Origin of the sequence: Frigoriflavimonas asaccharolytica, from assembly GCF_013294015.1 — a bacterium.
Taxonomy (GTDB): Bacteria; Bacteroidota; Bacteroidia; order Flavobacteriales; family Weeksellaceae; genus Frigoriflavimonas; species Frigoriflavimonas asaccharolytica.
Window position 1 is genome coordinate 1 of sequence record NZ_JABSNO010000007.1, and the last position, 57671, is coordinate 57671.

The 57671-nt window shown below is 33.0% G+C and carries 57 protein-coding genes (1 of these 57 running past the window's edge); 14 read left to right on the plus strand and 43 right to left on the minus strand.

Going from position 1 to position 57671, the window contains the following annotated elements:
• Window positions 1–83 precede the first annotated feature (83 nt).
• Complete coding sequence (locus HNQ03_RS05970) at window positions 84–539, plus strand: serine acetyltransferase (protein ID WP_173778764.1); 456 nt, start codon at window positions 84–86, stop codon at window positions 537–539.
• A gap of 5 nt (window positions 540–544) precedes the next feature.
• On the opposite strand, the gene pth is transcribed toward HNQ03_RS05970, so the two are convergent.
• The 4 genes from pth to HNQ03_RS05990 all read right to left on the minus strand — a co-directional run bounded on the left by pth (window position 545) and on the right by HNQ03_RS05990 (window position 3841).
• Window positions 545–1108, minus strand: coding sequence for an aminoacyl-tRNA hydrolase (gene pth, locus HNQ03_RS05975; protein ID WP_173778765.1), 564 nt, complete (start codon window positions 1106–1108; stop codon window positions 545–547).
• Window positions 1109–1147: 39 nt separating this feature from the next.
• Complete coding sequence (locus HNQ03_RS05980; RefSeq protein WP_173778766.1) at window positions 1148–1984, minus strand: hypothetical protein; 837 nt, start codon at window positions 1982–1984, stop codon at window positions 1148–1150.
• A 79-nt stretch (window positions 1985–2063) separates the two neighbouring features.
• Window positions 2064–2891, minus strand: coding sequence for a hypothetical protein (locus HNQ03_RS05985; protein WP_173778767.1), 828 nt, complete (start codon window positions 2889–2891; stop codon window positions 2064–2066).
• A gap of 68 nt (window positions 2892–2959) precedes the next feature.
• Window positions 2960–3841, minus strand: a complete 882-nt coding sequence (locus HNQ03_RS05990; protein WP_173778768.1) for a hypothetical protein — start codon at window positions 3839–3841, stop codon at window positions 2960–2962.
• Window positions 3842–4020: 179 nt separating this feature from the next.
• Here HNQ03_RS05990 and HNQ03_RS05995 point away from each other — a divergent pair, with 179 nt between their 5' ends.
• Entirely contained in the window at window positions 4021–4548 is a 528-nt protein-coding gene (locus HNQ03_RS05995) for a CAP family protein (RefSeq protein ID WP_173778769.1), read from the plus strand.
• A 3-nt stretch (window positions 4549–4551) separates the two neighbouring features.
• Here HNQ03_RS05995 and HNQ03_RS06000 read toward each other — a convergent pair whose 3' ends face one another.
• Together HNQ03_RS06000 and mfd are read right to left on the minus strand one after the other, a co-directional pair.
• Entirely contained in the window at window positions 4552–5451 is a 900-nt protein-coding gene (locus HNQ03_RS06000) for a hypothetical protein (protein ID WP_173778770.1), read from the minus strand.
• An 18-nt stretch (window positions 5452–5469) separates the two neighbouring features.
• Window positions 5470–8829, minus strand: a complete 3360-nt coding sequence (gene mfd / locus HNQ03_RS06005) for a transcription-repair coupling factor (protein ID WP_173778771.1) — start codon at window positions 8827–8829, stop codon at window positions 5470–5472.
• Window positions 8830–9072: 243 nt separating this feature from the next.
• On the opposite strand from mfd, the gene HNQ03_RS06010 reads away from it, so the two are divergent.
• The 4 genes from HNQ03_RS06010 (at window position 9073) to HNQ03_RS06025 (ending at window position 11805) form a co-directional block, all read left to right on the plus strand.
• A complete protein-coding gene (locus tag HNQ03_RS06010; RefSeq protein WP_173778772.1) occupies window positions 9073–9693 on the plus strand; it encodes a hypothetical protein in 621 nt (206 codons plus the stop codon).
• Window positions 9694–9943: 250 nt separating this feature from the next.
• A complete protein-coding gene (locus HNQ03_RS06015; protein ID WP_173778773.1) occupies window positions 9944–10360 on the plus strand; it encodes a hypothetical protein in 417 nt (138 codons plus the stop codon).
• Between the two features lie 278 nt (window positions 10361–10638).
• The gene (locus tag HNQ03_RS06020; protein WP_173778774.1) at window positions 10639–11181 is read left to right on the plus strand and encodes a murein L,D-transpeptidase catalytic domain-containing protein; all 543 of its coding nucleotides are present in this window, start codon (window positions 10639–10641) and stop codon (window positions 11179–11181) included.
• 228 nt (window positions 11182–11409) lie between these two features.
• On the plus strand, window positions 11410–11805 hold the full coding sequence (locus HNQ03_RS06025; protein ID WP_173778775.1) for a hypothetical protein: 396 nt from the start codon (window positions 11410–11412) through the stop codon (window positions 11803–11805).
• Between the two features lie 154 nt (window positions 11806–11959).
• Here HNQ03_RS06025 and HNQ03_RS06030 read toward each other — a convergent pair whose 3' ends face one another.
• The 6 genes from HNQ03_RS06030 to HNQ03_RS06055 all read right to left on the minus strand — a co-directional run bounded on the left by HNQ03_RS06030 (window position 11960) and on the right by HNQ03_RS06055 (window position 16308).
• Window positions 11960–12430, minus strand: coding sequence for a DUF6702 family protein (locus HNQ03_RS06030; RefSeq protein WP_173778776.1), 471 nt, complete (start codon window positions 12428–12430; stop codon window positions 11960–11962).
• 164 nt (window positions 12431–12594) lie between these two features.
• Entirely contained in the window at window positions 12595–13326 is a 732-nt protein-coding gene (locus HNQ03_RS06035) for an LOG family protein (protein ID WP_226927449.1), read from the minus strand.
• A 92-nt stretch (window positions 13327–13418) separates the two neighbouring features.
• Window positions 13419–14132, minus strand: a complete 714-nt coding sequence (locus HNQ03_RS06040) for a nucleotidyltransferase family protein (RefSeq protein WP_173778778.1) — start codon at window positions 14130–14132, stop codon at window positions 13419–13421.
• Between the two features lie 129 nt (window positions 14133–14261).
• A complete protein-coding gene (locus tag HNQ03_RS06045; RefSeq protein WP_173778779.1) occupies window positions 14262–14666 on the minus strand; it encodes a RapZ C-terminal domain-containing protein in 405 nt (134 codons plus the stop codon).
• A 97-nt stretch (window positions 14667–14763) separates the two neighbouring features.
• A complete protein-coding gene (locus HNQ03_RS06050) occupies window positions 14764–15168 on the minus strand; it encodes a GxxExxY protein (RefSeq protein WP_173778780.1) in 405 nt (134 codons plus the stop codon).
• A gap of 132 nt (window positions 15169–15300) precedes the next feature.
• The gene (locus HNQ03_RS06055) at window positions 15301–16308 is read right to left on the minus strand and encodes an aminoglycoside phosphotransferase family protein (protein ID WP_173778781.1); all 1008 of its coding nucleotides are present in this window, start codon (window positions 16306–16308) and stop codon (window positions 15301–15303) included.
• 53 nt (window positions 16309–16361) lie between these two features.
• Here HNQ03_RS06055 and xrtF point away from each other — a divergent pair, with 53 nt between their 5' ends.
• Entirely contained in the window at window positions 16362–16892 is a 531-nt protein-coding gene (gene xrtF / locus HNQ03_RS06060) for an exosortase family protein XrtF (RefSeq protein ID WP_173778782.1), read from the plus strand.
• On the plus strand, window positions 16879–17316 hold the full coding sequence (locus HNQ03_RS06065) for an exosortase F system-associated membrane protein (RefSeq protein ID WP_173778783.1): 438 nt from the start codon (window positions 16879–16881) through the stop codon (window positions 17314–17316). Before xrtF ends, HNQ03_RS06065 begins: the two co-directional genes overlap by 14 nt.
• A gap of 8 nt (window positions 17317–17324) precedes the next feature.
• Here HNQ03_RS06065 and HNQ03_RS06070 read toward each other — a convergent pair whose 3' ends face one another.
• The 12 genes from HNQ03_RS06070 to HNQ03_RS06125 form a co-directional block, all read right to left on the minus strand.
• A complete protein-coding gene (locus HNQ03_RS06070; RefSeq protein ID WP_173778784.1) occupies window positions 17325–18326 on the minus strand; it encodes a cation diffusion facilitator family transporter in 1002 nt (333 codons plus the stop codon).
• Window positions 18327–18499: 173 nt separating this feature from the next.
• Window positions 18500–19510: an aspartate-semialdehyde dehydrogenase gene (locus tag HNQ03_RS06075; RefSeq protein ID WP_173778785.1), complete on the minus strand. Its 1011-nt coding sequence runs from the start codon at window positions 19508–19510 to the stop codon at window positions 18500–18502.
• A gap of 291 nt (window positions 19511–19801) precedes the next feature.
• Window positions 19802–20239 (minus strand): hypothetical protein, encoded by a 438-nt coding sequence (locus HNQ03_RS06080; protein ID WP_173778786.1) that lies wholly within the window; start codon window positions 20237–20239, stop codon window positions 19802–19804.
• Between the two features lie 76 nt (window positions 20240–20315).
• On the minus strand, window positions 20316–22913 hold the full coding sequence (locus HNQ03_RS06085) for a TonB-dependent receptor (protein WP_173778787.1): 2598 nt from the start codon (window positions 22911–22913) through the stop codon (window positions 20316–20318).
• 182 nt (window positions 22914–23095) lie between these two features.
• Window positions 23096–23965 (minus strand): carboxylating nicotinate-nucleotide diphosphorylase, encoded by an 870-nt coding sequence (gene nadC / locus HNQ03_RS06090; RefSeq protein ID WP_173778788.1) that lies wholly within the window; start codon window positions 23963–23965, stop codon window positions 23096–23098.
• A 22-nt stretch (window positions 23966–23987) separates the two neighbouring features.
• Entirely contained in the window at window positions 23988–25115 is a 1128-nt protein-coding gene (locus HNQ03_RS06095; RefSeq protein WP_173778789.1) for a PDDEXK nuclease domain-containing protein, read from the minus strand.
• Window positions 25116–25172: 57 nt separating this feature from the next.
• Entirely contained in the window at window positions 25173–26009 is an 837-nt protein-coding gene (locus tag HNQ03_RS06100; RefSeq protein WP_173778790.1) for a sulfurtransferase, read from the minus strand.
• A 279-nt stretch (window positions 26010–26288) separates the two neighbouring features.
• Entirely contained in the window at window positions 26289–27875 is a 1587-nt protein-coding gene (gene nadB / locus HNQ03_RS06105; protein ID WP_173778791.1) for an L-aspartate oxidase, read from the minus strand.
• Window positions 27876–27898: 23 nt separating this feature from the next.
• Entirely contained in the window at window positions 27899–28243 is a 345-nt protein-coding gene (locus HNQ03_RS06110) for a HepT-like ribonuclease domain-containing protein (RefSeq protein ID WP_173778792.1), read from the minus strand.
• On the minus strand, window positions 28236–28535 hold the full coding sequence (locus tag HNQ03_RS06115; protein ID WP_173778793.1) for a nucleotidyltransferase family protein: 300 nt from the start codon (window positions 28533–28535) through the stop codon (window positions 28236–28238). The genes HNQ03_RS06110 and HNQ03_RS06115 overlap by 8 nt, the downstream gene beginning before the upstream one ends.
• 51 nt (window positions 28536–28586) lie before the next feature.
• Window positions 28587–28889: a YbjQ family protein gene (locus HNQ03_RS06120; protein ID WP_173778794.1), complete on the minus strand. Its 303-nt coding sequence runs from the start codon at window positions 28887–28889 to the stop codon at window positions 28587–28589.
• A gap of 40 nt (window positions 28890–28929) precedes the next feature.
• Window positions 28930–29556: an NAD(P)H-dependent oxidoreductase gene (locus HNQ03_RS06125; protein ID WP_173778795.1), complete on the minus strand. Its 627-nt coding sequence runs from the start codon at window positions 29554–29556 to the stop codon at window positions 28930–28932.
• A 197-nt stretch (window positions 29557–29753) separates the two neighbouring features.
• On the opposite strand from HNQ03_RS06125, the gene HNQ03_RS06130 reads away from it, so the two are divergent.
• Complete coding sequence (locus HNQ03_RS06130) at window positions 29754–30446, plus strand: DUF2490 domain-containing protein (protein ID WP_173778796.1); 693 nt, start codon at window positions 29754–29756, stop codon at window positions 30444–30446.
• Window positions 30447–30459: 13 nt separating this feature from the next.
• Here HNQ03_RS06130 and rnhA read toward each other — a convergent pair whose 3' ends face one another.
• From rnhA to HNQ03_RS06175, 9 genes are all read right to left on the minus strand, one after another.
• The gene (gene rnhA / locus HNQ03_RS06135; protein WP_173778797.1) at window positions 30460–30939 is read right to left on the minus strand and encodes a ribonuclease HI; all 480 of its coding nucleotides are present in this window, start codon (window positions 30937–30939) and stop codon (window positions 30460–30462) included.
• Between the two features lie 45 nt (window positions 30940–30984).
• Window positions 30985–31641, minus strand: a complete 657-nt coding sequence (locus tag HNQ03_RS06140; RefSeq protein ID WP_173778798.1) for a peptidoglycan recognition protein family protein — start codon at window positions 31639–31641, stop codon at window positions 30985–30987.
• Window positions 31642–31650: 9 nt separating this feature from the next.
• Complete coding sequence (locus HNQ03_RS06145) at window positions 31651–32070, minus strand: hypothetical protein (RefSeq protein WP_173778799.1); 420 nt, start codon at window positions 32068–32070, stop codon at window positions 31651–31653.
• Window positions 32071–32075: 5 nt separating this feature from the next.
• Complete coding sequence (locus HNQ03_RS06150; protein WP_173778800.1) at window positions 32076–32657, minus strand: DUF1287 domain-containing protein; 582 nt, start codon at window positions 32655–32657, stop codon at window positions 32076–32078.
• Between the two features lie 31 nt (window positions 32658–32688).
• Complete coding sequence (gene dnaB / locus HNQ03_RS06155) at window positions 32689–34278, minus strand: replicative DNA helicase (protein WP_173778801.1); 1590 nt, start codon at window positions 34276–34278, stop codon at window positions 32689–32691.
• Window positions 34279–34436: 158 nt separating this feature from the next.
• Window positions 34437–36479: a T9SS type B sorting domain-containing protein gene (locus HNQ03_RS06160; protein ID WP_173778802.1), complete on the minus strand. Its 2043-nt coding sequence runs from the start codon at window positions 36477–36479 to the stop codon at window positions 34437–34439.
• Window positions 36480–36513: 34 nt separating this feature from the next.
• The gene (locus HNQ03_RS06165; RefSeq protein ID WP_173778803.1) at window positions 36514–37149 is read right to left on the minus strand and encodes a hypothetical protein; all 636 of its coding nucleotides are present in this window, start codon (window positions 37147–37149) and stop codon (window positions 36514–36516) included.
• A gap of 184 nt (window positions 37150–37333) precedes the next feature.
• A complete protein-coding gene (locus HNQ03_RS06170; protein ID WP_173778804.1) occupies window positions 37334–39394 on the minus strand; it encodes a T9SS type B sorting domain-containing protein in 2061 nt (686 codons plus the stop codon).
• Between the two features lie 97 nt (window positions 39395–39491).
• The gene (locus HNQ03_RS06175) at window positions 39492–40730 is read right to left on the minus strand and encodes an MFS transporter (protein WP_173778805.1); all 1239 of its coding nucleotides are present in this window, start codon (window positions 40728–40730) and stop codon (window positions 39492–39494) included.
• Window positions 40731–40791: 61 nt separating this feature from the next.
• On the opposite strand from HNQ03_RS06175, the gene HNQ03_RS06180 reads away from it, so the two are divergent.
• Window positions 40792–41127 carry a DMT family transporter gene (locus HNQ03_RS06180; RefSeq protein ID WP_173778806.1) on the plus strand — a complete coding sequence of 112 codons (336 nt, stop codon included), beginning with the start codon at window positions 40792–40794 and terminating at the stop codon, window positions 41125–41127.
• A gap of 13 nt (window positions 41128–41140) precedes the next feature.
• On the opposite strand, the gene HNQ03_RS06185 is transcribed toward HNQ03_RS06180, so the two are convergent.
• On the minus strand, window positions 41141–41503 hold the full coding sequence (locus HNQ03_RS06185; RefSeq protein WP_173778807.1) for a hypothetical protein: 363 nt from the start codon (window positions 41501–41503) through the stop codon (window positions 41141–41143).
• 269 nt (window positions 41504–41772) lie between these two features.
• Window positions 41773–43275: a GH3 auxin-responsive promoter family protein gene (locus HNQ03_RS06190; protein WP_173778808.1), complete on the minus strand. Its 1503-nt coding sequence runs from the start codon at window positions 43273–43275 to the stop codon at window positions 41773–41775.
• 322 nt (window positions 43276–43597) lie between these two features.
• On the opposite strand from HNQ03_RS06190, the gene HNQ03_RS06195 reads away from it, so the two are divergent.
• Window positions 43598–44185 (plus strand): hypothetical protein, encoded by a 588-nt coding sequence (locus tag HNQ03_RS06195; protein ID WP_173778809.1) that lies wholly within the window; start codon window positions 43598–43600, stop codon window positions 44183–44185.
• A 41-nt stretch (window positions 44186–44226) separates the two neighbouring features.
• Here the strand turns inward: HNQ03_RS06195 and HNQ03_RS06200 are convergent, their stop codons facing one another.
• From HNQ03_RS06200 to HNQ03_RS06210, 3 genes are all read right to left on the minus strand, one after another.
• On the minus strand, window positions 44227–44454 hold the full coding sequence (locus HNQ03_RS06200; RefSeq protein WP_173778810.1) for a hypothetical protein: 228 nt from the start codon (window positions 44452–44454) through the stop codon (window positions 44227–44229).
• A 424-nt stretch (window positions 44455–44878) separates the two neighbouring features.
• Complete coding sequence (locus HNQ03_RS06205) at window positions 44879–46273, minus strand: DUF5689 domain-containing protein (protein ID WP_173778811.1); 1395 nt, start codon at window positions 46271–46273, stop codon at window positions 44879–44881.
• Window positions 46274–46309: 36 nt separating this feature from the next.
• Entirely contained in the window at window positions 46310–49168 is a 2859-nt protein-coding gene (locus HNQ03_RS06210) for a carboxypeptidase-like regulatory domain-containing protein (RefSeq protein WP_173778812.1), read from the minus strand.
• Window positions 49169–49392: 224 nt separating this feature from the next.
• Here HNQ03_RS06210 and HNQ03_RS06215 point away from each other — a divergent pair, with 224 nt between their 5' ends.
• A complete protein-coding gene (locus HNQ03_RS06215; RefSeq protein ID WP_173778813.1) occupies window positions 49393–50589 on the plus strand; it encodes an endonuclease/exonuclease/phosphatase family protein in 1197 nt (398 codons plus the stop codon).
• 80 nt (window positions 50590–50669) lie between these two features.
• Here HNQ03_RS06215 and HNQ03_RS06220 read toward each other — a convergent pair whose 3' ends face one another.
• Window positions 50670–51242, minus strand: a complete 573-nt coding sequence (locus tag HNQ03_RS06220; protein ID WP_173778814.1) for a hypothetical protein — start codon at window positions 51240–51242, stop codon at window positions 50670–50672.
• A gap of 30 nt (window positions 51243–51272) precedes the next feature.
• Window positions 51273–53660 (minus strand): TonB-dependent receptor, encoded by a 2388-nt coding sequence (locus tag HNQ03_RS06225; protein ID WP_226927445.1) that lies wholly within the window; start codon window positions 53658–53660, stop codon window positions 51273–51275.
• Between the two features lie 742 nt (window positions 53661–54402).
• Here HNQ03_RS06225 and HNQ03_RS06230 point away from each other — a divergent pair.
• Together HNQ03_RS06230 and HNQ03_RS06235 are read left to right on the plus strand one after the other, a co-directional pair.
• Complete coding sequence (locus HNQ03_RS06230) at window positions 54403–54819, plus strand: DUF6146 family protein (protein WP_173778815.1); 417 nt, start codon at window positions 54403–54405, stop codon at window positions 54817–54819.
• A gap of 232 nt (window positions 54820–55051) precedes the next feature.
• Entirely contained in the window at window positions 55052–55486 is a 435-nt protein-coding gene (locus HNQ03_RS06235) for a GNAT family N-acetyltransferase (protein WP_173778816.1), read from the plus strand.
• A gap of 76 nt (window positions 55487–55562) precedes the next feature.
• Here the strand turns inward: HNQ03_RS06235 and HNQ03_RS06240 are convergent, their stop codons facing one another.
• The 3 genes from HNQ03_RS06240 to HNQ03_RS06250 form a co-directional block, all read right to left on the minus strand.
• Window positions 55563–56159: a superoxide dismutase gene (locus HNQ03_RS06240; RefSeq protein ID WP_194305162.1), complete on the minus strand. Its 597-nt coding sequence runs from the start codon at window positions 56157–56159 to the stop codon at window positions 55563–55565.
• 264 nt (window positions 56160–56423) lie between these two features.
• Complete coding sequence (locus tag HNQ03_RS06245; protein ID WP_173778817.1) at window positions 56424–57194, minus strand: phosphatase PAP2 family protein; 771 nt, start codon at window positions 57192–57194, stop codon at window positions 56424–56426.
• 208 nt (window positions 57195–57402) lie between these two features.
• Window positions 57403–57671, minus strand: partial view of a COG4705 family protein gene (locus tag HNQ03_RS06250; protein ID WP_173778818.1) — the 3' portion only. Its footprint extends 481 nt past the window's final position; the window shows 269 of its 750 coding nt (coding positions 482–750); its start codon lies off the right edge, out of view — the gene reads right to left on this strand; its stop codon occupies window positions 57403–57405.

The following is a 57671-nucleotide window of genomic DNA, read 5'->3' on the forward strand; positions in this document are numbered from 1 at the left end:
ACATAAAGATACGTTTTCTTGCAGATATAAACAAACTTTATAACTTCTAAATAACTATTAATCAGTTGTTTAAATAGTTTTTAATGGCTGACTATCTATTAAGAACAGCTCAGAAACATTCTAAAGGCTCGTTTCTAGGAAAATTTTGGCGATTGGTGTTGCGCCATTATCAGATTAAATATGGTTTTCAAATCTATCCGGAAACGCAAATTGGAGCAGGATTTTATCTCGGACATTGGGGAAGTTTAGTAATTAATCCGAAAACAATTATCGGAAAAAATTGCAATATTGCACAAGGAGTTACCATTGCACAAGCCAATCGCGGTAAACATGAAGGTGTTCCAGAAATTGGTAACGAAGTTTGGATTGGACCAAATGCAGTGATTGTAGGAAATATAAAAATTGGCAATAATGTGCTGATTGCACCAAATGCTTACGTCAATTTTAATGTGCCTTCTAACTCTGTTGTCGTGGGAAATCCTGGTATTGTTTCAGAAAATTTGAATGCCACTTCTTGCTATATCAACAATAAAATTTAGCGAAGTTATTTCCCATTAAAACCCGTCATCGTATTTTGAATTCCAGCAAAAGCGAACGATAAACAAGCTTTTGAAAATTTTTCAATCCTTTCCGAGAGTTTGTCTCTTTCTGCCTCGTTCCATTTTCCGAGCACGTAATCTACTTGTTTTCCTTCAGAAAATTCTGCGGAAATACCAAATCTTAAGCGTGGATAATTTTGCGTTTGCAATTGCTCTTGTATGCTTTTCAAACCATTGTGTCCGGCATCAGAACCTTTCATTTTCAAACGTAAAGTACCGAAAGGCAATGCTAAATCGTCGGTGATAATGAGAACATTTTCTAAGGGAATATTTTCTTTTTGCATCCAGAATTTTACTGCATTTCCAGAAAGATTCATGTAGGTGTCTGGTTTTAAAACAAATAGCTTTCTGCCTTTGTATTTACCTTCTGCTACAAGGCCAAAATTGTTAGATTTAAAAGGAACTTCTAAAGTTTCAGCCAGTTTTTCAGCAACTTTAAAACCAATATTATGGCGTGTTTCTGCATATTCTTCGCCTTTATTTCCAAGACCAACGATAAGATATTTCACGATAAAATTTTTAATTAGCAGATTTTAGAAATCTTATAGCTATTGATAAATAAATGATGTTGCACTTCCACCAACAATATACTGAATTGGAAAATCGTCTGCATCATAGGTATACGTATAATCTGAAACAGAAGGTGTACCACCATTTACATCTACTTCCTTTCTTAGATAATTGTTGGGCGAAAAATAATTTTGACCAGCATCTATATACGTTGTAAAATATTGAAATTCTTTTGGAAAACCTTTCAAATAATTGTTTTTGGTATCAAAATTTAAGAATCTTACATTCGTTAAAGTATTTCCAACAGAAATAGCGTTCACGGTTTCTGATTTCTGAGTAGCTGTTTTATTTAAATTAGCACCAGAGTAGGTGAAATCTGTTGTGAGGCTCACCAATATATTCCCAAGTGAAGATACAGCTGTTTTTTGCGTACTTGTTTGCGTGATGATTCCGCTGTTGTAGGTGAAGGTAGTTGCAATATTATACATCACATTTGCGGTTGTTTCTGTACCTGCAAGATTTGTGAGAACACCACTTGCATTATAAACAAAGTTTACGTTGAATGTAGTTCCTGCAGTAGAAGTTGGCGTATTATAAAATCCTGTAATGCTGCTTATTTTATTGGCTGCATTATAATTCACATTATATTCTACGGTATTATTTGCATCAAAATATTTAATCAGCTTAGAATTTTGCACGGTGTATGTGAAGAGATTTGTACCAATATTTATTGTTTTAACAATTTTTGTATTTCCCGTTGCACCACCACCAGCTCCGATAACTAAGGGTACATTTAAATTCTCTAAATCTCCAGTAGATTCTCCGCAGGAATTTATAATTAAAAAAGAAAAAAGAATAAAAAGTAGATTTTTCATAAGCTGAATTTTATTAAAAAAACTGATAACGTATACATTATCAGTTTTAAAATTTTTACAAATTTACAATAAAAATTATTTATAAATTGATGTATTCATATTGAAGTGTATAATCTGGCGATATAGATTTTGTAGGATATCCATCTGTACCGTACGTATAAACAGTAACTTCTGTAGTTGGTGTCACACCTGGTCCAGAAGTACTTACGTTTGTAAAATTATTAAGGTTTAAACCTAGAATACTTGCAGCTGCATCTTGATTTATAAAAAAGTTTGAGATACTAAATGCTGATGGCAAAGTTAGAAAAGGATTTTTCTTGTCATCATAAGTATTAAAAGTGATAATAGGATTGAGTTGTAAACTTGGAACTCCAAATAATGTATTGGCTTTAGAAATGTTTGCGCCAATATATTCAATTGCTACAGATTCTGTATAAACGGTTGTTGAACCTGAAGTATAATTTCTCTTTATAAAAGTAGGTCTTGTTCCATTGTAGGTAATGGTAGTTGTGAAATTGCTATTGGAAGTAGAAGAAACGGATGTACCATTAATACTAGCTAAAATCCCATTTGAATATACAAGATTAGAAGTTGTGGTATTTAATTGCGTCCCTTGTCCTGTAGTTTGGATTATTTTACTAATCTGACTTCCAGTATACGTCAAATTGAAACTAGTAGAATTATTACTTGTAGATACGCTCATTAATTTTCCACCAACCCAATTGTAAAAAATATTATACGGGGCCTCACCTACTTCCGCATAATTTATTTTACTCAAAACCTTATTGGAACTACCAGGATTATTCGTAAGAAACGGATCTTGATAGGCATTAACCATAGAATTATCTTCATTACAAGAAATGAAAGATAAAAATAATAACATTAAATAGAATAAATTTTTTTTCATATTAGGTATTTTTAAAAAAAAGAACTGATAGTTAAAATAAGTATCAGTTCTGAAATTGAGTTTAAATTTTAAAAAGGTCTGTAATCATAATTACTTCCAAAACCAGACAATGCATAGTTTTGAGGATCATAAGTATAATTTGTATTATAACTCGTTACAACAGGAGGTGCAACGCCAGTAGTAAGTGTTACTCTTTTCGGGTTGTTTAGAGAAAGCCAGTAGAATTTTGATGTATCATCTAGCAAAGCAGAAGCTTTGTAGCCAAATGGCAATAAAGATTGTGGATTAAATTTATCATCATAATCACTAAAATCGTAGATATCTTGTGCTGTAGAAGGTCCGAAAGCTCCAGCTGCATAAGGTCCAACATCTCTTGTAACCTTTGTAACGTTGGTTTTTGCTGTATTAAATGTAAAAGTGTTCAAGACGTAAGATGTATATTCAAATGCTAATGCAGGATTATCTATTCCATTTCTACTTCTAATCGTTTTCAAAGATTTATCTGTATTGTATGCAAAATCATGTATTGCTTTATATCTTACAATTGCACCTGGTATTACAGCTTTGTAAGCCATATAAGTTGCGCCAACTTCAGAAATACTTGTAATGAATTTCGCTGTGCTATCATAAGTGTAATATTGGATATATGCCAAAGAATCTGCTCCTACAACCTCATAAAATTCCAATTTGTTGATCAATTCACCATTATAGGTAATTTTTGTTTTTGATTTTGGGTTTAGAACTTCTACCAATTTTTTTCCAGTGTAGTGGTATTCTGCAAGCGTATCTACAGAATTAACTTCTTGGTAAAGAAATCTACTGCCAATAAGTCCACCTTGGTTTGCATCTAGATTATTTAGCAAATCTCCATCTACATCGCCCAATCTTTTGCAAGACTGCGTAGATGCTATTATGAAGAGTGCTACAAATAAGTATATGATTTTTTTCATTGCTCGCGGAATTTTAATTTCTACAAATATAATTTATTTTTAATTACTTATATACAAATATTTCTGAAAAGTTGTGATATTTGACAATCATCTCTATTTAAAATGATGATTTATTCTTATCTTTGAGTATAATTTTATCAAATTATAATTAAAAAGACCATTTTAAAAATAACACTAAAATGAAAAATATACTACTATTTGTATTCATTTTTTTATTGATGACTATAAATGCGCAACAAAATCCAGCTATAAACGTTGAGGAAAAATTATCCACAATTCAAAAAGAAGCTCTAGAATTTCATAATAATACTAGAAAAGATTTGGGCATCCCACCATTATCTTGGTCTTCAGAAATCAGCGAATATTCTCAGGAATGGGCAAATTATATAGCAAAAAATGGTTGCGAATTGACGCATAGAACACCAAACACTCAAAATGGGAAAAATTACGGCGAAAATATTGGTTGGAGTTCTGATCCCAGCTACAATTTAATTGATGCTTCCAAAGCTTGGCATTCAGAAATACAATTTTTCAAAAATGAAACTTTAAACGATAACAATTGGTACAAAGCTGGGCATTATTCCCAAATGGTGTGGCGAAATACTACACAAATGGGAATGGGAATTGCAAAATGCAGCAATGGCTCTATAATAGTTGTCGCCAATTACAATCCACCCGGAAATTACATGGGACAAAAAGCGTATTGAAATTTAGAAAAAATCATGATGGTGATGATGATTAGATTCACTTCCATTTGAAGTATTTGGTGGGATGATTATATCACTCATTTCATCAATCGAAATCTTAATGCTGTTTTTTGGCAATTCAATCGTATTTCCAGATAAATTATTAATACTTTTAAAAATCATTTTGTTTTCCAATTTTGTACTTACTTTTATCAGTTTGTTTAAAATTTTATCTGGCAAATCTGCAGAATTTTTACTTTCTGGTGTAGTATACAAAACTTCTAATGCCAATGTTGGGATAGATTTTGGCTGATGATATTCTATTAAACTCAGAATTTCTGGTCTTACTTTTATACTTTCGCTGTAGATCACATTACAAATTAAATCTTTACCTATTAAAAAAGTCTGACATTTTGCAATTCCATAATTCTTCAAATTAGCTTGAAATGTTTTTAGTAATATACTTTCACTACGATGCTCAAATGGGGAAAAGATAGTACCGAAAGGTTCTTTCAAACTTGATGAGTATCTATAATCGGATGCAGATAATTTTGGTTTTATCAGACTATCTGCCCATTTTTGAAAGTCTTCTTTAGGTATCGCAGTATGGTAATATTTCTCGTCTTTTTTGTAATAATATACAACAGAATCTTGTCCTCTTTTGTAAATTAATCCATAATTTTCATTATTTGAAGTACTTACATCTCGCTGAACATCATTTCCATTCAAAATAATTTTTATCTTAGATTTACTACTAATCAGTCCATTTTCTTCTAAAATTATTACCCCTTTAAAATAATCGTCATTACTATTTTCTAAATTTCCAGAAAGAATTGCAGTCTTTTGCTCTTCCTGTTTTTCACAACTTAAAAATGTGATTAATAATAAACTATAATAGAAGGTAATTTTAAATAATCTCGCCATTTTTTTTACCTTTAAATTTTATTGAAGAATCCTTTCCAAAACTTCCGTCACCTCATCTACATTTTGTACGTTTTCTTTTCGCATCATCAATTGACTGCCCTCTTTTGCTGCTTTTTCTTTCAAAGTTGCGGCGGTAGGATTTTGATTTAAATAGCTAATTATATTTCTAAATTTTTCGCTTTGGTAGAATTTATCTTGCGGATTGCCGGGAAAATATCCAAGAAAAATACCGCCTTTCACCACAATTTTTTCAAAACCAATATCTGCAGCAAGCCATTTTAGTTCTACAGATTTTAATAAATTTTTGGCTTCTACAGGCAGTTTTCCAAATCGATCTTTCAATTCATTTTCAAATAAAAGCAAACCTTCTTTGCCTTCTATATCTGCTAGTTTTTGGTACAAACTCAGTCTTTCTTCTATGCTTTCTACATATTCATCGGGCAACATCAGTTCCAAATCGGTATCTATATTTACATCTTTGGTAGATTTAAAGAGTTTTTTGCGCTCGTCTTCATTTTCAAAAAGATCGGTAAATTCTTCGTCGTGCTGCAATTCTTCTAGCGCTTCCTGCATTATTTTTTGGTACGTTTCAAAGCCCATTTCGTTGATGAAACCACTTTGTTCACCACCTAATAAATCTCCTGCTCCACGTATTTCCAAATCCTTCATCGCAATTTGAAAACCACTTCCCAAATCTGAAAATTGCTCAATAGCTTCCAATCTTTTTCTTGCATCTGGCGTTATCATATCATAAGGTGGCGTTATCAAATAGCAAAATGCTTTGCGGTTGCTTCGTCCTACTCTACCACGCATTTGGTGCACATCTGCCATACCAAATCTTTGCGCATCATTGATGAAAATAGTATTTGCATTCGGCACATCTACTCCATTTTCTATGATGGTTGTCGCTACCAAAACATCGTATTTGCCATCCATAAAATCCAAAACGTTTTTCTCCAATTCTTTGCCATCCATTCTTCCATGTCCGGTAATTATTCTTGCATCGGGAACCAATCTTTGTATCAAACCGGCGATATCTTTCAGATTATCTATTCTATTATTAATGAAATAAACCTGTCCATCTCTCGCCAATTCATAAGAAACCGCATCGCGAATTAATTCTTCGTCCCAAGTCACAATTTGTGTATCAATCGGTTGTCTGTTTGGTGGTGGTGTTTTTATTACAGATAAATCTCTTGCAGCCATCAAAGAAAATTGTAGCGTTCTAGGAATTGGCGTTGCTGTAAGCGTCAAAGTATCTACATTTGCTTTTATGGTTTTTAATTTATCTTTTACATTCACCCCAAATTTGTGCTCTTCATCAATTATTAATAAACCTAAATCTTTAAATTTCACTTTATCCGAAACCAATTGATGCGTTCCAATTACAATTTCTATACTTCCGCTCGCCAAATTTTTTAAAGTTTCTGCTTTCTGTTTTGCCGTCCGAAATCTGTTGAGATAACCAACATTCACCGGAAAATCTTTCAATCTTTCTGTAAAACTTCTATAATGTTGAAATGCCAAAACCGTTGTAGGAACCAATATGGCAGTTTGCTTACCTTCTGTTGCTGCTTTAAAGGCTGCTCTTATCGCAATTTCCGTTTTCCCAAAACCTACATCACCACAAATCAGACGATCCATTACACCTTCATTTTCCATGTCTTTTTTCACATCCAAAGTCGCTTTTTCCTGATCTGGCGTATCTTCGTAGATAAAACTGGCTTCCAATTCATTTTGCAAATATGTATCTGGCGGATATTGGTAACCTTTTGTGGTTTTTCTCTGTGCGTAGAGTTTTATTAAATCAAAAGCCAAAAGTTTGACCTTCGATTTCGTTTTCGCTTTAAGATTTTTCCAAGCTGGCGAACCTAGTTTAGAAAGCACCGTTTCTTTATTTTCTGATCCGCTATATTTAGAAATTTTGTGCAATGCGTGAATGCTCACATACAAAAGATCTCCATTTTTGTAGGTTAGTTTAAAACATTCCTGGGTTTTCCCGTTATTGGTAATTTTTACTAAACCAAGAAATTTCCCAATTCCATGATCGATGTGGGTGATGAAATTTCCGATTTTCAAACTCATCATATCTTTCAAGGTGAGTTGTTCAGATTTTGCGAACGAAGCTTTTGCTTGAAATCTTTGGTAGCGATCAAATATTTGATGATCTGTATACACCGAAATTTTGTGCGTATGATCTATAAAACCTTCATGCAATTCTGATTGGAAACTTTTAAATGAAACTTCATGGTTTAATTCTTCCAAAATATTTTCCAATCTTTCCTTTTGCTTGGTAGAAGTGAAGGAAATAAAAGTTTCGTAACCGTCGGATTTCAATTGTTTGAGATCTTCCGAAAGCAAATCAAATTTTTTGTGAAATGCAGGTTGCGGTTTTTGGTTAAGTTCTATTATTAATGAATCAAATTCTGGCAAAGCTTGCACCGCAAAATCTATATGTTGACGTGCTGCCAATTTTTCTAAAAAATCTATTTCTGTTAAAAATAATTTCTCAGGTTTTTGATGTTGAATTTCCTTGCTTAATTTCTCAAAATTTGCTTCTGCTTTTTCAAATAAATCTTTAATCTGTTTTGCGCCTACAATTCCATTATTTGTGATGATAATTGCATCATTCGGCAACAGATCAAAAAATGGAATTTTGGCTTCTGTAGTTGCCGTATTCATGTTAGAAACCAATTGAAATTCTTGCACTTTCTCCATAGAAAGTTGGGTTTCTATATTGAAAGTTTTGATGCTTTCTACCTCGCTGCCAAAAAATGTAATTCTATACGGACGTTCGTTGGAATAAGAAAACAGATCTACAATACCACCACGAATAGAAAATTCTCCCGGTTCGCTCACAAAATCTGTCCGCTGAAACTGGTTCATTTGCAAAAGTTCATTTACGAAATCAAAATCCAGAGAATCGCCCACTTTTATGGTGTGAGAAATGCTCGTGAAATCTGCTTTTTTCAAAACTCTTTCGGCGAGAGCGTTGTATGGCGTAACGATTACTTTTGCTGTTTTGTCAGAATTTAATCTGTTCAAAACTTCTGTTCTCAAAACCAGATTTGCATTCTGAATTTTCTCTATTTGATAAGGTTCTAAATGCGAAGGTGGAAAATAATAGACTTTTTCTTTCCCTAGAAGTTCTTCTAATTCTGTGGTTGCATACAAAGCAGCTTCTTTATTTTCAACAATAAAAACAATATTTTTTTGATGCACCAAAAAGAGTTGCGCCGCAAAAACAGAAGGCGAAGATCCGGCAGAACCTTTCACAGAGATAGATTTAGAATTTCCGAGAGCGAGCATGAGATCTTCTCCAAAATTCTTTTTCAATAAATCTGGTAAAAGAGTTGAGCTGATATTTTGTAAATCCATAGCAAATTTTGTAAACGAGAAAAGCGATTTAGGGATGTTTCCCGAAATCGTTTTGCAAAAATAGGGATTTTAAAATTTAGAAAATGGATGCAATTCAATTTGAAAAATAATTTAATAAAGTGAAATAAAAAATATTATCCTTGAAATATATAGGCAACAAAGTAGCGACTATACATCACATTTCGTATAGATTGGCGCTATTTTTTAGCGGGTGTATATAAATTGTAAGCAATAAAACAAACAATGAATATAAATATTTTAGAAGCATTAATTTATTCTGTTATTCCAACATTGATTGGTTTGTATATAACTGAAAAAGTAAAAGGAAACGTAAAAAGTAATTTTGATAAGAAACTTGAGAACTTAAAGAAAGAACACAATATAGATATTACAAAGCTCCAAGCAGACATTAATGCATTAAAAACAAAAGAGAACTTTAAGTTTACCAAACTTCACGAAAAAAGACTAATTGTTCTTGAAAACATTTATAAACTTTTAAATAACGCATCGAAAGAATTAAGTGTTTATGTTTCGCCAGTTAAGTTCACACCAAAGGACACTAAATTTGAGGAATATGAAAATAATCTTCAGTTAAATTATATAAACGCCCATAATGAATTTGTTTCCTTCTTTAATGATAATAAGATTTATTTAACTGTAATTGAACTAATAGAAAACTATCTGAACCAAGTCAGCGAAATATATAATGATTATTCAACAAATCATATGCTTAAAAAAATGGGAGATAATTCGAATGTCGAAATTCGGACAAAAGCATTTACAGCTTATAAAAAAATGCCTGAAAAAGTAAATCCAATAAAAAAAGAAATTGAAAAAAAGTTTAGAGAAATACTTGAAAAGTAAATTACTGCCTACAACAACGTATATAAAAAATAGCGCGAGTAGTTGCTAGCACAAAGGTTCGGGCATTTCTGTGCTATTGCAAAGTCTCCCAACTTTGAGCAATTTTGAAAAAAATCAACGCATTTGGTTAAATTTTGCCGTTGTTAAAAAAAGTTTCTGAAATTTTAAGTAGATTTAAAGTAGCAAAATTCAAAGTCAGGAGACTTTGCGCAGCGATATTTTATTTAAATTGAACAAAGAAATTTAATCAATGAAAACAATTGTAGAAACCACTCAACTTGAATTCGACAAAAGTAATTTTTCAATTAATTTGATTGAACACGATTGTGGTAAATTATATGTCGAAATTGCGCAAACGATTATAAACAGAAGCGACAAAGCAGCAAGAATAAAAATAAATCCATCAGTTTTATCGGATGTTATCAAAGTTTTGCAAAACTATCACGCAAAACTTCCGAAAGAAAATAAACTCAATACAAAGCACATAACAGAAATTGAGCAAGAAAAAATTCAAAAGTATTACTTAAAAGGTGTTTCTATAAAAGATTTATCAATGCAGACTGATCAATCACCAGAACTGATTGAAATGATTTTGAGAAACAATGGAATTGAAATTGCCGAAAATACCGTACCTAAACCGAGGTTTTGGAGAAAAAATAAAAATTAGAGAAGAAAAAATAAATAATTCGATGTCACGTATATTAACCCATAATTTTTTCAACCATCATCCACAAAAAATTGTTCCAGCGGAGCAAAACTACGATGTCGCGGATTTGTAACCCGATGCAGCGGATTTGTAATTCTTAGACCTTAAAATTTTAAAAACTATGTTTAAAAATCTCTCTTTTTTTTTGCCTATTTTTTCTTGTAATTTCATCCTGCTCAAAAAAAGAAATTTTTAAAAACCCAGATATTCGCAATGCTTATATCCCCGAAAAATACGAAATGCCGGACCTTACTTTAAAAGTAAAAGAAGCAAAAGAATTTATTAATAAAAATGCGCTGAATGATGATTTTTGCATTTTAATAGATCTTGGCATACATTCTGGCAGAAAAAGATTTTTTGTTTGGGATTTTAAGAAAAACCAAGTGATTGATGAGTTTTTGGTCGGTCATGGTTGTGGAGATAACCAGTGGAGCGCAGATAATTCTAAAGAAAATCCTACATTTAGCAATGAAGTAGATAGCCATCGTTCCTCTTTGGGCAAATACAAATTGGGCAAAAGAGGCTTTAGTAATTGGGGTGTAAATATTAATTACATCATGCATGGTTTGGAAAAAACCAATAGCAATGCTGTAGAAAGAATTATTGTTTTTCATTCTTGGGAAGCAGTTTCAGATGAAGAGATCTATCCTGCTGGAACGCCCGAAGGTTGGGGTTGCCCTACAATTTCTAATAAAAGTTTTCTCGCTCTAGATCCGATGATTAAAAACTCCCAAAAACCAGTTTTAATGTGGATTTATAGTAGTAAAACTGACGAAATATGATGAGGAAATCATTTGTCTACTATATAATCTGCAATTAATTGTTGAATTTTGTCCTTAAATTGAAATTTATAAACAGTTTAAAAAATTTCTATATTTACAATTTTATCGCCCTCGATTTTTCTAAAAAAGGATTAACACTTTTTGAATCTAAATTTAAAACTGAACATTAATTGACAAATTGAAGGAAGCGAAAGAAATATTTTTTAATTATCTAGGTTCTGTATTTTTATGGATAGAGATGGAATATACACTCATTACAAAAAATTCAAGATTTCGCAAGATTTAGAAAAAATATGGATCACTGAATTAGTCAATTTAAAACTTATTAATTTAGATAAAAAGGGAAATTGGAATTCTGTATACTTTCTAAATCATCATTCAAATTTTAATCATTTAGACAAGATTTTAATTTCTGAACCATTAGGTAAATATTGGGAAAAATGTGCTTTTTTAGAGGAATTATTTGCGATGAGTAAAAATATGAGACTTTCTAAAAATGAAATTCATATCGTTTTAAATTTCATATCTGATAAAGGAACTTCTATAGTTAAAAACACTAAAAATCCAACAAGAATTAAAGACCTTTTAGCAAAAATTAAGCAGTACGAATTACCAGATAATTAATCGTAGCATTTCATTTTAGGCTGCAGAAAATTAAAATAGTAAACTCTCACATAATTCATCTATAATTGCGACTTACTGCAAATCTAAAAGTAACAATTAAGCAAAAAAAAATCCCGAAAAATTTCGGGATTCTTTATTTTTAGGTCAATTTCTATTAAAAACTAACTTCATTCACTTCTTTTCCTCTTTGGAAATTCAATGTTTTCTGTTGTCCTTTGTAAGCGATATTTACCAAATTCAATTGTTTTGGATATACACTTAAAAGTATGGCGTTTTTAATTTTCAAAGTATTAATTTCTCCTACTCCACCTGCTTCAAAATATACGTAAACAGATTCCCCAGAAACCTGGCTTCCTGTAAAGGTCAATTGTTTATCGGCTCCATTCACAGAGACATCAAAATTATTGTTTACATATTTCTTCACTTCTGCTTCAAAACTTGCCGTACTTGGGTTGATTTTTAATGCTTCAGAAATCTGAGAAGTATTCATTTTTGTGGTAAATTTTAGCGTTTTGCTACCTTCCACGTAATCTACTTTCGTCATAGAAGAGAAAAAATCTACCGCCGTAAAACTTGACATTAATAGAATTGCGAAAATTCCGAATATTTTATAAAAATTTTTCATTGTATTTTATTTTTCATTATCTTAAATAATGTTAAGACTATCAGACAAATCTTGTGCCAATTGCACCTCCGAAAAGGGATTCAAACAAGATCAATCTGGTTAAATGCCGATACACTATGAAAATAGTTCAATGAAGTTGAACTATAATAAATAGGAAATCGGTATTAGAAGTTTACGCTAATGCTATACTTCTCGTAAAAGGCTTTTATATGCGCAACAGCCTCGTCTGCACTATCTACTAAGCGAAAAAGATTGAGATCGTCTTCATGTATCATTCCATTTTTTACCATCGTGTTTTGAAACCATTCCAATAGTCCGCTCCAATATTCTGTACCAACCAAAACGATGGGAAATTTCGCGATTTTCTGTGTTTGAATTAAAGTTAATGCTTCCATCAATTCATCTAAGGTACCAAATCCTCCTGGCATTACGATGAAACCTTGGGAATATTTCACAAACATTACTTTTCTCACGAAAAAATAATCAAAATCTACACTATAACCTTTATCAATATATGGATTGAAATGCTGCTCAAAAGGCAGTTCTATATTCAAGCCGATGGATTTTCCGTTGCCTTGTCTTGCGCCTTTATTTCCAGCTTCCATTATTCCCGGTCCACCTCCTGTGATAACTCCAAAGCCTAATTTCGTGATTTTTTCTGCAATTTCCACGGCCATTTCGTAATATTCATGCTCGGGTTTTAATCTTGCCGAACCGAAAATGGAAACACACGGTCCTATTTTCGCTAATTTTTCGTAGCCATCTACCAATTCTGCCATGATTTTGAAAATCATCCAACTATCTTTCGCGATGGTTTCGTCCCAAGTTTTTTGGACAAAGCTGTTTTCTATTTTCTGGTCTAGTTCAAAAGCGTTTTCTACACCTACTTGTGTCATGCCTTTTCCTCTTTTTATTTTGCTCATATTATTCTTGATTTCCATAGAATAAATCCTATGCTACTGTTGTTAAATCCCTTGGGAATTATTCTTTATTTAAATATTTCTTCCGCTAAAGCGATTGATTCTGGTTTCCCAACATCAATTAAATTAGCTGAATGTTTGTAAGCGTGAATTTTTTCTGTGTGCATCATATCCAAATATTCTTCCATTATGGAAAACTTACCTTTCCTTTTAATTTTTTCAAATATTTTGGAATTAATGCAATGTACCCCACTAAATGCCAAAGCTTTAAAGCCTTTATTAAATTCCGCCAATCTTTGTTCTCCAGTTGCTACATTTAGCCAACCTCGCAAAATGTAATCTTCATTAAATAATAATTTCCTACTGCTATTTCTATCTGAAACTGCTAATGTAACGAAATCTTTATTTTTTTTGTGGCATTTGATAAGGTCCGCTATGTCTAGATCCGTCAAAATATCGGCATTCATTATTAAAAAATCTTCTTCATTTTTCAAATAATTTTGGGCGAAAACCAAACCACCTCCAGTTTCTAGAAGTTCATTTTTTTCATCAGAAATATCTATATTGCTTCCGAAGTTATCGTTTTTATTTAAAAATTCTACGATTTGATTTCCAAAGTGATGCACATTAATTACAAAATCGTTGATGCCAAAACCTTGTAAATACTTAATATTTCTTTCTAAAAGTGGAATACCATTCACCAAAGCCAAAGCTTTTGGATGATGATCTGTAAATGGTTTTAGCCGGGTACCTTTTCCGGCGGCAAATATTAAGGCTTTCATTTTGGGATAATTGATGGTTGATAAAAGATGATAGATTTTAGGCAGTATTGTGAAGCTTTTTTCGCGAAGGTTTTGCTGATTATGAATATTTTGTATTGACGCTCAACTCTTGGCTCTTGGTTCCAAAACTTAATTCAGGTGCAATTGCTCATCATGCCAAAGCGAAACTTCTGCGGCTGGAAATTTTTCTTTCACAAATTCCGCAAATTTTATAGCGGAATACACAGACCGATGCTGTCCTCCAGTGCAACCAAAGTTAACTTGTAAATGATCAAAATCTCGATCCAAATAATTTTGAATGGTGATTGATGTTAAGTTTTTCACATTTTCAAAGAATTGGGGCATCTCTGTTTGGGTTTCTAGAAAATTTTGCACGCCCAAATCGTCGCCACAAAGTTCTTTATATTCTGGCTGCCTTCCTGGATTTAATATACCGCGGCAATCAAAAGCGAAACCGCCACCATTGCCACTTGTATCTTTTGGTATACCACCTTTTTTGTAGGAAAAACTGTGGATTTCTATTTTTAAACTCATGAGTATATATTTTTAAAATTATTTGATGGAAAATTTTAAACCATTAAGGTTTGGTTAAGAGATTAAGGGAATTAAGTTTTTTGATAAATCAAAAATTTCACTCTGGAAGTGAATTAAAATATTCATTTACAAAAGGTTTCATAGATTTTGTGATGTTTGATGTAAAGAAATTAATCAACAATCCTTGTGGCTTTTTCAAAACTTTCATGTAAGTAAGCAATTGTGCTTCATGAACGGGCAAAGTTTCTTCTTGCGCCTTTATTTCGATTACAATACAGTTGTTTACTAATAAATCTACAATTAATTTTGTGGTCATTTGAACTCCGTCATATATAATTGGCACAATCATTTGCTGTTGAACCTTGTAACCATTTTTTACTAATTCGTATTTCAAACATTCTTCATAAATACTTTCTAATAATCCTGGACCAAGACTTTTGTAAACTTTTATTGCGAGGCCTGTAATTTCATAAGACAACTGTGTTACTTCTTTTCTTGTCATACTTTAAACAATTTTATTTATGAATATAAAATTTTCATTAATTGAGAACTGCTTTTACCTAAGGTAAAACCTTAATGAACTTAATTTCTTAACAAAATCTTAATGGTAAATTATAAATTTCAACTTATTAAATCACCCCTTTAAATTTAATTTAACCTCATCTAATTTCAAACTTAAAATCAATTTTTGCAATTCTGGATAGGATTTCATCTTTTCCCAATTTTCTGCAAATTCAACGATGTTTTTCACTCCTTTTGGAATGCTTTCTAAAAAATGTTTTTTCTTTTGTATCAACCCACGGAAACCATATGCACCTAAAACCTGTAAATATCTTACCAATTGAAGTAAATAGATAGAATTTTGAAGATTTTTTTTTGATTGCTCATCTTGCCATAAATTGATGTAAAATTCTAGCATTTCATTTTTAAATTCTGCAGAGAAATTGGCTTTTGCTTGGAATAGAAAGGAAATTACATCATACATCGCAGGACCTTTCATCGCAGATTGATAGTCTATAAAATGAACTTCATCTGTAGAATTCACCATAATGTTTCTGGCTTGAAAATCTCGAATCATCAAGGTTTTTGGTTGCAAACCTTCTACAGATTTTACTAGATTTTCAAAATCTTGCAGCAGAGATAATTTGTGATATGGCAATTCTAATACATCAATAAACATATTTTTGAAATAGAATAAATCATTTTGAATTGGAAACCGATTGTATTCCTCATATTCGAATGTTTGCGAATAGTCTACTTTATTTTCTGTGGCTATCTGAAGCTGGAAAAGTTTTTGCAAAGTTTGCTTCACCAAAGATTTTACTTTTTCATTGGTTCCATTTTCGGTTATGATTTCTGATAAAGTTTGGTCGCCAACAAAATCTTGCAGATACATTTTGCCATCTTCGGAAATTGCGAGAATAGAAGGTGAATTTAAATTTAGACCAGAAAAAATAGTAGAAAAATAGAAAAACGCATTGTTTTCTGCAAGATTTTCATTGTGAGTAATTACGAATTTTTTGCCGTTACTTTCAAGTATAAAATTGCTGCGTGAGGATCCACTTTGGGGCAAAGTCAATATAGATTCTACTTTTGAATCTGTGCTTGTTTCAAAAAATTGTTTTACAGTTTTTTCCATCATTGATATTCACAAATATAAGGATTACAATTTTTAGAAAATGGTATATTTGCAAAATGTTTTCAGATTTTAAACCCATTTTACTGGTACTTTTAAGATTTATCGTCATTTATTTGGCGTTGCTTTTTGCGTATCAAATGTATCTTCATCCATTTGAAGGTGTTGATATGGATCCGTTTTCGTATTGGGTTGCGCATCAAGTAGTATATGTGCAAAATTTCTTGGGATATTCTACAAGTTTGTTTCCTTATCCAATATACGAAACTGCTGTTTTTCAAACTGAAGGAGTAGAGGTTACGAGAATGGTGGAAGGTTGCAATATCGTTTCTGTGCTTATTTTATTTGTGGCTTTTATTTTCGCTTTTTATAAAGGTTGGAAAACGTTTTTATTTGCAATCATCTGTGTAGCGATTCTACATTTTGCAAATGTATTGCGTATTGTAGGATTAAATTTGGTGATGCTGAAATACCCGGATTACGGAAAATTCACGCATGACTATCTTTTTCCTGCTGCCATTTATGGAATGGTGGTTGTGCTTTGGTTGGTTTGGATTAAATTTTTTGCGTTGAAGAATGAAGCTGCGTAATTGGTTTTTGGCGATTTTTGGAATCTGTGGATTGATAGGAATCCGGATGGTAGAAAGTTCAATTTTTTATGATCCGTTTTTACTTTATTTTCATGAAGCGAATAAGCAATTGGAAATTCCAGATTTTGTTTGGGGCCAATTAATCTTGCATCATCTTTTCAGATTTTGTTTGAATTTAATTTTTTCAGCTATTATTCTGCAGGGATTTTTTAATAATAAAAAGTGGACAATACAGGGAATTATTTTAATGATTTTAGTATTTGCAATCACTTTTCCAATCTATCTTTATTGCTTAAATTCTAAATTAGAAATTGGCTATCTATTTACATTTTACATGCGAAGATTTGTGATACAACCAATTATTCTGCTATTGATCATTCCATTATTCTATTATCGAAAACAAAAATTGGATCTTAGAAATTAAAGTTAATTTTAATTTATCCTATGCTTATCTGGTTGTGTGATGCTTTCTGCATTCCAATCTATTTTTCTTACAAAATCTTGAGAACGAGCTGGGCAATTTTTCATAATACAAATCTCGCAGCAGAAAGGTTTGCAATCGTCTAAATGTATATTGAATTCTATATTTCTATCTGTATTTTTGACGATAGAAAGTATCATTTCTTCCATTTCTGCATGTGCAATTTTCAACTGGAAATAATATGGTAGCGTAAGATGGCCATCTAGATGTAGTTTGCTACCATGTTTTTGGATTCTCACATTGTGCAAATCTACCCAAGCTTCTCTTCTGTTTTCATTGAGGAATTTCGCTAATTTTCCGATGATTTCTGGATCTGCTTCATCCATAATTCCACTTAAGGCTTTCCGTATGATTTTGTATCCTACAAACATGATATAAACACCAAAAACCATTGCTATTGCAGAATCTAGCCAATTTATTTTCGTGAAATGAACGATAATTAAACTTACTACCACACCAATTGTTGTAAAAGTATCTGTTTGCAGATGCTTGCCAGAACTCTGCAGTACCAAAGAATTTTCTTGAATTCCTTTTTTGTAAGAAATCCATCCTAATACATAATTGATAATAGCAGTTGCGGCTACAATATAAATTCCATCGTCTAATTCTTTCAATAAATTTCCATTCCAAATAGAATCTACGGCCTGAACGATAATCATCACGCCTGCAAAAATAATTAAGGCTCCTTCTGTGCCAGAAGTGATGAATTCTACTTTTCCGTGTCCGTATGGATGATCTTCATCTTTGGGTTTGTTGGCTAAATGCAAAGCATACAACCCGAGAAAAGCAGCAATAATATTGACAATACTTTCCATAGCATCAGAAAATACTGCATCAGAATTAGTGAGTTTCCAAGCAAGTAATTTTGCCAAAAAGAGCACAATACCGATAATTGCTACATTTCTTTGAAATATAAAGTTGCTTCGGTTTGGTTTTAGGGTATTTTTTGGCATTGACATTTAAAATTTTTCTCTCGTAGAAGACGAGAATTTAATTTATTGCTAAATAAATTTTAATCAACGAATCAACAAATTAACGAAAGAAAGAATGGACGGATTTCTAATTGAAGAGAAAATAAAGTGGAAGCTGTTATTTACTTTTTATATAAGTAAAAGACTCTAAAATCCTATCCCACTAAATTGTGCTCAACTAAATATTCTGCAATTTGCACAGCATTTGTAGCGGCACCTTTTCTTAAATTATCTGAAACAATCCACAGGTTTAGGGTATTTGATTGAGATGGATCTCTTCGAATTCTACCTACAAAGACATCATCTTTTCCTTCAGAATAGAGTGGCATTGGATATACACCATTTTTTACATCGTCTTGCAATGTTACTCCTTCTGTATTTGAAAGAATATTTTTGATTTCAGAGATATCAAAATCTTTATTGAATTCAATATTCACGCTTTCGGAATGTCCGCCTTGTACGGGAACTCGAACGGCAGTTGCTGTTAAGTTGATGGCATCATCTCCCAAAATTTTCTTGGGTTCGCGCATCAATTTTAGCTCTTCTTTTGTGTAATCTCCCTCATCAAAAACGTCGCATTGTGGCAGTGCATTTTTAAAGATTTCATAAGGATACACTTTTTTAACTTCTACAGAATTTGGATTTATTGCATTTGCAATTTCTGCGTTGAGTTGATCTACTGCATTTTTTCCTGTTCCAGTTACTGATTGGTATGTAGAAATTACCACTCTTTTAATATTGAATGCATCATGCAAAGGTTTCAAAATCATCACCAATTGTATGGTTGAGCAGTTTGGATTGGCAATTATTTTGTCTGATGTTGTAAGAATATTTGCGTTTATTTCCGGTACTATTAAAGGAATTTCTGGCATCATTCTAAATGTGGAAGAATTATCTATTACGATGCAGCCGACCTCAGCGAATTTTGGTGCATATTGTTTAGAAGTTTCTCCTCCCGCTGAAAATAGTGCAATATCTGGTCTAGAATCTATGGCATCTTGCATAGAAACTATGGTAAAATCTTCATTTTTGAAGGTAATTTTTTTACCTACGGAATTTTCTGAAGCTACGGGAATCAGTGTAGTGATTGGGAAATTTCTTTCTTCCAATACTTTCAACATAATTTGGCCAACCATTCCGGTGGCTCCTACTACTGCTACTTTCATTTTTATGATTTATTGTTTGTGATCCCCTTAATTCCTGAAGAAGACTTTGCAATGCGCCTTTAGAACTTTGAGGTTCACAAATCTATTTAAATTTGTCTCATGTTCGATTTCAGTTGGCAAAGAAAAAATTGTAATTTATGATTATTGATAAAACTTTCAAAAATGCTAAAATTTTTCTACTTGCGATGGTTTGCAGCCCGACTTGAGTGAAGCTCTTTTTTCTTTTTTGCATAAAAAAGAAAAAAAGCGGGAACGGAAGGCGGATTAAGCTGCCCAAATAATTCAATTATTTTACGCGCCGAACAATCTGTGCCATTGGAATGCCCATGCCATTAATGCCATTGCTACTGCTGCCATTATCACGATTGGCATTGCGATGGTGTCTCTGGTTTTTAATTTTTTGTTGACGATGGTCATCAATACTGCTGCGAGAATCATTGCTGTTGGATGTTCTACGTACGTATTCCTTGCGACTGCATCTTTCATTAAAGTACCTGCTTCTAATGCAGCTTTGAAACCTGGGGAAAAGAAAAAGAGCATTACCAAACCTACTAATGCTTGGGTGTGGAAGAAAATCATGGTGAAAAGGGTTGATTTTCTCAATAATTTTGAGATTCTCCCGGAATATCCGAATATAACTATTAATAAAGACAGGATAAAGATACCTGATAGAAGTAGAATAAGGTATGCGAAACCTCTGTGCATTTGCAGCATAATATTGAAATCCATAGTAATTTTGTTTAAAAGCAAAGATAAAAAAAATCCCGACTAATAGCCGGGATTAATTATTGATATCTAAAAATTTTTAGAAGTTGAAAGATAATGTTGCAGACCATGTTCTACCGAAACCAAAGAATACTTGGTTGGCGTTTGCAATACCATCATAAGTTTTTCCTGCTTCTTCGTAAGTTGGTGCATTTGCAGCAGTGCTTGTTTTTGCAGATGTTGGTATGTTGGTATAAGATTGTTGGATGTAATATTTATCAAATAAATTGAAAACATTTCCTCTTATTGTGAAAAATTGTTTTTCGTTGTTCAATTTTAATTTATATGAAATACCAGCATCTATCAGACCATAACTTGGCAATCTCAACGCTTCTGAAACTGCAGGAACTGGTCCTGCGAAATCCAATACGTTTAATCTACCATAAAGTCTATCAACATATCTAACGTTTGCATCGATTCTAAAATCTTTAACAGGTTCTACAATGAAGCCAAAAGCTGCTGTAGTTTGTGCTGCATCTCCAACTTTTACATCATCTAGTAAAAGCGTTCTTACGCCTCCTATTCCATTTGCAGCTACTACTCCATTATCGTCAATTGGTTCGTTTGTTTCGTTGTACAATGTACCAGTTGCATTTCCTTTGTAATACCAGTTTGCAACGGAAACCATACCTGTAAGTGAAAGATATTTGTTGATTTTAGAATTAGCTTCTAATTCTACACCTTGGTGTATTTCACGAATTCCTTGGATGTTTGCGTATGCTCTGATCACAGATTTATCTGGAGCAGTTACGTTTTGTGATAATCTTTGGAATCTATCTTTCCAATCTGTTCTGTAAGCATTTAAGTTTACATTTAACCAAGACATTCTAAATCCGTAACCTAATTCCATACCTAAAATTTTCTCATTGGTAAGATTAGGATTTAGGAAATTTTTGTTGTTTGGATATACAGAGTTTAAAAATGGTTGTTTTGAATAATAACCTACATTACCATAAACATTATGAACTTCATCAATATTAAAGTTCAAACCTGCTTTTGCATTGTAACCTACTAAATTTTCGAAACCAGTTTTGGTATATAAAATAGGATTAGTAGCTGATGGTTGGTTGGTAGCAGAAACTACTTTACCGTTTAATGTTGTTTGACCATCTAAAATAAAATTATCTATTCTTTGGAAACCTTGGTTAGAAACTGCAGCTTGAACGAATGCAGAAATTCTATCATTAGAATATTCTAATTGTCCAAAACCACCATACCACAATACTTCTCCATCATTGCTGTATCCTATTTGATTTTCGATACTATCGATTTTTCCACCGAAAGGATTGAAATCTGGATTTGCAGCAGTTGTATTAGAAACGTAGTTGGAATTCGTTGGGTTTGCTACATTTAGATTAGATCTATCTCTGTAAGCTGAAGCACCTAAAAGATCACTCGCCACTTGGTAATGGAAACCATAGTAATATCTAGCATCAACACCAACGGAGAAATTTAAATTCTCGTTTAATTTATGATTGAAACTAGAAATTAAGCCGTACCAGTTATGAGAATTCACAGAAGATCTGCGAATTAAAACGCCTTTATCTGGTGTAGAAGCTGCATTTGCTGCAAGAATAGCATCAAAATTAATCAAACCATCTGCACCGCGGAAATCACTTGCTCTTTTTCCACCTACACTTCCAAGATCACCTGTACCTGCACCTCTTCCGAAAGAAGCATAAGCAACAGTGCTTAATTTAGATTCTGTAGAAATTTTCCAATCCCAGTTGAAAGACATTACTGGTTTGTGATAATAATTTCTTCTAAAAGTATATTCTTTACCATTTAATCTTCCTTCCTCTGCATTATATTTAATGTCTGGTTTACCATCAACACCTCTATCTAGCAAAGTTTGTAAAGGAATTTCAAATGCTCTTTGATTGTGAGATTGTGGAGCACCCGTTAAAGTAAATTGAAAATCATGCTTAGCATTTGGTTGGTATCCTACTGCAACGTAGTAGTTGTAACCTTCAAATTCTGTTCCGCTTGCAAAAGTAGAACCTGCTGTTCTGCCTAGAAGAACTGAAGTAGACCAGCCTTTAGTATTTTTCCCTGTATTATAAGAAAATAATGTTTTGTAATATCCATCATTACCCACTCCTACAGAAACTTTACCACCTTCTTTTTTATCTGCAGATCTTGTAATAATATTTACTGTTCCACCTACAGAAGCAATCGCCAATTTAGAAGAACCTAGACCTCTTTGAACTTGCATTGCAGATGTAACATCTGAAAGACCAGCCCAGTTGCTCCAATATACAGAACCATTTTCCATATCATTTACAGGAACACCGTTGATCATAACAGCGATATTTTCTTGCGCAAAACCTCTAATATTAAGTCTAGCATCACCAAAACCTCCACCGCCTTTTGTAGCGTATACGGAAGGTGTAGAATTCAAAATTTCAGGAAATTCTTGATTTCCTAACTTTTCAATAATTTGTGCTTCTTTAATAGTAGAAACAGCAACTGGAGTTTTTCTGTCTTTTGCAATATCTGCAACACCAGCAATTACTACTTCTTCTATACCTGCTTCTCGTTTAACAGTATCTTTTACAGACTGTGCGTAATATACACTTGCTGTAGATAATGTAAGGACCACTGAAAGCATTCCTCGTCTGATAGAATTATTTTTCATAAAGTTGAATTAATTTGTTTCAAATTATTTTGCAAAAATAGATTTAAATAATGTAACCAATATTAATTTTATGTTAATTTATCACAATCTGTTTAAAATCATAATATTATTAAAAATTGTTAAATTATGTTTGCAATAAGCTGATTGATAATTTTTTGTATATAATTTTTGATTATTTTCTTCTATAATGTCTTTATGGCTTTCAAACTTAAGTCTATATTTTTTGCAGAATGTGTAAGTGCACCAGCAGAAATATAGGTAACTCCTGTAGTTGCAACATCTTTTAGCATATCTCTAGTTATTCCGCCAGAAGCTTCGGTTTCACAAGCTCCATTCACCATTTCTACGGCTTTTTTCATGGTTTCTACATTCATATTATCCAGCATTATTCTATCTGCACCAGCTTCTAATGCTTCTTTTACCTCATCTAAATTTCTTGTTTCTACTTCTATTTTCAATTCTTTTCCTATAGTTTGTACATATTCTTTTGCCATTTTCACAGCGTTTGTAATACTTCCGTTGTAATCTATATGGTTGTCTTTCAGCATAATCATATCGTACAAACCGTATCTATGATTGGTTCCGCCGCCAATTGCAACCGCCCATTTTTCGCAAATACGGAAATTTGGGGTGGTTTTTCTCGTATCCAAAAGTTTTGTTTTACTGCCAATTAATCTGGCATCCCAATCATGCGTTAAAGTTGCAATACCACTCATTCTTTGCATGCAATTGAGCACCAAACGTTCTGTAGATAGTATAGAACGAGCGCTTCCTTTTACGATAAAAGCAATATCTCCCACTTTTGCTTGCTCTCCATCTTTTATAAAATTTTCTATCTCTAAATTCTCATCAAAAGTTTTGAAGATAATTTCTGCCATTTCTACACCTGCCAAAATGCAATTTTCTTTTACCAAAAGTTTTGCGCTTTGTTGCAAATCTTCTGGAATGGTAGACAAAGTGGAATGATCTCCATCTTGAATGTCTTCTAGTAGAGCATTCTTGATGAAGTGATCTAGGTTTTCTTGGGTAAGGTATTCTGGTATTTTGTTCATCTATTTTATTTTTTAATTGAATTTACGAATCTCGTAGATTTGATTTATTTTCTAATTTTTTTAATTCTTCTTCTACCATCTCTATTGATGGAAGATGTGATTTAAAGTTTTCGGGCAGTATTTTTTGAAATTCGTATGATGAAATTCCGAGAGGTTTGTGTAGATCCGTCAAAGAATATTCGGCAATTATTTCATCTTTTTCTTTGCAGATCAAAAGTCCGATGGTTGCATTGTCTGCTTCATCTCGCATCTGCTTATCAACTGCGGTTACATAAAAATTGAGTTTCCCCGCAAATTCTGGTTGAAAATTTCCGGCTTTTAATTCTATGACTACGTATCTTTTCAGTTTGATATGATAAAATAGCAGATCTATAAAAAAGGATTTATCGCTTACCGTAATTTCCACTTGTTTCCCTACAAAAGCAAATCCACTTCCTAATTCTATCAAGAATTTTGAGATATTATCTACCAGAGCACTTTCCAATTCATTTTCTTTATAGATTTCTGAAAGATTTAGAAAATCAAAAAAGTATGGATCTTTTAGCGTTTGTTTTACGAGTTCGCTATCATGATCGGGTAAAGTTTTAGAAAAATTCGTAATTGCTTTTCCTTGGCTTTCGATTAAATTTGCTGACAACATATTCAACAAAACTACTCTGCTCCAGCCATTTTCTATTGTTTTATTGATGTAAAAATAGGCTTCTTTTGAGGTTTTGCACTTCGTAATTAAAGTGACATGATGTCCCCAAGGAATAATAAATAATTTTTGAGAGAAATTCTCGTTTTCGAAATCGGCAACAAGTTGTTGCCGATTTTCACTTTGATCATATTTAAAATCAGCAACAACTTGTTGCCGAATTATAACCTCTTGATTATAAAAGAGATAAAACGTTTTGCAATACTTTAAATTTCTTTCAGAAAAGCCTTTTATTTGTGGGAATTCCGCTCGCAAATCTGCACTTAATTGTTTAAAAAATCCAGAACCGTAAGAATTTTCAAATTCTCTACTGGCGATTTCTTTGCCCAAATCCCAGTACAATTCTATCAAAGCAGAATTTACTTTGATGGCGGCTTTTATTTGGCTTTGCTGGATTTTTTGTTTTAAATCTACAATCCAGTTTTTATAACGTGAGTCTATTTTTTCGAGCATTTTTCTATAAGTTAACAATCGTTAAATGTTTTAAAAACCTTGAAGGATTAAATATAATTAAATATTTTTTGCAATCGGTAAATAATTTCTACTCCATTCACTCCAAGAACCTACATATAAATTTGGAATTTCGAAACCTGCATAATCCATGGCGAGAATTGTATGACAAGCCGTAACTCCAGAACCGCAATGAACGATAATTTCTTCGTATTTTCTTCCTTTTAATAGTTCTGTATACTGTTGCTTTAAGATTTCTGGGGATTTGAATAAGCCATTTTCATCTAAATTTTCGGAAAAGGGAATGTTGATAGCGTTTGGAATATGACCCGCAATTAAATCTATGGGTTCGTGTTCGCCGTCAAATCTAGATTTTTCTCTTACATCAATGATTATTTTATCTTCATTAATGGAAGCAGTCTTTATTTCTTCTAAATTTTTGGTCGGGAATTGATATTCATTTAAATGTAAATCTTCCACTTTTTTCGCTTTTGGAATTTCTGTAGTAGTTTTCAAACCAAAATTTATGGCAGTTTGCAAGCCTCCATTCAGAACTTGAACTTTATGAAAACCAACCGACCTCAACATCCACCATAATCTTGCGGCAGAATTGGCTCCACCTTTATCATCATAAATAATGAAATGCGAATCTTTTTCTGCTCCAACTTTTGCCAAACTTGTTATAAAATGTTCTATGGTTGGTAAAGGATGTCTACCACCATTTTTTGCGTCTGCTGGAATTTCTGCAAGATCTTCGTTCAAATCTAAATAGAAGGCATTTTCTAAATGTGATTTTTTGTAATCTTCTCTAGAAAATCCTGCATTGATGAGCAAAATATTTTCTTGGTTTTGAATTTTTGAAAATTCTTCTGGGGAAATGATGGGTGGGATTTTCATTTTATTTATTAGATTTTTTGTGAACGACCTCAATCAAATCTATCATTTTATATTTGCGATCCTTTGCGCCCCGACTTGACTGGAAATCCTTTTTTTTGGTGGCTGAGCTTGTCGAAGCCAGCAAAAAAAAGATTGATTCAGATTTTTTATTTTTCATTTGAATCATCGAAACTCGTTCCTCGTTTTGAGAACGGAAGGCGGAAATTGGTGCCCAAATAATTATCATGATAGAGATTGCTTCTCCGCCAAATGACGGATCGCAATGACAGCGCAAAAAAATTACACCTTCGTTCTAGCGAAATCTTTGTTGAAAAATGCGCCTTTGTTTTCCGTCATTTGCATGGAATGTTTAATGATGAGGTAAGATACGTTCATCAGGTTTCGCAGTTCTGATAGTTGGGGCGAGATTTTGGCATCGTTGTACAGTTCTGTAACTTGCTGAAAGAGTTCGTCTTGCTTGGCTTTTGCGAGTTTTAGACGTTCGTTGCTGCGGACAATTCCTACGAGATCGCTCATCATTTCTTGCAATTGTTTTCGCAAATAAGAAATGATCACGAGCTCTTCCAATGCTTCCAAACCTTCTTCATTCCACTCGGGAACTGCGGCTAAATCTGTATAATTGAAATCGTCTTTTTGCAAAAGTTCTACGGATTTCATGGCTGCATTGTGCCCGAAAACGAGACCTTCTAAAAGTGAATTGCTGGCTAATCTATTGGCACCATGCAACCCAGAATTGGTGCATTCTCCCACGGCAAATAGATTTTTGATGCTGGATTGTCCATCTTTATCGGTATCAATTCCACCCATCAAATAATGACAAGCGGGAACTACGGGAATTAAATCTGTGAAAGGATCTACACCTTCGTCTAAACATTTTTGCAAAATATTGGGGAAATGTGCCTTAAATTTTTCTTGATCCATATCTCTGCAATCCAAACCTACAAAGGATTGTCCGGAAATTTTGAGCTCGTTATCTATCGCTCTTGCTACAATATCCCTGGAAGCTAATTCTTCGCGAGCATCATATTTATGCATGAATTTTTCGCCATTTTGCAGACGAAGTTTTGCGCCGTCTCCACGAACTGCCTCGGAAATTAAAAACAGCATCCCCGAAAGTTTTGCATACAAAGCCGTTGGATGAAATTGGTAATATTGCATGTTGCTCACTTTTCCACGTGCTCTGTGTACAAAGGCAATTCCGTCTCCAGTTGCGATTACGGGGTTTGTAGAATTTTTGTAAACATGACCTGCTCCTCCAGTAGCAACGAGCGTGATTTTGGCTGTCATTTTTTTGATTACATCGGCTTTTTGATCCAAAACATAAGCTCCGTAACAGGTGTTGTCTGTATAATCTGCCTCTTTTCCAGGAACTTGGTGCTGCGTAATAAGATCTATTACATAATGATGGGCAAAAAGTTCTATGTTTTTAGATTTTTCTATTGTTGCTAAAAGTGCTCTTTCGATTTCAAAACCGGTGATATCTTTGTGATGAACTATCCTGTTTTCGGTATGTCCGCCTTCTTTACCGAGTTTGTATTCTCCGTCTTGTTCTTTGTCGAATTGTGTGCCCCAATCTACCAATTCTTGGAAACGTTTTGGACCTTCGCTGATCACCATTTTCACAATTTCTCTATTGTTTTCGCCGTCTCCAGCAAGCATGGTATCGTCTATATGTTTTTGAAAAGTATCATTGTCGAAATTGGTAACAACGGCTAAACCACCTTGAGCGTATTTGGTGTTGCTTTCGTCTTCATCTGCTTTGGTAACGATGATGATTTTTGCTTCTGGAAGTTGTTCTGATATTTTTATGGCGTAGGAAAGCCCGGAAATTCCGGAACCGATTACAAGGATGTCTGCTGGTTTCATTTGAGGTTGTTTGAATGGGTTTTTTAGAAAAACTTGTTTTGTAGTTCTAAAACTTCTTTTTTTAATTCAGGAAGTTCTCTTATTATAATAGTCCAAATTACTTCATCAGAAATATTATCGTATTCGTGAGCAATTCTATTTCTTGTACCAATGATTTTTTGAGCATTTTTAATTTCAAAGTTGGTAATATGATATCTTTTCAATCTACTAATGGCTTCACCAATAATTTCGATATTTCTTTCAACCGCTTTTTTAGTTTTTAAATCCTTTTGATAATTGAAAAAGTTTCGTTCAGTTGGTAAGAAGTCGAAAATTTCATCTATTGATCTTACAATATCTTCCAAACAAGCATTAATTTTATTATCCATAAATTAAAACTTTAGTTTCATTTAGTTCTTTTCGGAAATAAGAATTTTTTACTGCTCTATCTTCAATTAAATCTATTTGTCTTTTTAAGAGATTTTCTAACTTTTGTTTGAACTGAAAATAAAGATCTGAATATTTAAATGGATCCGTCTCATTGAAATCTACCAAAAAATCTATATCAGAATTTGTGTTAAATTGGTCTGTATTCACAGAACCAAAAGTGGAAAGTGTGCGAACATTGTAAAGTTCACAAAATTGTTTTATTAAATTGATGTTTTTATCGGTGATTTTCATAAATCAAAAATATAAATAAATTATTAAAAAGAAAAATGGGGTTTTATCTCCCTACTTTTGCATAATATTCACCGCAGTTCCAGTAACGGTAACCAGAATATAATTACTCGTTGTCAATTCCACATCAACCTTAATTCCTACCACAGCATTGGCGTTTAGTTTTTCGGCGTTTTCCTTAAGATCCAAAAATGCTTTTTCTTTTACCTCTGCAACCGTTTCACTAAATGCTGAATAATATTTTTCCATACTAAAAGACATGGTCATCTTTGGCATATTTACGGCGCTTCCTGATACGATACCTTGGTATTTAAAAATTTTGTAATCCTCTACAGAATTGGTTGTTGTTAATATCATAATCAATATTTTATATTTTTTAAATTTTTAAATTTTATAACTACAGAAACTTAAATAACTTATCATCCGGCTTCCTCACTTTTTTGAAATTCTGAAAAATATCGTCTTCGGCACGAAATCCTAGTGCTAGAGTTACGCTTATACTCAGATTTTCTTGGTCTAGTTCCAACAATTTTTCTAATTCTTCTTTTTTAAAACCTTCCATCGGACAAGTATCTACATTTTCTAGCGCAGCTGCAAACATCAAATTTCCAAGAACAATATAGCACTGTTTTTCTGCCCAAATACTCATTTCATCGTCAGAAAGTCGGGTAATATGACTGTTGATGTTTTTTTTAAATGGATCTAAAGTTTCTAATTCTACTTCCCGTACTTTGGAAATGTACTGAAAATAACTGCCTAAATAATTTTCGTCTAGATTTTTTTTGGATACAATTACAATTAAATGGGAACAGGTAGAAATCTGACTAGGATTATAAAAAGCCGGTATAAGCTTCTGTTTTAAAGCTTCCGTTTCTACCACTAAAATCTCATAGGGTTGCAAACCTAAAGAACTAGCCGAAAGTTGACCTGCTCGTAGAATATTATTTAAATTTTCTGCTGGAACCGATTTTTCTTTGTCGAATTTTTTTACAGAATATCTTTGTTGTAGTGCTTCTAAATACATCTATCAAAGATAAGGAAATGTGTGATTTTGTGAGCAGAAAATAAAATTATATCTTGAATTTACAAACCCATATAATTGCAATCAATCTTTCGCTTTTTTGGATTTTCAATTATTTAAAGTATTTTGCAAAGGAATTTCTTGATTTAGAAGTCCAATTTTAATTAATAAACCCTATTAAATCTGATTAATTTTTAGTGATGAAAAAAATAACAACTCTTTTACTTTTGTTCGCCATAAGCATAAAAGCATACTCTCAAAACACAAAACAAGATGATGTTGGTGCTTGGTATATGTATTTCTACTCCACAAAATTCAAAGATAGCAGATTTGGAATACAAGGTGATGTGCAATATCGTAATTTCAATTTGGGTGGAGATTTGGAACAATTGCTATTGAGAAGCGGAATTACCTACAATCCAAAAGATACCAACGTGACCTTAACTTTGGGTATCGCGAATATCACCTCTGGCGTTTTGGGCGAAAACAACGATACTTCTAGCGAGACTAGAATTTATCAAGAAGCACTTTTGCCACAAAAAGTTGGCGAGCGTTTCTACTTTTCGCATAGATTTAGATATGAACAAAGATTTGTAGAAAATCAGGATTTTAGAACTCGTTTTCGGTATAATTTATTTTTAAATGTGCCTTTAAATAAAAAAGCCTTGATGAAAGATGCGGTTTACATTGCTTTGTATAATGAACTTTTCATCAATGGCGAGAAAAACATTGGCAACAACAAAACAGTAGGAGTTTTTGATAGAAACCGTTTTTATGCCGGATTGGGTTATGGAATTACCGACAAGGTTCGCGTTCAAGTTGGCTTTATGAATCAATCTACAGAAAATAATGGCAAAGATCAATTGCAATTAAGTTTGCATCATAGTTTTTGAATTATTTAAAAAGTTACTTATCAAATAAACCTCCTTCTGGATTTTCATAAAATTCATCTACTAATAAATTTTCAGATTTAGCGGCTTTCACAGCCAGTTGATCGCAAATTTCGTTTTCTGTATGACCAGCATGACCTTTGATCCAATGAAATTTTGGGCTAAATTGTAGCAATAAGGGATAAAAGCGCTTCCATAAATCTGGGTTTTTTATTTTGGTAAAGCCACGCTTTTTCCAGCCAAAGATCCACTTTTGATTGATGGCATCTGCCACATATTTGCTATCTGTATAGATATGGACATCGTTTTCGTCTGATTTTAGTTTTTCTAAAGCTACAATTACGGCCAGAAGTTCCATCCTATTATTGGTAGTTTTGCGAAAACCTTGGGAATATCTTTTTTCGTAATTTTTCTCTGGAACGCGCATTAAAACTCCGTAACCACCTTTTCCTGGATTTCCGCTACATGCACCATCTGTATAGATTTCTATAATCATTTTTCTATTTGAAATTTGGAAGTTTTTACTTTAAAAACTAAAATTTTAAGGTTTATCTTTAATAGGAAAATCCACCAATTTTGCTCTCACCTTTTTCATAAAATCATTACCAGGATCTTCTTTTCCGGTGAAATAATCTTTGTTTTTTTCTTTCCAAAATTTAGTATTTTTAAAAACACCATATTCCGAATGCCCAATTAGGTATTCTATATTGTATATTTTGGCAAGATGTTTCACCAGTGCGACATTAGCTGTCACTTGTGCATCTGTAAGCGGTTCCTTTTTGCTTCCCACATTTTCCACTCCAATGGCACAATAGTTCAATCCAATAGTATGTCTTGCAAAGAGATTCGACTCCATCAATTGATAAATTGTACCGTCTCTATCTACTATAAATTGTGATGAAACATTTAACGTGCTTTCATTTTTTAAATAGCCTCTTTTATTTTCTAATTTTGATTGATTAAAATATCGAAAATTACTCTCCACAGTTCCACCTGCAGTGTAGTGCAAAACAATAATTGTTGGCACGATGGTTGGTTTTTTTTGAACGATATCGTAATGACTTTGGAGATATTCTAAACTGAGATCAATTCTTTCTTGGGAATACTTAATCGGTTTTTTTACGATGGTAATTTCACTTTGTTGAGCGCTGAAAATACCAAATACAGAAAGTAAACAGAAATATATAAATTTTTTCATACTTTTAAATTATTCTAATTTGAAAAACATTTTCTGTGGAAGTTTATAACTCTCCCATAATCCCACATACCAAACATCTGTAGAAAATTCGCCACTTTCTATAATGTACCACTTTCCAGATTTTTTTCTAAACAAAGCCTCCGCATGGCAACAATCATACTCTCCATCTTTATCTATATTAAATTCTTTTCCGTCTTTTCGTTTTGTATCAACCATTAGCCACACATAATCGTTATAAACATTCATTGAATTTACCACAAATACAAATTCTTCTTTATAGTTTTCGTATAATTTTGCACGAAAAATATCCAGTATCATGGTTCTATCTTTCGCGTTGGTTTTTGTTTTTAATTTGTAATCAAATATTTTTTGGCTCCAAAGAAAACTAAAAACAAAAAGTAGAATCAAGCTTAAAATAGATTTTTTCATAAATTTTATTTTTGATATTGATAATGCCCAGTAATAGTAAAATCAAATAAACAATCTGAAATTTCTTGTCCGTTCCCGATATTATGAACTACTAAAAATCGTTTTCCGTCGGCAGATTTTTTATTAATAACGATGCCAATATGCGTTAAATTTTTTGGTAAAACCCACGTTATAATATCACCTGGAACGTAATCTTCGGCATTTAAAGTCGGAGGTATTACTTTGCCATATCTTGAAAAAAAAGTTCTCAAATTTGGAACTCTTCGGTGGTCTATATTGGTATCAGGTTTTTTCAAACCCCAATATTTTGGATATTTCGAAAAATTTTTCGCCATATCTTCATGTACCTCTTTTTGCAAATCTATTCCTAGTTTTCTGTAAGCACGAATCACCACATCCGTGCAAACACCTTTATCCGTGGGAATATCGCCATTAGGATATTTCAAAACGAAATAAGTAGGATCGTAATTCACTTTGTCTTTTGTAAGTTCCAAAGCAGTATCCGAAAGTTGAAGTGCAAATGGTTTTTGGCTTTTAGCAAGCAAACTAAAACTGAAAATAAGCAGAACAAAAAATTTAGTTTTCATACGTAAACGTGCTTATATAAATTATAAATTTTTAATAAAGGAAATCATCATCTTCGTCTACATCGTTCATAGAAGAGCCGCTTACTTTAGAATTATCTGGCAAATCAAAAGCTGCACCTGGTTGAATGGTTGTTTTTATTTGCTCAAAACCGCTTGGTTCGGCAGATTGTCCAAAATTTGAAGTTTGATAATCGTTTCCATATCCATTTGCTTGAAGATCTGCAAATTTTGCAAAATTCTTTAAGAAAGATAGACGCACATCTGCAGTTGCACCATTTCTATGTTTTGCAATGATTAATTCTGCTTGGTTGTCTGTGCTGGTTTCTGCACCTTCAGGATCATTGTCCCAATGTGTAATTTTGTAGTATTCTGGTCGGAAAATGAAAGATACAATATCTGCATCTTGCTCAATGGCTCCAGATTCTCGAAGATCTGAAAGTTGAGGTCTTTTTCCAGGACGATTTTCTACACTTCTAGAAAGTTGAGATAGAGCGATTACAGGCACATTTAATTCCTTTGCAATTGCTTTTAACGATCTGGAAATGGTTGCAATTTCTTGTTCACGATTCCCGCCACCTTTGCCTGCGCTATTTGCAGTCATTAGTTGTAGATAATCTACCATTATAATTTTTACACCATGTTGCATCACCAATCTTCTGCATTTTGCACGAAAATCAAAAACAGAAAGTGAAGGTGTTTCATCAATAAAAAGTGGTGCATTTTCTAAAGCTGATACATTGTGAAATAATCTATTCCATTCTTCATCAGTAAGATTTCCTTTTCTAAATTTGTCTGAAGAAATATTGGTTTCCGAGGCTATCATCCTAGTTATTAATTGAATAGATGCCATCTCTAAAGAAAACAATGCAATTGGCACATTGTGCTCTACTGCCATATTTCTTGCCATAGATAGTAGAAACGCTGTTTTCCCCATCGCTGGACGCGCTGCAATTATTATTAAATCAGAATTTTGCCAACCACCTGTTTCTCTATCCAAGGCGGAAAAACCAGAAGGAACTCCAGAAATACCCTCCTGATCTTTTAATGATTTTATTTTTTCTATGGCTTCTTTTACCAATGTGTTTGCAGTATCAAAACCTTTTTTAATGGTTCCGTTTGTAATTTCAAAGAAAGATTGTTCGGCTTTATCTAGAAGTTCAAAAACATCTGTAGAATCTTTGTAAGATTTATCTATTACGTTGGCGGAAATATTAATTAAACTTCTCAAAATATATTTCTCCAAAACAACACGAACATGATATTCTATGTGTGCGCTGGAAGAAACTCCCATCGTTAATTCAATAATATAAGCATCTCCACCAGCCATAGATAGATGATCTTCTTTTTTCAATCTATTGATAACGGTTACTAAATCTACCGGATGATTGTCTTGGTACAATTTAAAAATAGCTTCAAAAATAGCTTGATGTCTAGGATCGTAAAATATTTCTGGTGTTACAAGATCAATAGCAAAATCCAACCCTTTTTTATCAATAAGGAATGTACCTATAATTAATCTTTCAAAATCTACTGCATTTGGTGGCATTTTGCCGTCGGAAATGGATAATTCTTTTGCGTAATTTCCTTGTATTAAAGATGAAAGTGTATCTTTTTGAGCCATGGCACAAAGATAATTTTTTTAATATCATTGTTGATCATAAACTGCTAACAATTCATTACCCTTAAGCATAAAACCACCATCAGTAGGGATTTTCTTTTGTTAATAAAAAAATCACCTCAAATTTCTTTGAAGTGATTTTTATAATTGTGTAAAAAATATTATTGATTTTTCACGAGAATCCAACCTGAGTAACTAACCAGCGTATTTGTGGCAGATTCTTCCCATGTAATACTATACCAGTACGTTCCTGTGATTATTTTTCTACCACCATTTGCAGTTCCTGCCCATTTGTATTGGTTATTTTTGTCTGCTACATACAATTGGTTACCATATCTATCATACACGGTAAATGTGAGCGCCTTTTTGTAAGAAAGTGCAGAATAATCTACATAATCATTCACGTTATCTCCGTTTGGACTGATTGCATTTACTAAATTTAAAACATCTACGTCTACAAATACAGGATTACAATCATAAGAATCCTTCACATATATTGTATTTATTCCACGTGGAAGATTAGTGAATGTATTGGAATCTTGAAAATTCGTTCCATCTACAGAGTATTTATAAGGTGGAAGACCACCATTTACGGTTATTACTGCAGTATTGTTCGTGATTTCTATATTAGTAATTACAGGAATTTGGGAAGCTAAAACTTTCACCGCTTGTCTTGTTACACATCCGTTTTTACGTAGATCAACATAGTAGTTTCCTACGCTTACGTTGGTTATCGTTTGTGTTGTAGCTCCTGTACTCCAACGATATCCATCAAAACCAGTACCTGCATCTAAAGTTGTGGTATCTTCAACACAAATAATTTTATCTTTTAAAACTGTGGAATAAACGGGTGGAGTAACGGTAAGTGTTACTTTAACAATATTCCAACATCCATTTGTGGAGGTAACTCTTACGAATATTTCGGAATTTCCAGCAATATATGCTGTTGCTGCAGCATTTGGAATTTGATTAGTCTGATTAACAGCATCTTGATTTGTTTTAAAATAAGTTTTTACAACTCCTGTTGTACTGCTTACATTTGCCGAGGTTAGATCAAACATAGCCGTAGTAGGATTTCCTTCTATAAAGCAAGATACCAATGTAGCTGGAGTTTGTACAATAGGAGCAAAAAAGACTAAGGTAATTTTGGAAGAACCTGTACAGCCTTGTGCTGTAGTAACTTTTACATAAACATCACCTGGCGCAGAAGTATACGTTGTAGGATTTGTAATTAAGTTTGTATTGTTGTTAAGATCTGCTAAAGTGGGATAATATTGAAAAGTATTTCCTGCTGGTCCTGCAAAAACTGCAGCCGTAGTTAAATTAAACACTGCAGTGGTTGCATTGTTATTAGCACAGCCAGAAATCGTGGCATTATTAACAACTATTGCACCCTGCACAAAGCGTATCTCTCCATTTATAGTACATTGATTAGCAGCATTACTAGGATTTGCTGGGTCTGTATATTTGATAGCGTAATAATAAGTGGCCGCAGTATTTACTACAATTGGTGTTGTAATAGGTGAGGTATTTGTCAAGAGATTATTAGGCGTAAGGTAATAAGCGACTGTAAAATTGGGATTACCATTTATAATACCTGTACTAAGTGTAGAAAAATCAAAAGTTGCAGGATTTGAGCATATCAATATATTTCCATCCGCATTTAATCCTGGTGCAATAAATGGGTTTGGCTGAACGGTAGGATTATTAAATGGAGAAGTCAATAATGCCGTTCCTCCAAATGTTAGGCTAAATCCAAATTGTGAATTGGAATAATTATCCACTACTATAAAATATACTTCACCAGCTATTACATTTAAAATAGGACTCCATTGACTGCCTGTTTGCGTATCACTTAAACCAGTAAGACCTGGTGTACCAGAGAAATTACATCTTATCGGAGTTCCTAAAGCTGCACAACTAGGATTTGGACCGTATACACCAAAATCATAGTCATTTGCTAAATTGTTTGGGGTAATTGTAAAGCTTAAAGTTCCTGTAGTAGCCGCAGTAAAAGAATACCAAACGGAAAAATTTTCATCATCACTTAAGCATCCACCGAGGGTTTCCAAAACAAGGCCTGGTCCAGTTGGAGTGTAAGAAATCGCAGAGTTTCCGCATAATGGAATCGCACTGATACAATCTGATTGGGAATATGCGAACTGCGAAAATATAATTGTAAAAAATAATAGAAATTTTTTCATGAGCTTTAATTTATTGTAAACAAAAATTCGATATTTATTTAATAGTAGAAATGTAGTATTGAGCATCGCTAAAACCCCATGAAGGATCTTTTGCCGTTTTTGGTTTAAACGCTTTCAATAATACTGCTGCGTTTTCAAAAGCAACTTTAAAATTCTTGTTAGTATTTTTATTTTTTAAATTCAGGTACTGCAATTGTGCTCTTAGAAGGTCAAATCTAGGATTAGCCGGATCAGAATTAACTTCTAAATAGAGAATTTCCTTCGCTTTTTTTCTTTCAATTTCGAAATCTGAAGAATTTTTACCCATTTTAATAATGTGAACATAAGCTAATAACGCTCTTATTTCAGAATTTTGGGATTGTAAAGAAAGAATTGGCTGCAGAAAAGTACTTGCTTCATCTGCCAAAATATCTAAATTTTCTAATTTGTTTGCACGAAGTTCCATTTCTGCTTGCTTCAAGACAGATAGTGCGGCATAATACGAAGGGTACCATTTTGAAGTCTCGGTTATTTGTAGTTTGAAATCATTTTTAACTGTTTGCAAATCAACAAAAGTTATTGCAGTATTCAGTTTATTTATGCTCTCATTCAGTGCTTTATCTGATGTATTTTGTGCAAATGATACTGAACTTAATATCGATAAAAATAGGGAAAATAGAATTTTTCTCATTGTGTAGAATTTTTCAAGATTAGTACAAAGATAATTTTTTAAAAACAATTTTTATTAATAAATCTCCAGTATTTGTAATTTAATTCAATATAACTCCTTATTACAAAAGATATTGAATGAATAACCACAAAAAAAATTACCTCAAATTTCTTTGAGGTAATTGATGTTGAAACAACTTTATTAATTATTTATTTTTTACAACTATCCAACCAGTATAGTTTATCAAAATTTTAGATGTTGGTTCTACCCAAGTTATTGTATACCAATAGGTACCTGTAGACAATTTTTTGCCACCGTTTATTGTACCGTCCCAACGGAAATTGTTTTCTTTATTGGCAACATGTATTTTATTTCCATATCTATCGTAAACTGTATAGGTAAGCAATGTTTTGTTTGCAAGTGAAGAATAATCTACAAAATCATTTACGCCATCTCCATTTGGTGTTATCGCATTCACAAGATTTGGTACTGTAACATCTACAATCACAGGATCGCAATTGTAATTGTCTTTTACATACATCGTATTTTGTCCTCTTGGTAAGTTGGTAAATACGTTAGAATCTTGAAAATTAGTTCCATCTATAGAATATTGGTAAGGTGGAACACCACCATTTACCGTAACTGTAGCACTATTGTTGGCAATTTCAATACTGGTAACTACTGGCGTTGGTGAAGCTAAAACTTTTACATTTTGTTTGGTTACACAATCATTTGTAGTTAGATATACAAAATAAGAACCTACACTTACATTGGTAATACTCTGTGTTGTTTCTCCTGTACTCCAAAGATACGCTGTAAAACCTGGACCAGCGTCTAGAGTAGTAATATCTTCTACACAGATGATTTTATCTTTTAAAACTAAAGAATAAACCGGTGGTGTAACTTCTAATGTAACTTTTACAATATTCCAACAACCTTCTGCAGAGGTAACTCTTACAAAAACTTCCGAGCTTGTAGCAACATAAGCAGCTGCATTAGCAATAGGATTTGTCTGGTTAATAGCATCTTGATTAGATAAATAATACTGTCTTGTAACTCCAGTTGTAGTAGTTACATTTGCTGTGGTAAGATCAAACAATGCTGTTGTAGGATTTTCTTCTATAAAGCATGATATCAACTCAACTGGCGTTTGCACTATTGGAGCAAAAAATATTAAGGTAATTTTGGAACTTCCCGTACAACCTTCTGGCGTTGTAACTTTTACATAAACGGTTCCTTGTGCAGAGTTATATGTGGTAGGATTCGGTATTAAATTTGTGCCTGCATTCAAATCTGCTAAAGTTGGATAATATTGAAAAGTATTTAATCCTGGCGGACCTGCAAAAACATTGGCTGTAGTAAGATTGTACAAAGCAACTCCAGAGTTATTATTAGAACATCCTGATAATGTGGTATCATTTACAACAATCGCACCTTGGGTGAAATTTATTGTACCGTATTGCTTACACTTATTTGCAGCAGCATTTGGATTTGTTGGGTCTACATAATTAATCGTGTAATGATAAGTATTGGCAGTATTAACTGTAGTAGCACCAATGATTGGGTTTACACTTGCTATCGCATCATTTATATTGTTATAATAAGAAACTACAAAATCTGGATTTCCATTAATGATTTGTGCAGATAATGTTGAAAAATCGAAAGTAGCAGGATTGGTACATATTACCACGTTACCATCATTGTTTGGTCCAGGCATCAAGAATGGGTTTGGCGCCAAAGCAGGAACAGAAAAGGGAGAAGCTAAAGTAGCTGTACCACCAAAGGTAAGTACAAAACCTACCGTAGAAGAAGAGAAGTTATCTACAATTAATTGATAAGAATCTCCAGCAATTACATCTAAATATCTCACAAAACCATCTCCACCTGCTCCTTCTGTAAGATCCGTTGATGTTGTGTTTAATCCCGTAAGAATTCCGCTTCCTGTACCAGCATAAGAACATCTAATCGGCGCACCTAAATTTCCACAAGTTTTGTTGGGACCATAGACTGCGAAATCGTAATCATTTTGTGAATTTGGGGAGATCAAAAAAGTTAATGTTCCAGAGGTTGCCGCTGTAAATTGATACCAAACAGAAAAGTGCTCTGTAGACAAACAACCACCACCAAGATTTTCTTGAACTCCAGGTCCTGTAGGAGTATAGGAAACAGATGCATCTGCACAAAGCGTAATTGATGAACTACAATCTGACTGGGCAAAACTAAAAGAAGCAAGAATTATAGATAAAAAGAATATTATTTTTTTCATAATTATAGAATTATTCACAAATTTAATAATAAAAATAGACAAGCTTATACAAAATACATATTTTTTTAAAATAAAAAATATAGAAAACGCAAAAAATCTAGTATTTCATATTTCGCAGTTTAGGAAATTTAGTTCCCACAAAAACAGCGATCAACAATGTTAGAGTACCACCCACAACTACAGATCTTACAACGCCAAAAAGTTTTGCAGCAACTCCAGATTCAAATTGACCTAACTCATTGCTGCTCATCACAAAAATAGAATTTACGCTTAAAACTCTTCCACGGATTTTTTCCGGCGTTTTCAATTGTACAATTGTACCGCGAATTACCACAGAAATTCCATCCAAAATTCCGCTTAAAACTAGAAAGAAAAACGACAACCAATACAATTTTGAAAGACCAAAACCAATAATGCAAATTCCAAAACCAGCTACAGCAATTAGCAATATTTTACCTTGGTTTTTTCTTAGAGGAATAAAGGAAAGCGTAATGATAATCATCATCGCTCCAATATCAGATGCTGCATTCAAAAACCCTAAACCTTCTGAACCAACCTTCAAAATATCTGTTGCAAAAATTGGTATCAAGGCAACTGCACCACCAAAAAGTACTGCAAACATATCTAAAAGTAATGCTCCCAAAATTTCTCTCGTCTTCAAAATATAAGACAAACCTTCTTGTATACTTTCCAAAATTTTTAATTCATTACCCACATTTTCTGAGTGATGTTGCTCTATAAACCAAAAAAATATGGAAGCAACAAGCATGATCACAACGATAATCGTCAACGTTGATGAAATACCAAACCAATGAATAAAAAACCCACCCAAAGCATGTCCTGTAACAGAAGCACAAAGAAAAGTTGCCTGGTTTACCGTTATTGCAAAAGGCAATTTCTCTTTACCAACAATTTTTGGAATCATTGTCGGAACTATTGGACCAAGAAACGCCCTGCAAATTCCCGTGAGGAAGATAGTTCCGTATATAAAATAAGTAATGTGCGTAGTTGATAATTGATGAAGATCATCTCCAAAATAAGCCAGAAACGCCAAAAATCCTATTAAAACAACATAAGCATAATTGCAAATAAGCAACATCCTCTTTTTTTCGGAATTATCGATTACGTGACCAGCATACAACGCGGAACTTACCGCCGGAATCACCTCCGAAAGACCAATTAAGCCAATTGCAAACGGATCTTTTGTCAATTCATAAATCCACCATCCTAAAAGGGTTGCCAACATTCTAAAAGCTGCAATTAGTAAAAATCTACCAGCCATCAGATTTCGGAATTCGGGAATTTTTAAAGTTTGAATGGGTTGTAAAGAAATCATCGCGCAAAGATAATATGATAAATTGTCTTATTTTAAATTTTAAAAAATTTATTTTTGCGCAATGAATTGGATTATTCTCATAATTGCCGGACTTTTTGAAACCGGATTTGTTTTTTGCCTAGGAAAAGCACAACTTACCACAGATAAAGAAAGTAAATTTTGGTGGCTCGGCTTTGCAATCTCTCTTGTACTTTCTATGTTTTTGATGTACAAAGCAACTTCTGGCGAACATGCACTACCACTAGGAACAGCCTATGCAATTTGGACCGGAATTGGAGCAGTGGGAAGTGTTACTATTGGAATTATTTATTTTCAGGAACCCACAACTTTTTGGCGCCTATTTTTTGTAATGACGCTTATTGCTTCCATTGTAGGATTAAAATCTGTGAGCAGTTAAATTTTTAATTGAATTAATCTGCGCGAGAAGAACTAAGGATCAATGCTGCTGCAGCTGCTGTTCCAATAGCGAAACCTGCAATAGTTGCAGAAGCTTTTTTGATGTCTTTCACTTCAGACACACTAGATTTTGGAATAGAAACCATTGTAGAATCTTTTTTTGAAGCAAAACCCATTATTTGATCGTCTGAAATTCTAGAAAATACCATCTTTTGTTTTTCGCCACCATCTCGCAAGGTAAATTGATAATTTTTTCCTGTTTGAAGATTAGAATAATTATTCGTGGATGCATCTTCACCATATTTTACAGTAGAACAAGATGAAAGCACAAATAATAAGACCAAAAGCGAAGATTTAATAGATAAAGGTAATTTCATGATGGATTTTGTTTTCTCAAATTTAACAAATTATTTTGAATTATCGGTAAGCTTTAAATATGAAGCTTCTATTTTTGTAGATACACCATAAATTTGACTGCTTTAAGATTGCGGAATAAAGGTGCATTTCTCCATTTTTTTTTAGCTGAAACAAATCTTCAAAGTTGGATATATTGAAAGAACGTTTTTATTTTGGAAATGAATGCACCTTTACAGCGCAATCTTGCGGTAAAAACATGTTTCGTAGTATATTCCTACAAGGTAAATTCCTACAAAAACCTTTCTAAAACCTCGGCTATCTTTCTATCATTTGCCAAACGTGGAATTTTGTTTTGTCCGCCCAACTTGCCTTCAGATTTTGCATATTCTTGAAAAGCGTTTTTTTGTAATTTGGTAATAACCAAAGGTTTTAGCACGTTTCCTTTGACCAAATCGTCGTAATAGCTGTTCCGTTTACGCAATTCTTCATCTAAATACTGCTGAAATTTTTCAAAATCTTCGGGTTCTTTTTCAAATTCCACAAACCATTCATGGTAAGGCAATCCACTTTTCGGGTTTACTTGTGGTGCGAGATGAAACTCGGAAATCTGGGTGGGAAATTTTTCTACCGCAGCTTTCATGGCTTCTTCTACTTCAAAAGCGATCACATGTTCGCCAAAAGCAGAGGTAAAATGTTTTGTTCTACCACTTACCAAAATTTTGTAAGGATTTTTATTAATAAACCGCACTACATCACCGATGGAATATGCCCAAAGTCCGGAATTGGTAGTTAAAATTAATGCATAATCTTTGTTGAGTTCTACCTCATTTAAAGTTAATCGATGTTCATTTTGATCGGGTTTTCCGTAATGTTCTAACGGAATAAATTCGTAGAAAATCCCGTGATTCGTTAATAATAAAAGTCCGTCTTCTTCAAAATTATCTTGAAAAGCAAAGAAACCTTCACTCGCCGGAAATGTTTGTATCACATCTACTTTTCCGCCAAGAAGTTCTTCCATTTTTTCGCGATAAGGTTCGTAGTTTACGCCGCCAGTAATGATTAATTGAAGATTTGGGAATAATTCTTTTATTTTCTTGCCGTTTCTGGCAATCAATTTTTCAAAATACATGATAAGCCAAGGTGGAATTCCAGAAATGAGCGTCATGTTTTCTTTTTCTGTTTCCAATACGATGGCGTCTACTTTTTCTTCCCAATCTTCTATCAAATTGGTAGCTTCACTTGGCAATCTATTTTTTTGAAGATAAGAGGGAATATGATGCGCAACAATACCAGAAAGTCTTCCCGTTTTGATGCCAAATTTTTCTTCTAAAGCGGGACTTCCCTGTATGAAAATCATTTTTCCATTGACGAAATTAGCCGTATTTTTTTGAGCGATGTAATGAAAAATGGCAGATTGCGCTGCTCCAGTTTGATTTTCCATGCCTTCTTTAGAAATCGGAATGTATTTGGAACCAGAAGTAGTACCAGAAGTTTTTGCGAAATAGGCAGGAGTTCCTGTCCAGAGAATATCTTTTTGCCCTTTTTTCATTTTTTCTATGAAAGGTTTTAACTGCTCATAATCTGCAACCGGAACTTTGGCTTGAAAATCTTTGATGCTTTTGATATTTTCAAATTCGTGGACTCTGCCGAACAAAGTTTTTTCGGCTGTTTTTGTTAAAAATAGCAGCAAGTCTTGTTGATCTTGGACTGCATTATTTTTGAATAAAGCAGTTTTCTTTACGTGATTTTTCGCCCAGACTAGAGCAGCAGATTTTTTTAGAAATTGAAGCATGGTTCAAATTTAGGGAAATTTATAGATAATTAGGTTGAAGCTTGGAAACTTTGCCAGCTTTCAGCGTACAAACTTTGCGCAGCGGGGTTACAAACTTTGCGCAGCTGGCACTTTGCGGAGCGGGGAACAAACGCCAAAGAAGTTGCGAAAATCCTTGAAATTTCCTTAGCTACACTTTATTGGTGGATTCCTGCTTCAGGAACTTTGTCAATCTTAAAATAATTAACTGGTTATCAACATATTAAATCGAATTCAATTAACATTGTTTTCTTTTGTACATTAACCTTAAAAATTAGTACGCTTTTTGAATAAAATAATTACAATGAAAAAATTTTTATACTTATTTATCAATCTCCCTTTTTTAATTGGTTTTGTTCACCAACAAGCTGAAATGATTTTATGGGACTTAAAAAGACCTTTAAAATATGAGGATTTCAAGGTAGTACAGAGGGACACTATTAAGATTGGAAACACAGGAAGATTTAAGGGTGTGTTAAGTGAATTTAAATTTAAATTCAATACTTCACAAACAAGTTATACCACGACACCCAAAATAGAAGTTTTGGTGTATTTTGGCCCAAATAAGTCTTGGTTACTTCTTAAAACAGAAACTACTTTGGAACATGAACAAATACACTTTAATATTGCTGAACTATATGCAAGGAAGATGAGAAAGTCTATTGATAGTTTAAATAATCTTAATGTTTACAATTTTCAAATACATACAGAAAAAATAGATGATTGGAATAAAAAGTACAATGATCGCAATATCAAATTTGACTTTGAAATAGATAGTAGGGTATATTATTTAAACGGAAAATTTTTATCTGATAAAAACAGAAAACAAACACCCTGGAAGGAGAAAATAGATAGGGAATTAAAAACTCTTGAAATTTTTATATCTAAATAAAAACCAGCAAAGATAAATTTTACTGGTTCTATTTATTTTTTTTATTTATCAATTAATTTAAAGGTAGTAGTAGCATTTCCTGATGCTGTTTTACCCTTCTTTATCATTATTCTATTAGGGTCAATTCCTTTCTTAATCAAAAGTTTCATAATTAGAGAGTTTATTTTTTTACTAAAAAATTTAGTTTCATAAATTTTCCCCACTGTAAATAAAATTAATAATATTCCAATAATTAAAAGTATAGGCCAAATTTTTTTTATTAAAATCATTGCTTAAAATTTTAATTATTAGATTTAATAGTAGCAGTTTTTTGCATTTTTAATTTCCAATTATTCTTCACTCAAATGTACTGCTTTTTTTCAAATTTGCTCAAAGACGGGAGATTTTGCAACAGTGAGATTGCTTCTTCCGATAGTTATAGAAATCGTAATGGCAATCGTGGAATTTTCTACAGTAAATTCCTAGCAATGACAGCGAGAATTTTTCCTTTGCTATTTCGCAGCCCGACTTGAGTGAATCTCTTCTTTCTTTTGTTGCAAAAAAAAATAAAAAGCGGGAACGGAAGGCATAAACAAGATTAAAGCGCAGGCTTTATTTGAAATTTACGAACGAAGTTCAAGCTGTCCAAAAAATCATACAAAAAAAGCGACCATTTTAAAAATGATCGCTTTTTATTTTGAAAATATATTCGTTTTAGTTTACTACAACATTGTCTATTTGTATGGTTGTAGTAATTCCTGGATTTCCACCTGTGTATTCAAATACTACAAATCCGTTTCCTGTAAGTGCTGCCGGGAAATTGTACGTTCCTGCTGATGCTAGTGTTCCATAGCCATTAGTTGGTACGGTAGGTATTACAAAAGATGAGGTAATATCCGTTAAAGTAGCTGCACCAAAATCTCCTAAAGCAGTATAATTCGTTGTGGTGTACACTTTTAAAGCGTTTCCATTCCAGTAGCCTATATTTACATTAAATTTTAGCGTATTGGCTGCTGTAAAGTTTACGGGTACTGCGAAATAAGTTTTGTAATTTCCTGTACCTGAGTTTGCCCCAAGTTGGATATATTTATTGTTGCTAAATGATTTTAATTGCCAGTATCTATTGTTTAGAAATGCATCATTTACGTAATTTGGAAATACTTCTAAATTGCTAGGAGTTAATGAGTAACTTTCGAAATCTTCTGTAAAAGCTCCTGAATAGGTGATTGCAGTTCCTCCTTTTGGTGGAGCGGCATCAAATCTCGTGCCTCCTACTGGTATTTTTACATCATTTAAATCACGGATGAGCATTTGCCAAGTACTTATGTATCTGCTAACTACAAATTGTATGGTTCCATTTCCAGATGGTACTATTGATGAACCAAATGATGCAAAAGAAGAATTTCTAATGATTGTAGAGGAACCTGTATTGTCTTCTATGTTTCTATCTGTATCCAAAGCAGTTGTGGTACCTGCAATGTATTCTAAATATTTTTTGCCAAGATCTGATGTTGCAAATTGTACATTTGGTACAGAAACTAATGTATTGATATATTGTGATTGTTTTGCTTCTGCTAAAGAGGTTAAAGCTCTTGGTACCAATTTTTGTAAATCTAGACCATTGCCATTGCAAACACCAGATATATATCTTGAAATAATGGATGCAGGAATTCTTCCGATATCAAAAGTTGGATCTACAGAACCGATTTTTATTACGCCACGATCTAAACCTAATCTTAAACCTTTTGCATTAATTCTAATATGCGCTCCTACTGGAAAATCTGCATAATTTCCTGCTCTATCAATTTCCATTTGCAAACCTACGGTTGGATTTGTAGGGCTATCTTGAAAAGAAATAGTTTTGTAGAAATTTCCATTTTCGTCTGATGATACTACATAACCATCAAAATAGGTGTCTTGTGTTATTAATAATGGGCCAGAAGCTGGAGCCATCGCCATAAATGCTGCCATTGTAGTGTTTGGCTCTGGAAATCTGTTGTTGCAATTTACAGTTGGCGTTTCCCAATCGTCTGTCTTTACACAAGAAGACAATGAGATGGCAACTACTGCCACGCAAACTATTGTGCTAAAAAATCTTTTTATATTCATTGTTGTAAAATTTATAATTATTATTTTTTGTATTTATTAAAATCTAACTTGCATATTCACAAAGTAAGATCTGCCTTGTGTATAGAAAAGTTTTGGCGCGAAAAGCGAACTATCTCTATCAAAATCTTCTTTGAAAGATTGAAATTTCACATTTCTAGTTTGCTCAAAACCACCAGTTATATATTTCGTGTTATCTAAGATGTTATTAACAGATGCAGATATTAGCACGTAATATTTTCCAAATATCCAAGATTTCCCAACATTAGCATTTACGAAATTTGAAGAAGGCAATTTTACTTGCTGCAACAATCTACGTAATTCACTAGCTGTTGCGTTTGGATCTGGTGTTCCTGATACACTATTTTGCACAAAGGATTCTGTTCTTAATAGCGCAGATGGATCTAAATAATTATCATCTAAATAATTATAGCTTGCACCTACCCACCAGAATTTTGGCGAACTGTATCTTAATCCTGCAGAATATCCTTTTTGTGGTGTTCCTCCTTGATAATAATCTTTCAAAGCAGCTTCTCCTAAATCTATGAAAGAGGTTCCGTTTGCGAATCTACCAACTGCATCTGATGCGAAGTAGGTTGTAGGATTGTTTCTATACGTATACTGGCCATAACTTGCTAAACCTTGGAAGGATAGACTTGGTGTTATTTTATAATCAACACCCAATTCTGCTCCCATATTTCTTCTTTCTACATTCGTCATTACTTGCGTTAGAAATGCACTCTGCACTACAGCTGTAGCTCCTGTATCTCCAGTGTTATCTAAAGCGATACCATCTGCAAAGAATCTTTGTACATTGGTTTCGTTTTCGGATTCTATTAAATATCCTGTAACTCTTAATTTCAATTTTGGTGTAGAAAGTATGTAGCTTAAATCATTTGCAACAAAAACTGTACTTCTGATATTTGGAGCTGTATCTGAGTTTATTCTTGGATTAATAAATAAATCTTCCAAGAATGGTGCTTGATTATAAACCGCTCCATTGTAAACCAAGAAGTTTCTACCGTTTATTCTGTAAGTAGCTTGTCCTTTTAGGCCAAAATTATAGAATTCAATATTTTTGCTCTTCCCAAAAGAATCTGCATATAAGAAATGTTTGAATTGCCCTTCTCTGCTTGAATTATTATAAGAAGCATTGGCTGACACAAATACATCAAAATTACCAGTTGAAAACTTCAAACCTGGATTAAATCTAAATTCTTGTCTACGGAAAATATAGCTATATCCTATTCTATCTCCTTCATATTTTGCAACGTTTGTTTCTCCTTCATTGAATTGACCACTTTTCCCTGGTTGATTGGTAGCCGCAAAAGGATCTCTGTTGTATGCGAAATCTGCACCCAAAAGATCACTTACTTCTCTGTATTGTTCAGATCTATAATTTTGATAAGATAAATTTAAAATAAATTTTATTTTATCGCTAAAATCATGGGTTAGATGCGCCGATCCGTTCCAAATTTTATCTTCACTTACATCATCTACCATAAAATACAAAGCTCTTTTCCCAGTTACACCATACAAACTACTTTCAGGTTGTTGCATATTTGCTCTATACAATCTTTCCCAGTTTAATTGTGTGAATTCTGGATTTCCAGATTGCCATCCGTTTAGTGCTGTTTGGTAAGCGTCTTGCGCAGTTGAGGTTGTACCATCTGGATTGATTACGCTTGCATTAGGATCCAAAGATTCATAATAACTTGGTAAATATCTATAGTAAATTGGCGATGGATTTGGGACACTTTGCCAATCTAATCTTGATGATTTATCTTTTCCAAATTGGTAGGATAATGAAGTAGTTAAAGATGTTTTATCATTAATTTTCCAGAAATCTTGAAATTGCAACACCGGTTGAAAACCTTTTTTTACTCTTTCACTTCTTTTTTCTCCATTTTGATAACCCCAATAAGCATTGTAATGCACTCCGCCGTAATCATAAGCTTCTTGCGTAGCCGGACTAGAAGTAGATCTTGCATAAGAAGACCCGATTGCATTAAAAGTTATGGTATGATTATCATTAAATTTTTTCTCAATTCCAAAATAACCACCATAAGAATCATAAAAAGTTCCTTCTTGTATTCCTTCTTCTGCCCATCTTCTTGCTCCCATTACTGTAAATGCCCAACCTTTGCTGCTCATTCCGGAAGTATATCTAAGGGAAGTTCTATTTCTATAATTTCTATTGGTAAGAGATTGCGTGAATTGAAATCCTTTTCTATATTCACTCGCTTTGGTATTTTTATAAAAAACTGAAGCAACACCACCGAAAGAATATTCTGAAGGCGCGTGATTTACCGCTACTTCTGGATATCTTGTAATCTCATTAAGACCACCCCAATTTCCGAAATCTACATTTCCATTGTCTGCTTCTACCATAGAAACTCCGTTTAAGAATGTCTCTCCGCTTCTACCATCAATTCCACGTGGACGAAACCAATAAGCACCTAAATCAAAAGCTGCCAATCTACTAAAAACATCTTGTGAAGATTGTAGCAAACCAACAGTAGAACTTTGGCTAGAATTTTCTTCGTCGCCATTATTTTCTATAAAAGCAAGACCTTGCTCTACATTTGCAAGAGAAAAATAAACCGTGATTTCTCCTAGATCTTTCCGCTTTTCTTGAGCGATATCAAAATCCATCACTTTGGTTTCTAAGTTTGGTTTTGTAATGACAATTTGATAGCTACCTTCTGTTAAATCTACAAATTGAAAATATCCAATTTTGTCTGTTTTCACAGTTTCTTTTCCTTTCAAACTTATCTCTACATTCTCAACTGGCTTTCCTTGGTCATCTTTTACATAGGCAAATGCAGTAGTTTGCGCCCACAGAAAAGACACCGGAAGCATGATGAAAATAGCGGTAAATAATAGTTTTTTATACATAAATAAATATTAAATGGCGTTTTTGTCTAATTCTCAATAGCAAGAATTTAAAGTGCAAATTTAATAATAAATTATGAAAAATTTAGAATAAGAATAATTATTTATCCACCATATATTAAGCTTTGTTAATAAAAGCGATTTAATGCACGGTTTTTGAGTATAAATATTGATTTATAATAATTTAATTAAAAAATAAAATTAATTTTGCAAAAACGTTTAAGATTATGACTAAAATATTATCATTTTTCTCTTTAATAATAATTACACTTAGCTTCTCTCAGCAGAAAACTAAAATTGTAGGAACTACAGTTGGATTTTTAAATGTAGAAAATCTATGGGATACCATACAATCCGCAGATTACATAGATGGCACAAAAGCTCTCAACAACCCAGCATTTCATAGAAGTGTGCCTTTGGATTCTATTAAATTCCTGGATGTAACGGATAAGGATTATAAAGGGCCATGGAATGACCAAGCTTTGATGGGGAAAAAAGTGGTTCGCTATCAAGGTCTTTCTGAAGATTTCACTCCGCTAAGCAAAAAAAATTATGGCAAAATAATTTACGTTAAAAAATTGCATAATGTAGCGAAAGTTATCTCGGAAATGGGCGCACAATACACCGGAAAACCTCCTGCAGTGGTAGGAATGATAGAAGTAGAAAATCGCCAAGTGATGGAAGATGTGGTGAAGCAACCAGAGTTGGCGAAATATGATTATGGCGTTATCCATTTCAATTCTTATGATTATAGAGGTATAGACGTGGGAATTATTTATCAAAAAAGAATGTTCACACCCTCTAAATATTACAAAAAGGAGGTAGTTATTTTTAATGAGGAAGGCAAAAGATCTTACACAAGAGATGTATTGGTAGTTACTGGATATTTGAATAATGAAAAAGTAGCATTTTTTATGAACCACTGGCCTTCTAGAAGAGGTGGCGAAGTGAAATCTGCCATTAGCAGAAATGCAGCCGCCACAGTTTTGAAAAAAGAAATGGACGAAATTTCTGCAGCAGAACCTGGCGTAAAAATGTTTGCCATGGGAGATTTTAATGATGATCCTATAGATGATAGTTTGCTAGAACATCTGCATGCTGCCGGAAGAGAGAAAGATTTATCTGATGAAAGACCTTATTTAAATTTAATGTACCCGCTTTTCAAAAAAGGAGTTGCTTCTTTGGCTTATAGAGATGCCCCAAATTTGTTTGATCAAATTATCGTTTCTAGAAATTTAATTTCGGATAAAGTAGGACCTACATTTTCTGTGATGAAAGCAGAAATTTTTGCACCAGCTTACCTCATCGGAAAAGAAGGAAATTACAAAGGTTACCCTTTCCGCTCTTGGGTAGGAGATACTTTTACTGGTGGTTACAGTGATCACTTTCCAGCATTTGTAGTACTACAGAAAGAGTACAAATAATAATTTCTTTGTAAATACAATCAACAAAAACACCCGAGCAAATTTTGCTCGGGTGTTTTTGTTTAATCTTTTTAATTATTTTAAGGATTAGAAATTTTGAATGGTGCGAGCAAATCTGTTTCTCCTCCACTTTGAGTTCCATAGACTTTTCCATTTCCACTCAACTGGGAATTCTCTGATAGAGAAATAGACTCATGATACAACGCTAGTCTAATTTGAGCTCCTGTGGCAGATTTTACGGCAGTAGTTACGTTCCACTTCGTAAGCAAACCCACTTTGTTTCCATCTGCTCGAGTGGAAGATGCATTGTCTAATCTCGTCAATGTGATATCAGAATTTGGAAAATCAAAAGTGAAGAAATGCTCATCTTTTGCGTCTATCACTTCTTGCGTTACGTCTTCTGCTCCATTTTTTAATGCTATTTGCACCGTATACTCTCTTCCATTAATCAATTTAATATCTGGTGTATTGCTACCATTTACTTGGTAATTATAGGTGGCAGTAGTTCCCGTGGTTTCATCTGTCACAGAAAGTATGGCATTAGAAATCTCCTCTTGTGGAAGGTCATCTACTGGTTCATCTGTTCTATTGCAAGAATTAAACAAGAGTGTAAAGCTGAAAATCAGTGCTAAAAATTGTGTTATTTTTTTCATAATAAAATATTTAATTATTAAGTATTGTTATTAAAATTTATAGTTAAATGTTAAAGTGAAATTTCTACCCATTTCATCTGAAAAGTATCTCAACCTGTTCAAATAATCTCGGTATTTGGTATTTAAAATATTATCTACCGTAAAAATGGTAGAAAGATTTTTGGATAAATTGACGCCCGCTTTTGCATTCCAAAGCGTATATCCGTTTGGTGGTGTAGAAATATCTACAGGTTGCTCATAAGCTTCTCCCTGATTATCAAATAATTGCACAGAGATATCATATCTCGGAAATCTGTTCTGTTTTAAAAATGTAGTATTATTTACATTCACGAAAAAATTGCTCTTTCCGGAAGATTTGTACTGCAAAGAATTTCTAAAATTGGTAGGAAGCATCAATATCAAAGGAACATCATTGGTTTCATCTTGCCCATGAACGTAAGAACCTTGGCTTATTAAAGATAATTCTGGCGTTATTTTCAAATTTAAATCTACATCCAAACCATACATTTTTGCATCTATTTGCTCATATTGATAAATTACAAATGCACCAAACTGCGTATTCTGATATCCAGAAGGAACTTGATTGATGAAATTTTTGGTATCAAAATAATACGGATTTACAGTAATATCCAAACCACTTAATACTGGTAATTTCACTTCTGCTACTAAGTTAAATTGGCTACCACGTTCATTTTCTATCGCTAGATTTCCCTTTTCTATAATTGCCGCTGAATGATGCAAACCATCTGCAGCCAATTCTGCAATATTTGGCGTTCTTCCAATTCTTGCATAGTTAAATTTTAAATTAAAGTTGTCTGATGGTCGAAATTCCAAACCAGCATTATAAGAAAAATTTTGATAGGTCAGTTTAGGATTCGTCAAAATTCTATTCTGGTTTACCCTAACTTCAAATTGTGGAAACTGCGTTGCATACAATTGATTCCAATCGCTTAAATTGTAATATTTATCGATATCAAAAAACGTATAATCATATCTTGCACCAGCTTCTGCATTTAGTTGAGGCGAAATTTTATATTTAAAAACAGAATAAACTCCTGCTGCATATCGATCATAATTGGGTACCAATCTTCTAGTTTCCGTCAATGGACTGCTGTAATTATTTTGATAAGAAGCATTTACTCCAGATTCTATACTGTATTTTTCTCTTTCAAAAAGATGATTTACATTAAAATCATTGGTTATTAATTCTAAATCTAGCGAAGGTATTTTGCTCAAATCTTCGCCTCTTCTTATATCAAATTCTTTCCGGTGGTTGTACTGGAAACTATAAGTAGCCGAAATTTTTCCTAAATTTTCAAATCTTTTGAAAGCTGAAATTTTTGCAATATGATGCTGCACATCCTGTTTGGGGTTGTCTATATCATACGTAAAATCTCTCTGAAATAAAGGTTCTTGTTGAGAAAGTGCCGCTGCAAAATCTTCTGCCGAACTGATATGAGAACTCCTCAAAATTCCAATTTCTTGGTTGGTACCATAATAATCAAAAGAAATACCTTGTTTAAAACTGATATTCTGCACACCAAAACTGAAAGAACTGCTTTCTAGACCTGTGTTTTGTAAATTATAATCTGGTGCAGATAGATCTCCCAATTTTTTGTAACCACCATTTGCACGAATTCCCCAACCATTTTCCCAGGTTTTGCTCAACTTAATATCTGTAGCCAAACCTTGCCCGTTAGAAATCCCCGAAAGGTTAATTGCACCTTGCAACGTATCTTTTTTTGGCAGAATTGAAGGTTCTAAAACAATGACACCACCAACTGCATCACTCCCATATTTCAAAGCAGAAGCTCCTTTTATTACATCTATATGTTCAAAATTATTTACATCAATGTTGGGCGCATGTTCTACTCCCCATTCTTGTTCGGCAAGTTTTACTCCATTGTTGATGATGGCAACTCTGCTCCCATAAAGTCCATGAATAATAGGTTTTGCAATATTATTCCCCGTTTTCAAAGTTCCAACTCCAGAAATTTGAGTTAAAAGATTACCAAGATTTTCGGTAGAATTTTGAGCAATCTGGTCTTTAGATAAAGTTTTCATCACCAAAGAACCTGTATTTTTATGGTTCCCGTGGATTACTACCGTTTCTATATCTTGCGCATGATGTTCCAAGAGAATTTCTACAGATTTGTTTTCATCTATAGCTATATTTTCTATGAATTGATCACAATCTGTATGATTGGCTTCCAAGGTATAATTTCCTTTTTTTACGGAATTAAATTTGAAAAACCCTTTCAAATCTGATGTTGTAGTCTGCGAACCTATTTTGATGGTTGCTCCCTTCAATGGTGTTTTATCGTGAAAATCTTTCACGATTCCTTGCACAGTAAAACTCTGTGCATAGCTATTCATTATGCCAAAAAAGCATAACAATAGTATAATTGTATTTTTCAATTGTATGTAAATTTTTAGATTGCGTGTATTTGCTACCCAACTTAAATTTCAATTTTGTTTTCCATTTCAGTCATCAAACCAATTTAAAAAGGTTTGAATGAAAAAATTTAATTGGAAAATAAATTTTTGAAAACAGAAGCTGTCCATGTTTGCCGTAAAAAAATGGTAAACATTTGACGAAGTTTAAAAACTGCGCAAATAGTTGATCGTAAACTTCAGAATAGTCTGAATTTTACCTTTTTAAAACTATTATCCACTAGTTTTATTTAAAAAATTAAATAAAAACGGGTGGTCCGCGAAGATAATATTGAAATTGAGAACTTTTGGTAATTTGGTAATCACCGGAAGAAAACTGAATTTTTTTAAAGTTGAATTCGGAAAATTCAAGCTTAAAAGAATCTGGCAATAAGATTTGAGAAGCAGTAAAGTGACAAGACAAACAACCATCTGAATTGTTTATTTTACTTTGCTTACTAAAATTTGAAGAGGAATTTTTAAAATTAGAATCTTTGTAAAAATATCCAGAATCATGATCGTGAATATTAGCCGCAAACAAAAAAGCAAAAAGGTAGATGCTCGAAAAAAGCACCCCCAGATATTTTTTTAAAGTTCTGCCGGATTTCACTCTGCAAAAGTAGTAAAGAATTTCTTAATAATTTGCTAAAAGTAAGGTCTTTTTAATATTTTCAACAATAAAAAACAGATTTCTGCCTTAATTACATATCTTTATTAAAATTTTCAAATGAAAAAAATCCTATTATTTTTAATATTTTCGGTCGTTTTGCAAAACTGTACGCCACTTCCCTCCAACGAATCTGCACAAGCTACTGCGCTAAAACCAGAGAAAAATGCTGATGGAGAATGGGAATTAATTGTAATAGATCCACAATACGACAGCTTTTTGGCAAGCCAAGCCAGACCAAAAAGTATGTATACAGAACAATTTTTAAAATCCAAAAATACATTTTTGGTACAAGAATGGAATTCATTTTACTACAGCCAAACGCATAGAAATATAATAGAATCTGCGATAGATTATACGCCGAACGAAAATTATGGATTCGAGTTCGAGTATAGATTGTATCAAATTTTTGCAATGGTAAACGCAAAATATGGCGTTAAGTTTAATCATCTTGGGCAGATGGAACGAAGATATTGATTTAGAATTTTTCAAATAAAATATATTATTAAATCATTTATGGAGAATTACGCTGGATTGATATTCCTATTATTCATTGCTTTTATATGGCTTCTACCACTTTTATCAATTCTATTTTCAAGCAGAACAAGAGGAAGTGAGAAATTAGCCTGAGTTTTAGCCGTGATATTTATATCTTGGTTTGCGTGGATATTCTACTTATTAATAGCACCTCTTAAAAAAAGAATCTGAAATGAATTCCAAAATAACCATCAAAGTAATAGACCAATCTTACCTAAAACAAATCTCTACATTAGGTCAGCAACTTAACCCACAACTCACGTTGGAGCAAACGGAAGCTTATTTTCTTGAGATGTTTGAATTTAGAAATTATACTTGCTTTGGGTTATTTTTAGAAGAAAAATTAGTAGGGATTTCTAGCGCTTGGACTACGGTTCGTTTGTATTCTGGCAAACAGTTGGAAGTGGATAATGTGATTATCGATAATGCGCAACAATCTAAAGGTTTAGGCAAAAAGTTTTTTGAATTTATAGAAAATTGGGCAAGAGAGAGAAATTACAAAACCATAGAATTGAATACCTATGTTCAAAATGCTAAATCTCACAAATTCTATTTCAATTTGGGTTATAATATTTTAGGATTTCATTTTTTGAAAAAGTTGAAATGAGATGGGATTCTTCGTCTAACTGCAAAAAAAAACTCGGAAATTCCGAGCCTTTTAAATTTTGAAAAAAAGATACAATCTATTTATTGTACAATTCCTCAACTTTGTCCCAATTGATTACATTGAAGAAATTTGTAACGTAATCTGGTCTTTTATTTTGATAATTTAAGTAATAAGCGTGTTCCCAAACATCTATACCTAAAACTGGTGTTCCGTGCATTTCTGCAACTGGCATCAGTGGATTGTCTTGGTTTGGAGTAGAGCAAATTTGCAATCCGCCATCTTCTTTTTTGCAAAGCCAAGCCCAACCAGAACCGAATCTTGTTTTAGCAGCTTCAGAAAAATCTGTTTTAAATTTTTCCATTCCGCCCATTTTTTCTATTTCAGCTTTCACATTTCCAACAGGTTCTTTACTTCCTCCTGGAGTAAGAATTTGCCAGAAAAGACTGTGATTGAAATGTCCACCTCCATTGTTTCTTACCGCCTTGTTATCTGTTCCTGTTTTGCAAACTTCTTCTATAGACTTTCCTTCTAATTCTGTACCTTCTACAGCTTTATTCAAATTGTCTACATATCCTTGATGATGTTTTGTGTAATGGATTTCCATTGTTTTAGCATCAATATTTGGTTCTAATGCATCGTAAGCAAACCCTAATTCTGGTAATTGAAAAGACATAATTTTATTTTTTTAATGTGAATACCAAATATACAAAATTATAAAACCAAATCTATTACACTATTTCTGTTAAAATTTATGATTTTGATAGACCAAAACTACTAAAAGTGATTTAAAGGTTTTAAAATTAAATTTTTAACCCTTAAAATTATTGAAGTTATTAAAATTAATTACGAAAAATCTAAATATTTTTGATGTACATTAAGAAATTGCTTGCAATTTATTAATAATCCTAATTATTGAATAAAAACTTAATGGTGAAGTTTAAAGCTGCATTATAAAACTCAAGCCTAGCTTTTTCTCTTGGTAAAATGGTGTAACGATATAAGAAGTATTCTCGTTTTTTGAGGGGAAAATTTTATTATTAATGATTGGCAGTAGTAAATACGCAACTTTTGTGCTCAAAATTCCAATTCCAGCTCCCATTGCTACATCCGAAAACCAATGACGGTTGTTGTACATTCGCAAAAATCCCGTTCCAGAAGCCAAAACGTAACCAGAAATGCCATACCAAATAGATACATCTTTATACTCTTGCCATAGAAATTCTGCACTGGCAAATACATAAGCGGAATGACCGGAGGGAAAAGAATTGGCAGCACTTCCATCTGGTCTTGTTCTTTTTGTAGTGTTTTTGAGAGCAAAAGTAGAAGCACCAGTTAAAGCAAAAGAAGTTGCAATCACAATGCTTCTATCTTTGAAATTGTGCTTTCCTTCAATTCCCGCAAAATTTAAAATGTAAACTGCTGCTGCAGGAGCTAAAGTTGTGATATCATCGATGCTCGTTTCTTTATAATTTTTTGCAACAATTTGATCTCGGATATTTGCATCAAATTTTTGCAAAGAATTGCTATTCAAACTCACAATTCCATAAGTCATCAAAGCTGCAGGTGCTATCAATGCAGGATAATTAATTTTTTTTGTCTCCGTTTTTTCAAATTTCGCACTGTCTATTTTAATTGAATTTTGAGCATTTAGTAGCTGCAAATTTAATAGAAGGAAAAGACCTTTAAAAATATAGGGTTTTAAATTCATCTGGTTTTTTAAAAATTAAGAGCTTGTTTAAATATTTTATAAAAATATTTTTAACCACAAAAGGAACAAAAGAATGAGCTTAAATAATTCTTTTTAAAGTGAAAATAAGGCACAATACATTTATTTTTACTTTGAAAAGTGTTTAATTTTCTTAAACTTTTGTTCCTTTTGTGGTTTTAATACAATTTTAAACAAGCTCTAAATTAAACTAAACTTTTTGAGGTTTCAATTTTTGATAAGAAATGTAGATTAATACCGCCATAATACCGATGGAAACCAAAGACGAGGGCAAAGTTCCCAGATCTAAACCGCCTTTTTCCAAGGGTTTCGTAAGAAAATCTCCGAAAGTTGCACCAAATGGTCTGGTAAATATAAAAGCTAGCCAAAACAAAAGAACTTCATTTATTTTGGTAAAATAATGCAGTAGCACGACCAAAATAATAATTCCTCCTGTAATTAATGCGCCCATTAAAAAGG

Bases quoted from the DNA above. Each gene is read 5' to 3' on its own strand.
- HNQ03_RS06195 (WP_173778809.1), top strand. From the start codon at position 43,598: ATGAAAAAATTTTTATACTTATTTATCAATCTCCCTTTTTTAATTGGT.
- HNQ03_RS06000 (WP_173778770.1), bottom strand. From the start codon at position 5,451: ATGGCGAGATTATTTAAAATTACCTTCTATTATAGTTTATTATTAATC.
- HNQ03_RS06190 (WP_173778808.1), bottom strand. From the start codon at position 43,275: ATGCTTCAATTTCTAAAAAAATCTGCTGCTCTAGTCTGGGCGAAAAAT.
- HNQ03_RS05980 (WP_173778766.1), bottom strand. From the start codon at position 1,984: ATGAAAAATCTACTTTTTATTCTTTTTTCTTTTTTAATTATAAATTCC.
- HNQ03_RS06210 (WP_173778812.1), bottom strand. From the start codon at position 49,168: ATGTATAAAAAACTATTATTTACCGCTATTTTCATCATGCTTCCGGTG.
- HNQ03_RS06085 (WP_173778787.1), bottom strand. From the start codon at position 22,913: ATGAAAAATAATTCTATCAGACGAGGAATGCTTTCAGTGGTCCTTACA.
- HNQ03_RS06140 (WP_173778798.1), bottom strand. From the start codon at position 31,641: ATGAAAAAATTTATATATTTCTGTTTACTTTCTGTATTTGGTATTTTC.
- HNQ03_RS06030 (WP_173778776.1), bottom strand. From the start codon at position 12,430: ATGAAAAATTTTTATAAAATATTCGGAATTTTCGCAATTCTATTAATG.
- rnhA (WP_173778797.1), bottom strand. From the start codon at position 30,939: ATGATTATAGAAATCTATACAGATGGTGCATGTAGCGGAAATCCAGGA.
- HNQ03_RS05970 (WP_173778764.1), top strand. From the start codon at position 84: ATGGCTGACTATCTATTAAGAACAGCTCAGAAACATTCTAAAGGCTCG.
- HNQ03_RS06080 (WP_173778786.1), bottom strand. From the start codon at position 20,239: ATGGATTTCAATATTATGCTGCAAATGCACAGAGGTTTCGCATACCTT.
- HNQ03_RS06145 (WP_173778799.1), bottom strand. From the start codon at position 32,070: ATGAAAAAATCTATTTTAAGCTTGATTCTACTTTTTGTTTTTAGTTTT.
- HNQ03_RS06015 (WP_173778773.1), top strand. From the start codon at position 9,944: ATGAAAACAATTGTAGAAACCACTCAACTTGAATTCGACAAAAGTAAT.
- HNQ03_RS06040 (WP_173778778.1), bottom strand. From the start codon at position 14,132: ATGAAAGCCTTAATATTTGCCGCCGGAAAAGGTACCCGGCTAAAACCA.
- HNQ03_RS06025 (WP_173778775.1), top strand. From the start codon at position 11,410: ATGGATAGAGATGGAATATACACTCATTACAAAAAATTCAAGATTTCG.
- xrtF (WP_173778782.1), top strand. From the start codon at position 16,362: ATGTTTTCAGATTTTAAACCCATTTTACTGGTACTTTTAAGATTTATC.
- HNQ03_RS06220 (WP_173778814.1), bottom strand. From the start codon at position 51,242: ATGAAAAAAATAACACAATTTTTAGCACTGATTTTCAGCTTTACACTC.
- HNQ03_RS06075 (WP_173778785.1), bottom strand. From the start codon at position 19,510: ATGAAAGTAGCAGTAGTAGGAGCCACCGGAATGGTTGGCCAAATTATG.
- HNQ03_RS06160 (WP_173778802.1), bottom strand. From the start codon at position 36,479: ATGAAAAAATTTCTATTATTTTTTACAATTATATTTTCGCAGTTCGCA.
- HNQ03_RS06165 (WP_173778803.1), bottom strand. From the start codon at position 37,149: ATGAGAAAAATTCTATTTTCCCTATTTTTATCGATATTAAGTTCAGTA.
- HNQ03_RS06035 (WP_226927449.1), bottom strand. From the start codon at position 13,326: ATGACACAAGTAGGTGTAGAAAACGCTTTTGAACTAGACCAGAAAATA.
- HNQ03_RS06150 (WP_173778800.1), bottom strand. From the start codon at position 32,657: ATGAAAACTAAATTTTTTGTTCTGCTTATTTTCAGTTTTAGTTTGCTT.
- HNQ03_RS06180 (WP_173778806.1), top strand. From the start codon at position 40,792: ATGAATTGGATTATTCTCATAATTGCCGGACTTTTTGAAACCGGATTT.
- mfd (WP_173778771.1), bottom strand. From the start codon at position 8,829: ATGGATTTACAAAATATCAGCTCAACTCTTTTACCAGATTTATTGAAA.
- HNQ03_RS06215 (WP_173778813.1), top strand. From the start codon at position 49,393: ATGACTAAAATATTATCATTTTTCTCTTTAATAATAATTACACTTAGC.
- nadC (WP_173778788.1), bottom strand. From the start codon at position 23,965: ATGAACAAAATACCAGAATACCTTACCCAAGAAAACCTAGATCACTTC.
- HNQ03_RS06245 (WP_173778817.1), bottom strand. From the start codon at position 57,194: ATGAATTTAAAACCCTATATTTTTAAAGGTCTTTTCCTTCTATTAAAT.
- HNQ03_RS06120 (WP_173778794.1), bottom strand. From the start codon at position 28,889: ATGATATTAACAACAACCAATTCTGTAGAGGATTACAAAATTTTTAAA.
- nadB (WP_173778791.1), bottom strand. From the start codon at position 27,875: ATGAAACCAGCAGACATCCTTGTAATCGGTTCCGGAATTTCCGGGCTT.
- HNQ03_RS06095 (WP_173778789.1), bottom strand. From the start codon at position 25,115: ATGCTCGAAAAAATAGACTCACGTTATAAAAACTGGATTGTAGATTTA.
- HNQ03_RS05990 (WP_173778768.1), bottom strand. From the start codon at position 3,841: ATGAAAAAAATCATATACTTATTTGTAGCACTCTTCATAATAGCATCT.
- HNQ03_RS06240 (WP_194305162.1), bottom strand. From the start codon at position 56,159: ATGTCTTTTCAATTACCAGAATTAGGGTTTGCTTACGATGCATTAGAA.
- HNQ03_RS06045 (WP_173778779.1), bottom strand. From the start codon at position 14,666: ATGAGTTTAAAAATAGAAATCCACAGTTTTTCCTACAAAAAAGGTGGT.
- HNQ03_RS06170 (WP_173778804.1), bottom strand. From the start codon at position 39,394: ATGAAAAAAATAATATTCTTTTTATCTATAATTCTTGCTTCTTTTAGT.
- HNQ03_RS06055 (WP_173778781.1), bottom strand. From the start codon at position 16,308: ATGATGGAAAAAACTGTAAAACAATTTTTTGAAACAAGCACAGATTCA.
- HNQ03_RS06065 (WP_173778783.1), top strand. From the start codon at position 16,879: ATGAAGCTGCGTAATTGGTTTTTGGCGATTTTTGGAATCTGTGGATTG.
- HNQ03_RS06175 (WP_173778805.1), bottom strand. From the start codon at position 40,730: ATGATTTCTTTACAACCCATTCAAACTTTAAAAATTCCCGAATTCCGA.
- HNQ03_RS06235 (WP_173778816.1), top strand. From the start codon at position 55,052: ATGAATTCCAAAATAACCATCAAAGTAATAGACCAATCTTACCTAAAA.
- dnaB (WP_173778801.1), bottom strand. From the start codon at position 34,278: ATGGCTCAAAAAGATACACTTTCATCTTTAATACAAGGAAATTACGCA.
- HNQ03_RS06205 (WP_173778811.1), bottom strand. From the start codon at position 46,273: ATGAATATAAAAAGATTTTTTAGCACAATAGTTTGCGTGGCAGTAGTT.
- HNQ03_RS06070 (WP_173778784.1), bottom strand. From the start codon at position 18,326: ATGCCAAAAAATACCCTAAAACCAAACCGAAGCAACTTTATATTTCAA.
- HNQ03_RS06115 (WP_173778793.1), bottom strand. From the start codon at position 28,535: ATGAAAATCACCGATAAAAACATCAATTTAATAAAACAATTTTGTGAA.
- HNQ03_RS06200 (WP_173778810.1), bottom strand. From the start codon at position 44,454: ATGATTTTAATAAAAAAAATTTGGCCTATACTTTTAATTATTGGAATA.
- HNQ03_RS06020 (WP_173778774.1), top strand. From the start codon at position 10,639: ATGCCGGACCTTACTTTAAAAGTAAAAGAAGCAAAAGAATTTATTAAT.
- HNQ03_RS06125 (WP_173778795.1), bottom strand. From the start codon at position 29,556: ATGTATTTAGAAGCACTACAACAAAGATATTCTGTAAAAAAATTCGAC.
- HNQ03_RS06010 (WP_173778772.1), top strand. From the start codon at position 9,073: ATGAATATAAATATTTTAGAAGCATTAATTTATTCTGTTATTCCAACA.
- HNQ03_RS06100 (WP_173778790.1), bottom strand. From the start codon at position 26,009: ATGAAAATCCCACCCATCATTTCCCCAGAAGAATTTTCAAAAATTCAA.
- HNQ03_RS06230 (WP_173778815.1), top strand. From the start codon at position 54,403: ATGAAAAAAATCCTATTATTTTTAATATTTTCGGTCGTTTTGCAAAAC.
- HNQ03_RS05995 (WP_173778769.1), top strand. From the start codon at position 4,021: ATGAAAAATATACTACTATTTGTATTCATTTTTTTATTGATGACTATA.
- HNQ03_RS06050 (WP_173778780.1), bottom strand. From the start codon at position 15,168: ATGACAAGAAAAGAAGTAACACAGTTGTCTTATGAAATTACAGGCCTC.
- HNQ03_RS05985 (WP_173778767.1), bottom strand. From the start codon at position 2,891: ATGAAAAAAAATTTATTCTATTTAATGTTATTATTTTTATCTTTCATT.
- HNQ03_RS06185 (WP_173778807.1), bottom strand. From the start codon at position 41,503: ATGAAATTACCTTTATCTATTAAATCTTCGCTTTTGGTCTTATTATTT.
- HNQ03_RS06130 (WP_173778796.1), top strand. From the start codon at position 29,754: ATGAAAAAAATAACAACTCTTTTACTTTTGTTCGCCATAAGCATAAAA.
- HNQ03_RS06110 (WP_173778792.1), bottom strand. From the start codon at position 28,243: ATGGATAATAAAATTAATGCTTGTTTGGAAGATATTGTAAGATCAATA.